General features: G+C 72.2%; 49 protein-coding genes and 1 tRNA gene (2 of these 50 cut by a window edge). 14 read left to right on the top strand and 36 right to left on the bottom strand.

Features of this window, described 5'->3' with window-relative positions; genetic code table 11:
- The 14 genes from tatC to arc all read right to left on the bottom strand — a co-directional run.
- Window positions 1–764, bottom strand: partial view of a twin-arginine translocase subunit TatC gene (tatC, locus tag OG871_RS30795; protein ID WP_371503476.1) — the 5' portion only. It extends 130 nt beyond the left edge of the window; only the first 764 of its 894 coding nucleotides appear in the window; its start codon is at window positions 762–764; its stop codon lies off the left edge, out of view.
- A gap of 223 nt (window positions 765–987) precedes the next feature.
- A complete protein-coding gene (locus OG871_RS30790) occupies window positions 988–1,173 on the bottom strand; it encodes a hypothetical protein (protein WP_371501264.1) in 186 nt (61 codons plus the stop codon).
- A gap of 10 nt (window positions 1,174–1,183) precedes the next feature.
- Window positions 1,184–1,414: a hypothetical protein gene (locus OG871_RS30785; protein WP_371501263.1), complete on the bottom strand. Its 231-nt coding sequence runs from the start codon at window positions 1,412–1,414 to the stop codon at window positions 1,184–1,186.
- Between the two features lie 6 nt (window positions 1,415–1,420).
- Window positions 1,421–2,377, bottom strand: a complete 957-nt coding sequence (locus OG871_RS30780) for a helix-turn-helix transcriptional regulator (RefSeq protein WP_371501262.1) — start codon at window positions 2,375–2,377, stop codon at window positions 1,421–1,423.
- Between the two features lie 4 nt (window positions 2,378–2,381).
- A complete protein-coding gene (locus OG871_RS30775) occupies window positions 2,382–3,353 on the bottom strand; it encodes a helix-turn-helix transcriptional regulator (protein WP_371501261.1) in 972 nt (323 codons plus the stop codon).
- A gap of 146 nt (window positions 3,354–3,499) precedes the next feature.
- A complete protein-coding gene (locus OG871_RS30770) occupies window positions 3,500–3,871 on the bottom strand; it encodes an FKBP-type peptidyl-prolyl cis-trans isomerase (protein WP_371501260.1) in 372 nt (123 codons plus the stop codon).
- 153 nt (window positions 3,872–4,024) lie between these two features.
- On the bottom strand, window positions 4,025–5,305 hold the full coding sequence (locus OG871_RS30765; RefSeq protein WP_371501259.1) for an FKBP-type peptidyl-prolyl cis-trans isomerase: 1,281 nt from the start codon (window positions 5,303–5,305) through the stop codon (window positions 4,025–4,027).
- Window positions 5,306–5,422: 117 nt separating this feature from the next.
- The gene (locus OG871_RS30760) at window positions 5,423–6,409 is read right to left on the bottom strand and encodes an FKBP-type peptidyl-prolyl cis-trans isomerase (protein WP_371501258.1); all 987 of its coding nucleotides are present in this window, start codon (window positions 6,407–6,409) and stop codon (window positions 5,423–5,425) included.
- Between the two features lie 118 nt (window positions 6,410–6,527).
- On the bottom strand, window positions 6,528–7,889 hold the full coding sequence (gene pafA / locus OG871_RS30755; protein ID WP_371501257.1) for a Pup--protein ligase: 1,362 nt from the start codon (window positions 7,887–7,889) through the stop codon (window positions 6,528–6,530).
- A 144-nt stretch (window positions 7,890–8,033) separates the two neighbouring features.
- The gene (prcA, locus tag OG871_RS30750) at window positions 8,034–8,849 is read right to left on the bottom strand and encodes a proteasome subunit alpha (RefSeq protein WP_371501256.1); all 816 of its coding nucleotides are present in this window, start codon (window positions 8,847–8,849) and stop codon (window positions 8,034–8,036) included.
- A gap of 36 nt (window positions 8,850–8,885) precedes the next feature.
- Window positions 8,886–9,728 (bottom strand): proteasome subunit beta, encoded by an 843-nt coding sequence (gene prcB, locus OG871_RS30745; RefSeq protein WP_371501255.1) that lies wholly within the window; start codon window positions 9,726–9,728, stop codon window positions 8,886–8,888.
- A gap of 245 nt (window positions 9,729–9,973) precedes the next feature.
- A complete protein-coding gene (locus OG871_RS30740) occupies window positions 9,974–10,192 on the bottom strand; it encodes a ubiquitin-like protein Pup (protein ID WP_371501254.1) in 219 nt (72 codons plus the stop codon).
- Between the two features lie 158 nt (window positions 10,193–10,350).
- Window positions 10,351–11,862: a depupylase/deamidase Dop gene (dop, locus tag OG871_RS30735; RefSeq protein ID WP_371501253.1), complete on the bottom strand. Its 1,512-nt coding sequence runs from the start codon at window positions 11,860–11,862 to the stop codon at window positions 10,351–10,353.
- Window positions 11,863–12,049: 187 nt separating this feature from the next.
- Entirely contained in the window at window positions 12,050–13,816 is a 1,767-nt protein-coding gene (gene arc, locus OG871_RS30730; protein WP_371501252.1) for a proteasome ATPase, read from the bottom strand.
- Window positions 13,817–14,104: 288 nt separating this feature from the next.
- Between arc and OG871_RS30725 the strand changes: the two genes are divergently transcribed.
- Entirely contained in the window at window positions 14,105–14,392 is a 288-nt protein-coding gene (locus OG871_RS30725; protein ID WP_371501251.1) for a ferredoxin, read from the top strand.
- Window positions 14,393–14,414: 22 nt separating this feature from the next.
- Here OG871_RS30725 and OG871_RS30720 read toward each other — a convergent pair whose 3' ends face one another.
- The 3 genes from OG871_RS30720 to OG871_RS30710 all read right to left on the bottom strand — a co-directional run bounded on the left by OG871_RS30720 (window position 14,415) and on the right by OG871_RS30710 (window position 17,456).
- A complete protein-coding gene (locus OG871_RS30720) occupies window positions 14,415–15,017 on the bottom strand; it encodes a hypothetical protein (protein ID WP_371501250.1) in 603 nt (200 codons plus the stop codon).
- Window positions 15,018–15,215: 198 nt separating this feature from the next.
- The gene (locus OG871_RS30715) at window positions 15,216–16,181 is read right to left on the bottom strand and encodes a tRNA (adenine-N1)-methyltransferase (protein ID WP_371501249.1); all 966 of its coding nucleotides are present in this window, start codon (window positions 16,179–16,181) and stop codon (window positions 15,216–15,218) included.
- Between the two features lie 66 nt (window positions 16,182–16,247).
- Window positions 16,248–17,456 (bottom strand): site-2 protease family protein, encoded by a 1,209-nt coding sequence (locus OG871_RS30710; protein WP_371501248.1) that lies wholly within the window; start codon window positions 17,454–17,456, stop codon window positions 16,248–16,250.
- A gap of 215 nt (window positions 17,457–17,671) precedes the next feature.
- Between OG871_RS30710 and OG871_RS30705 the strand changes: the two genes are divergently transcribed.
- Both OG871_RS30705 and OG871_RS30700 read left to right on the top strand, forming a co-directional pair.
- Window positions 17,672–18,565, top strand: coding sequence for a RecB family exonuclease (locus OG871_RS30705; RefSeq protein ID WP_371501247.1), 894 nt, complete (start codon window positions 17,672–17,674; stop codon window positions 18,563–18,565).
- Between the two features lie 45 nt (window positions 18,566–18,610).
- Window positions 18,611–19,282, top strand: a complete 672-nt coding sequence (locus tag OG871_RS30700; RefSeq protein WP_371501246.1) for a response regulator — start codon at window positions 18,611–18,613, stop codon at window positions 19,280–19,282.
- Window positions 19,283–19,350: 68 nt separating this feature from the next.
- Here OG871_RS30700 and OG871_RS30695 read toward each other — a convergent pair whose 3' ends face one another.
- The 3 genes from OG871_RS30695 to metH all read right to left on the bottom strand — a co-directional run bounded on the left by OG871_RS30695 (window position 19,351) and on the right by metH (window position 25,669).
- Window positions 19,351–20,961 (bottom strand): ABC transporter substrate-binding protein, encoded by a 1,611-nt coding sequence (locus OG871_RS30695; protein WP_371501245.1) that lies wholly within the window; start codon window positions 20,959–20,961, stop codon window positions 19,351–19,353.
- A 345-nt stretch (window positions 20,962–21,306) separates the two neighbouring features.
- The gene (locus OG871_RS30690; protein ID WP_371501244.1) at window positions 21,307–22,005 is read right to left on the bottom strand and encodes an HAD family hydrolase; all 699 of its coding nucleotides are present in this window, start codon (window positions 22,003–22,005) and stop codon (window positions 21,307–21,309) included.
- Window positions 22,006–22,144: 139 nt separating this feature from the next.
- A complete protein-coding gene (metH, locus tag OG871_RS30685) occupies window positions 22,145–25,669 on the bottom strand; it encodes a methionine synthase (protein WP_371501243.1) in 3,525 nt (1,174 codons plus the stop codon).
- Window positions 25,670–25,902: 233 nt separating this feature from the next.
- Here metH and OG871_RS30680 point away from each other — a divergent pair, with 233 nt between their 5' ends.
- Window positions 25,903–26,880 (top strand): hypothetical protein, encoded by a 978-nt coding sequence (locus tag OG871_RS30680; RefSeq protein WP_371501242.1) that lies wholly within the window; start codon window positions 25,903–25,905, stop codon window positions 26,878–26,880.
- A 50-nt stretch (window positions 26,881–26,930) separates the two neighbouring features.
- Here OG871_RS30680 and OG871_RS30675 read toward each other — a convergent pair whose 3' ends face one another.
- The 7 genes from OG871_RS30675 to OG871_RS30645 all read right to left on the bottom strand — a co-directional run bounded on the left by OG871_RS30675 (window position 26,931) and on the right by OG871_RS30645 (window position 34,228).
- Window positions 26,931–27,494: a TetR/AcrR family transcriptional regulator gene (locus OG871_RS30675; protein ID WP_371501241.1), complete on the bottom strand. Its 564-nt coding sequence runs from the start codon at window positions 27,492–27,494 to the stop codon at window positions 26,931–26,933.
- Window positions 27,491–27,853 (bottom strand): DUF1304 domain-containing protein, encoded by a 363-nt coding sequence (locus tag OG871_RS30670; RefSeq protein WP_371503475.1) that lies wholly within the window; start codon window positions 27,851–27,853, stop codon window positions 27,491–27,493. Before OG871_RS30670 ends, OG871_RS30675 begins: the two co-directional genes overlap by 4 nt.
- 57 nt (window positions 27,854–27,910) lie before the next feature.
- On the bottom strand, window positions 27,911–29,527 hold the full coding sequence (locus OG871_RS30665; protein ID WP_371501240.1) for a glycoside hydrolase family 13 protein: 1,617 nt from the start codon (window positions 29,525–29,527) through the stop codon (window positions 27,911–27,913).
- 42 nt (window positions 29,528–29,569) lie between these two features.
- Window positions 29,570–30,439, bottom strand: coding sequence for a carbohydrate ABC transporter permease (locus tag OG871_RS30660; protein WP_371501239.1), 870 nt, complete (start codon window positions 30,437–30,439; stop codon window positions 29,570–29,572).
- Window positions 30,440–30,450: 11 nt separating this feature from the next.
- Entirely contained in the window at window positions 30,451–31,398 is a 948-nt protein-coding gene (locus OG871_RS30655) for a carbohydrate ABC transporter permease (RefSeq protein WP_371501238.1), read from the bottom strand.
- An 87-nt stretch (window positions 31,399–31,485) separates the two neighbouring features.
- Window positions 31,486–32,886, bottom strand: coding sequence for an extracellular solute-binding protein (locus OG871_RS30650; RefSeq protein ID WP_371501237.1), 1,401 nt, complete (start codon window positions 32,884–32,886; stop codon window positions 31,486–31,488).
- Between the two features lie 328 nt (window positions 32,887–33,214).
- Window positions 33,215–34,228 (bottom strand): LacI family DNA-binding transcriptional regulator, encoded by a 1,014-nt coding sequence (locus OG871_RS30645; protein WP_371501236.1) that lies wholly within the window; start codon window positions 34,226–34,228, stop codon window positions 33,215–33,217.
- Between the two features lie 142 nt (window positions 34,229–34,370).
- Between OG871_RS30645 and OG871_RS30640 the strand changes: the two genes are divergently transcribed.
- Window positions 34,371–35,171 (top strand): SGNH/GDSL hydrolase family protein, encoded by an 801-nt coding sequence (locus OG871_RS30640; RefSeq protein ID WP_371501235.1) that lies wholly within the window; start codon window positions 34,371–34,373, stop codon window positions 35,169–35,171.
- Window positions 35,172–35,399: 228 nt separating this feature from the next.
- Complete coding sequence (locus OG871_RS30635) at window positions 35,400–36,446, top strand: PAC2 family protein (protein WP_371501234.1); 1,047 nt, start codon at window positions 35,400–35,402, stop codon at window positions 36,444–36,446.
- A gap of 69 nt (window positions 36,447–36,515) precedes the next feature.
- Here the strand turns inward: OG871_RS30635 and mshC are convergent, their stop codons facing one another.
- The 4 genes from mshC to OG871_RS30615 form a co-directional block, all read right to left on the bottom strand.
- A complete protein-coding gene (gene mshC / locus OG871_RS30630) occupies window positions 36,516–37,745 on the bottom strand; it encodes a cysteine--1-D-myo-inosityl 2-amino-2-deoxy-alpha-D-glucopyranoside ligase (protein ID WP_371501233.1) in 1,230 nt (409 codons plus the stop codon).
- A gap of 112 nt (window positions 37,746–37,857) precedes the next feature.
- Window positions 37,858–38,682, bottom strand: coding sequence for an SCO1664 family protein (locus OG871_RS30625; RefSeq protein ID WP_371503474.1), 825 nt, complete (start codon window positions 38,680–38,682; stop codon window positions 37,858–37,860).
- A 29-nt stretch (window positions 38,683–38,711) separates the two neighbouring features.
- The gene (locus tag OG871_RS30620; protein ID WP_371501232.1) at window positions 38,712–39,269 is read right to left on the bottom strand and encodes a DUF3090 domain-containing protein; all 558 of its coding nucleotides are present in this window, start codon (window positions 39,267–39,269) and stop codon (window positions 38,712–38,714) included.
- 82 nt (window positions 39,270–39,351) lie between these two features.
- Window positions 39,352–40,065, bottom strand: coding sequence for a histidine phosphatase family protein (locus tag OG871_RS30615; protein ID WP_371501231.1), 714 nt, complete (start codon window positions 40,063–40,065; stop codon window positions 39,352–39,354).
- 99 nt (window positions 40,066–40,164) lie between these two features.
- Here OG871_RS30615 and corA point away from each other — a divergent pair, with 99 nt between their 5' ends.
- On the top strand, window positions 40,165–41,151 hold the full coding sequence (gene corA / locus OG871_RS30610; protein ID WP_371501230.1) for a magnesium/cobalt transporter CorA: 987 nt from the start codon (window positions 40,165–40,167) through the stop codon (window positions 41,149–41,151).
- A gap of 58 nt (window positions 41,152–41,209) precedes the next feature.
- Here corA and OG871_RS30605 read toward each other — a convergent pair whose 3' ends face one another.
- Window positions 41,210–42,256 carry an LLM class F420-dependent oxidoreductase gene (locus OG871_RS30605; protein ID WP_371501229.1) on the bottom strand — a complete coding sequence of 349 codons (1,047 nt, stop codon included), beginning with the start codon at window positions 42,254–42,256 and terminating at the stop codon, window positions 41,210–41,212.
- 260 nt (window positions 42,257–42,516) lie between these two features.
- On the opposite strand from OG871_RS30605, the gene OG871_RS30600 reads away from it, so the two are divergent.
- The 3 genes from OG871_RS30600 to OG871_RS30590 all read left to right on the top strand — a co-directional run bounded on the left by OG871_RS30600 (window position 42,517) and on the right by OG871_RS30590 (window position 46,533).
- Window positions 42,517–43,497, top strand: a complete 981-nt coding sequence (locus OG871_RS30600) for an aldo/keto reductase (protein ID WP_371501228.1) — start codon at window positions 42,517–42,519, stop codon at window positions 43,495–43,497.
- 23 nt (window positions 43,498–43,520) lie between these two features.
- The gene (locus tag OG871_RS30595) at window positions 43,521–45,554 is read left to right on the top strand and encodes an AAA family ATPase (RefSeq protein ID WP_371501227.1); all 2,034 of its coding nucleotides are present in this window, start codon (window positions 43,521–43,523) and stop codon (window positions 45,552–45,554) included.
- A gap of 100 nt (window positions 45,555–45,654) precedes the next feature.
- Complete coding sequence (locus tag OG871_RS30590; protein WP_371501226.1) at window positions 45,655–46,533, top strand: MBL fold metallo-hydrolase; 879 nt, start codon at window positions 45,655–45,657, stop codon at window positions 46,531–46,533.
- A gap of 84 nt (window positions 46,534–46,617) precedes the next feature.
- Here OG871_RS30590 and OG871_RS30585 read toward each other — a convergent pair whose 3' ends face one another.
- A complete protein-coding gene (locus OG871_RS30585; RefSeq protein WP_371501225.1) occupies window positions 46,618–47,235 on the bottom strand; it encodes a hypothetical protein in 618 nt (205 codons plus the stop codon).
- A gap of 354 nt (window positions 47,236–47,589) precedes the next feature.
- On the opposite strand from OG871_RS30585, the gene OG871_RS30580 reads away from it, so the two are divergent.
- The gene (locus OG871_RS30580) at window positions 47,590–47,787 is read left to right on the top strand and encodes a DUF5703 family protein (protein ID WP_033817856.1); all 198 of its coding nucleotides are present in this window, start codon (window positions 47,590–47,592) and stop codon (window positions 47,785–47,787) included.
- 115 nt (window positions 47,788–47,902) lie between these two features.
- Here OG871_RS30580 and OG871_RS30575 read toward each other — a convergent pair whose 3' ends face one another.
- From OG871_RS30575 to OG871_RS30565, 3 genes are all read right to left on the bottom strand, one after another.
- Window positions 47,903–48,670 carry a chaplin gene (locus OG871_RS30575; RefSeq protein ID WP_371501224.1) on the bottom strand — a complete coding sequence of 256 codons (768 nt, stop codon included), beginning with the start codon at window positions 48,668–48,670 and terminating at the stop codon, window positions 47,903–47,905.
- A gap of 343 nt (window positions 48,671–49,013) precedes the next feature.
- The gene (locus tag OG871_RS30570) at window positions 49,014–49,256 is read right to left on the bottom strand and encodes a chaplin (RefSeq protein ID WP_371501223.1); all 243 of its coding nucleotides are present in this window, start codon (window positions 49,254–49,256) and stop codon (window positions 49,014–49,016) included.
- A 251-nt stretch (window positions 49,257–49,507) separates the two neighbouring features.
- A complete protein-coding gene (locus OG871_RS30565) occupies window positions 49,508–50,845 on the bottom strand; it encodes a M20/M25/M40 family metallo-hydrolase (protein WP_371501222.1) in 1,338 nt (445 codons plus the stop codon).
- A 242-nt stretch (window positions 50,846–51,087) separates the two neighbouring features.
- Between OG871_RS30565 and OG871_RS30560 the strand changes: the two genes are divergently transcribed.
- The 3 genes from OG871_RS30560 to OG871_RS30550 form a co-directional block, all read left to right on the top strand.
- Window positions 51,088–51,175 (top strand) — tRNA-Leu (locus OG871_RS30560).
- Between the two features lie 260 nt (window positions 51,176–51,435).
- Window positions 51,436–53,862, top strand: a complete 2,427-nt coding sequence (locus tag OG871_RS30555) for a SpoIIE family protein phosphatase (RefSeq protein WP_371501221.1) — start codon at window positions 51,436–51,438, stop codon at window positions 53,860–53,862.
- Between the two features lie 263 nt (window positions 53,863–54,125).
- A protein-coding gene (locus tag OG871_RS30550) for a type I polyketide synthase (protein WP_371501220.1) crosses the window boundary here: on the top strand, window positions 54,126–57,400 show its 5' portion. 553 nt of this gene lie beyond the right edge of the window; only the first 3,275 of its 3,828 coding nucleotides appear in the window; the start codon lies at window positions 54,126–54,128; the stop codon falls past the right edge of the window.

Genomic DNA, 57,400 nt, shown 5'->3' with positions numbered 1-57,400 from the left:
TCGTCGTCCAGCCCGGCGTCGGGGTTGTTGCGCAGCTTGCGGCGGTCGTTGAGCACGGCGATGCCGACGGCCAGGAAGTAGAGGCCCCAGATCGGGGCGGCCAGCGCCAGCATGGTGAGCGGGTCCGCGCTCGGCGTGGCGAAGGCCGCGAAGACGGTGATGCCCATGACCATCGCCCGCCACCAGCCGAGCAGCCGCTTGCCGGTGAGCACGCCGATGAGGTTCAGCATCACCAGGAACAGCGGGAACTCGAAGCCCAGACCGAAGACCACCACCATCCTGGTGACCACGTCGAGGTAGTCCTCGACCGGCAGGATGTTGGTGACCTTGTTCGCCGTGAAGGAGATCAGCATCTGCGCGGTGACCGGCATGACCAGGTACGCGAACGCCGCGCCGGCCAGGAAGAGCGGCGTGCCGGCCGCCAGGAAGACCAGCGAGTACCGGCGCTCGTGCCTGTGCAGGCCAGGCGAGACGAACTGCCACAACTGGTACAGCCACACCGGGGTGGCGGCCACCAGACCGGCCGTGAGGCTGACCTTGAGCACCAGGTTGAACGGGGTCAGCAGACCGATGTTGACGATGCTGGCGCAGTTGGTGTCACCCGGCAGCGGCTTGTCGTCCGGGCCGCACCGGGGCAGCGGCGCCGACAGGAAGTCGATCAGCTCTTTGTTGAAGTACACGGCGACGGCCGTGAACACGAGGATCGCCAGGACCGACTTCACCAGCCGGCTGCGCAGCTCGCGCAGGTGGTCCGCGAGGGCCATCCGGCCCTCGGGGTCCTTGGGTGCTTTGGAAGACTTGCTCAACCCAGGTCCTCGAACTCGTGCGACGGGACCCGCCGGGTGGCGGGCCCCCGTGCTGACCTGCCGTCAGCTCGGCCATTTCCGGGTACTGTCCTGCTGCGGGCGATGGTAGCCGCTGCCGATGTCGGCGCGGCGACCGCCCGGCAACCCGGACCGGCCCCTCCCGCACAGCAGGGGCCATGCCCTAGAGGGTAACCCGCTCCGCCCGGCCGCCGGCCAGTCCCTCGGCGGCCGCGGACAGGGCCTGGGAGGCGGCGTCGACCTCCCGGGCCAGCGCCCGGACGTCCAGCCAGAGCCGGCAGCCGAGCACACCGAGCACGAGCAGGCCCGCGGTGGCCGTCAGGACGGCCGCGACAATGATCCACTGCATGGCGCCGAGCCTATCCCTCGACCGGGAGCAGCCGCATGGTCCGCACCCCGGCGGCGGTCAGCGCCGCGACGATCTTCTCCCCGGCGGTCTTGCGCACCACCGCCCCGCAGGCCGGGCAGGTGAAGCTGTAGAAGGTCCGCTCCGCGGTGGCCCCCAGGGCCAGCCGGAACTCGGCGACCGCCAGCTCGACCTTCTCCCGGCACTGGGAGCAGTAGACCTTGAATCTGGTGCCGTCCCCCACCCCGGATCAGCCCTGCCCGTCCCGGTAGGCGTCCAGTGCGGCCAGCGCCGCGGCCCTGGCCTGCTCGGCCGGCTCCGGCGGGGAGACGATCCGCCCGTCCCGGCCGAGCCGCAGCGCCAGCGGGCGCAGTCCGGACGGGTCGGCGCTGCGCAGGGTGATCCGCAGACCGCCCTCCGGCAGCTCCTCGGCGCTGTCGTGGGTGTAGTACTCGGCCACCCAGCGCCCGCCCGGGCCGACCTCCACCACCACCTCGGGGTCGTCGGCGGCCGGGTTGACCAGACCCGCCGACAGGTCGCGCGGCTGCAGCCGGGGCGGATTGGCGGGCTCGTCCAGCACCTTGATCTCGGCCACCCGGTCCAGCCGGAAGATCCGCCGGTCCTCGGAGACCCGGCACCAGCCCTCCAGGTAGGTGTGGCCCTCGGTGACCAGGCGGATCGGGTCGACCTCGCGCTCGGTCATCCCGCCGCGCCCGTGCGACCAGTAGCGCAGCCAGATCAGCCGGCCCTCGCTGAGCGCCCGGTCGATGTCGGCGAAGACCTGACCCTCGGCCTCGAAGGTCACGCCGACCCGGGCGCTGGACTCGGCGCTCTCGCCGGCCGCGTCCTCGATCTTCGCGACGGCCCGGGTGAGCGCCTGCCGGTCCCGCTCGCGCAGGCCGGGCAGCCCGGCCACCGCGCGGGCCGCCACCAGCAGGGCGGTCGCCTCGTCGGCGGCCAGCCGCAGCGGCTGGGCCACGTCGTCGACGTTGTGCCACCAGATCCGCTCGCCGTCGGTGTCGATGTCGAGCAGGTCGCCGCCGCGGAAGCTGGTGCCGCACATCGGCAGCACGTTCAGGTCGCCGATCAGCTCGCGCTCGGTGATGCCGAAGGCGCGGGCCACCTCGGCCACCTCGGCGCCCGGACGCTCGCGCAGGTAGGTGACCAGGGAGAGCATCCGCCGGGTCTGGTCGATCGCGTTGCTCATGGCCTTACTCCCCCTCGGCGAGGCCGGCCACCGCGCGCAGCCGGTCGATGACGTCTGCCCGCAGGTCGTCCGGGCCCAGCACGACGACGTCCGGCCCGAACTCGGCCAGGTCGGCGCCCAGCCCGTGGCCGTACGGGATCTCCAGCTCGTCCCACTGCTCGTCCAGGCGGAGGCTGCTCAGCGCCTTGGCGCGGAGCGGGAAGGCCGCGCCGCGGCGCAGCCGGACGGTGGCGGTGCTGGTGGCGCCCTCGCCGGCGAACCGGGCCACGTACGCCCGGACGTCGACGTGCTCGGGCACGGTGCCGGTGAACTCGCCGGCCCGCGAGCGGACCTTGCCGGTGATCCGGCTGAGCCGGAAGACCCGGGCGTCCTGCCGGTCCCGGTCGAAGCCGGCCAGGTACCAGTGGCCGCGCCAGCACTCCAGCGCCCACGGCTCGACGGCGCGCTGCTCCGCGAGGGCGGCACCCGCCTTGCGGTACTCGAAGCTGACCGGACGGCGGTCCCGGGCGGCGGTGAGCAGCGGCTCGAAGGCGGCCTCGCGGGCCGGGATCCGCGGCTCCAGGGCGCTGTGCTCGGCGTCCTCGGCGAACGGGACGCCGGCCGCGCGGAGCTTCTGCAGCGCGCCGCTGGCCGCTCCGGACATCTTGGCCTGCTGCCAGACCCGGGCGGCCAGGGTCAGCGCGGCGGCCTCCTCGGCGTCCAGCGCGATCTCGGGCAGCCGGTTGCGGTCCCGGCGGGCCAGGTAACCGATCTCCCCGTCCAGGGCGTTCTCGTCGACGTCGATGATCAGGCCGAGCTCGCGCAGGTCGTCCTTGTCCCGTTCGAACATCCGGTTGAAGGCATCCTCGCTGCCCTGCTGCCAGGCCTCACGGTAGGCCTCGATGGACTCCCGCAGCTCCTTCTTGGAGAGCGGACGTCTGGTGTTCATCAGGCACAGGGCCAGGTTCATCAGCCGCTCTGCCTTGGCGATCGCCATCGCGGACCTTCCTGGGAGTCTCGGCGGGACATTCTTGATCCGGCGGACCCGACCGTACCGGTCCGGGCACGCTCCGCAAAAGCCGAGTCCGGGAACGCCGCAGGGGCCGCACCCCGCCGAGCGGGATACGGCCCCTGCGGAGGGGCTCAGACGCCGAGCAGGTCGACCACGAAGATCAGGGTCGAGCCGGCCGGGATGAGCGGGCTCGGCGACTGGTTGCCGTAGGCCAGGTGGGCCGGGATGACCAGCTCGCGGCGGCCGCCGACCTTCATGCCCTGGACGCCCTGGTCCCAGCCCTTGATGACGCGGCCCGCGCCGAGCGGGAAGCGGAAGGACTGACCGCGGTTCCAGGAGGCGTCGAACTCCTCGCCGGTCTCGAAGGTGACGCCCACGTAGTGGACCTCGACGACCGCGCCGGACTTGGCCTCGGCACCGTCGCCGACCACGATGTCGCGGATCTGGAGTTCCTTCGGCGCGTCGCCGACCGGGAAGTCGATCTCCGGCTTGCTGATGCTCACAACAGACTCTTCTCGTTCGCTGATGGACACATGACGCGACGGCAGCCGCTCGCGCCGAGATCCTCTCCAGGACCACGGTACGACCGGCTGCCGCCCGTCTCGGTCAGGCCCGGCCGCGAGTCGCCCCGCGCCCGGCTACCCGATCATTATCCCTCAGCTGCCGCCGCCGACACCGGCGTCCAGGATGTCCACCACGAAGACCAGGGTGGAGTTGGCCGGGATGCCCTCCTTCGCCTGGTCCTTGTAGGCCAGGGCGGCGGGGATCACCAGCTCGACCCGGCTGCCGATGGTCTGGCCGACGATGCCCTTGTCCCAGCCCTCGATGACGTTGCCGCCGCCGGTGACGAAGGTGAAGGCCTGCCCGCGGTCCAGCGAGGAGTCGAACTTCTTGCCGTCCTTGAACAGCGCGCCGGTGTACTGGACGAGGACGCCCTCACCGGTCTCGACCTTGCGGCCCTTGCCCTGGATCAGCACCGCGGACTTCAGCTCGGTCGGGTCGGCCGCACCGGGGACCGGGGTGATCTCGGCCGCCTTCTTGCCGTTGTCCTTGACCTTCGGGAAGTCCGACGGCGGGGCGACGACGTCACCGCCGACCACCGCGTCCTGCGCGTTGGCGTTGCGGATGTCGATCACGAAGACCAGGTTGTCGGTCGGCCCGACGCCCATGCCCTGGCTGCCCTGATCGCGGAAGGCGGCGGCCGGCGGGGCCACCACCAGCAGGCGGCTGCCCACCTTGTGGCCGGTGACGGCCGCGTCCAGGGCGGGGATCAGCTGGCCGCCGTCGGCCTGGAAGAGCTGCGGCTTGCCGCCCTCGTACGAGCCCTGGATCTCCTTGCCGGTGCTCCAGTTCATCGCGGTGAAGTCGGCGGTGACCCAGTTGCTCTTGTCGACCTTCGCGCCGGTGCCCGGGATCAGCTCCTTGACCACGAAGGTGCCGTCGGCCGCCTCCTTCGGCAGCTCGATGGCGGCCTTCTTGCCGAACTCGCCGGTGACCGTGGGCAGCACCTTGGCGGTGTCCTTGATCGGCGGCACCGGGGCCTCGGTGGGCGTCGGCGACGCGGTCGGCGCGGAGTCCGGCTTGGCCGCCGTGTTCTTGGAGTCCGGCTTGTTCGCCAGGTAGAGCGTGATGCCGCTGCCGATCAGCAGCAGGGCCAGCACCGTGCCGAGGATCACACCGAGCCGGCCCACCCCGGGCGGGTTCTCGTTGTAACCGGCCTCCGAGATCTCCTGCCTGCGCTTGGTGGAGGCGAAGACCTGCGGCTGCTCGTCCTCCTTGGGCGCGGCGGGGGCGGCCGGGGCCTGGCCCCAGCCGGCCTGCTGGGCCAGGATCGCGGGCGGCACGACGATCGACTCGCGGTCGGGCGATGCCGCGCCGGGGCCGACCGCGCCGTTCGCGGTGCCCGCCTCGCCCGGGCTCGACGCTTTCTCAGACATGACTCCCCAATTCATCTCGCCCGACGACAGGTACCAACTGCGGAAGGGCAGCAGTATGTCAGGTCACCATGAGGACGGACGTTCAGGTTCACCGAACGTCCGCCCGCCTCCATGGGATCAGACCGCCGCAAGAATGTCGATCACGAAGACCAGCGTGGAGTTGGCGGGAATGGCGCCGCTCGCCTTGTCCCCGTAGCCCAGCGACGGCGGCACCACCAGCAGCAGCCGGCTGCCCACGGTCTGGCCGACCAGCGCCTGGTCCCAGCCCTTGATCAGGCTGCCGGTGCCGACCTGCAGCGCCTGCGCGCCGCCGTGGCTCCAGGAGGAGTCGAACTGCTTGCCGTCCGCCCAGACCACCCCGGTGTACTGCACCAGCAGGGTCTGCCCGGCGGTGACCTCCTTGCCGTCGCCCTTGACCAGCACGAAGGTCTGCAGCTCCGTCGGCGCCGGCTGGCCGGCCGGGATGGTGATGGTCGGCGCGGCCTTGCCGTTGTCCTTCACCTGGGGCAGGTTGGCGGGCGGCTCGGCGAGCGCTCCGGTGATGGTCGCGTCCTGCGGCACGCTCTGCATGATGTCCAGCACGAAGACCACGGTGTCGTCCTTGCCGACCCCGAGCGCGCTGTTGCCGGCGCTGCCGAAGCCCGCCGCCGGCGGGGCCACCACCAGCAGCCGGCTGCCCACCTTCTTGCCCAGCACGCTCTGGTCGAAGGCGGGCACCAGCCCGCCGCTGCCCGCCTGGTAGAGCTGCGGCTTGCTGCCCGGGTCGTAGGAGCTGGGCAGGTCCTTGCCGGTGGTCCAGTCCTTGGCGGTGTAGTTCACGGTCACCCAGTCGCCCTTGGCCACCGTCGCACCACTGCCCTCGGAGACCGTGTTCACCACGAACTGCCCGCTCGGCTGCGCCGCGGGGATGGTGATGGTGGCCTTGCTGCCGAAGGCGCCCTCGACCGTCGGCATCGGATCGGCCGAGGCCACCGGGCTCGGCACCGCCACCGGGGAGACGGCCGTCGCGGAGGGCGAGGAGCCCGCCGAGGATCCGGATCCGCTGCTGCACGCGGCCAGCAGCACGGCGAGGGGCACGACCAGTAGACCGGCGATTCTGCGCATGATCCTGAGCTTATGGCCCGATTCGCCCGGGATGTCGGAGACACAAGGGCAAGACACGGGGGTGGTGGCCGGACGACCGTCCGACCACCACCCCCGCACCCGGCCCGGGCCGCGCCGGTCACATCCCGGCGATCAGCTTCTCCACCCGCTCGTCCACCGAACGGAACGGGTCCTTGCAGAGCACCGTGCGCTGCGCCTGGTCGTTCAGCTTCAGGTGCACCCAGTCGACCGTGAAGTCCCGGCGCTGCTCCTGGGCCCGGCGGATGAAGTCGCCGCGCAGCCGGGCCCGGGTGGTCTGCGGGGGCACCGACTTGGCCTCGAAGGTCTTCAGGTCGGTCGTCACCCGCTGCGCCTGCCCCTTGTTCTGGAGCAGGTAGAACAGGCCGCGCCGGCGGTGGATGTCGTGGTACGCGAGGTCGATCTGGGCGACCCGCGGGTTCGACATGGTCATCTGGTGCTTCTCGCGGTACCGCTCGATCAGCTTGTACTTCATGATCCAGTCGATCTCGTTGCCGACCCTGGCCAGGTCCTCGGTGCGGACCGCCTCCAGCGTGCGGCCCCACAGGTCGAGCACCCGGGCGATGGTGCCGGTGTTCAGGCCCTTGCGGTCGGCGAACTCCAGCGCCTTGGTGAAGTACTCCTCCTGGATGTCGAGCGCGCTCGCCTCCCGGCCGTTGGCCAGGCGCACCTGGTGGGTGCCGGTGAGGTCGTGGCTGACCTCGCGGATCGCCCGGATCGGGTTCTCCAGGGTGAGGTCGCGCATCACCACGCCGGCCTCGATCAGGCGCAGCACCAGGTCGGTCGCGCCCACCTTGAGCAGCGTGGTGGTCTCCGACATGTTGGAGTCGCCGACGATCACGTGCAGCCGCCGGTACCGTTCGGCGTCGGCGTGCGGCTCGTCGCGGGTGTTGATGATCGGACGGGACCGGGTGGTCGCCGAGCTGACGCCCTCCCAGATGTGCTCGGCCCGCTGGCTGACGCAGAAGACCGCGCCCCGGGGGGTCTGCAGCACCTTGCCGGCCCCGCAGATCAGCTGGCGGGTCACCAGGAACGGGATCAGCACGTCGGCCAGCCGGGAGAACTCGCCGTGCCGGGCCACCAGGTAGTTCTCGTGGCAGCCGTAGGAGTTGCCGGCCGAGTCGGTGTTGTTCTTGAAGAGGTAGACGTCGCCGGCGATGCCCTCCTCGTGCAGGCGCCGCTCGGCGTCCACGAGCAGGCCTTCGAGGATCCGTTCACCGGCCTTGTCGTGCGTCACCAGCTCGGTGACGTCGTCGCATTCGGGAGTGGCGTACTCGGGGTGCGAGCCCACGTCGAGGTAGAGGCGTGCACCGTTGCGCAGGAAGACATTGCTGCTGCGGCCCCAGGAAACTACGCGGCGGAAGAGGTATCTGGCCACCTCGTCCGGAGACAGACGCCGTTGTCCCCGAAACGTACACGTGACACCGTACTCGTTCTCCAGCCCGAAAATTCGGCGGTCCATGAGGCATCTTTTCTCTTCTCGGGGCCTTTCGAAACCCACTGCGGCGATGCCAATCCGATCACGGCGAACCGCCAAATGCCCGCAGGCGCACGTGAATCCCGTACGGCGCGAATGCTCGCGCCGTACGGGATTCACGCGGCCGGGTCACTCCCCGGCGGACTCCTCCGCGGTGCCGCCCGACGCCTCGTCGGGGGCCGCCCCGGCCGCGCTCCCGGCGGCTGCGTCCTCGGCGCCCTCGGTGTCGTCGGCGGCCGTCTCGTCGCCGCTGAGCAGCCGGGAGAGCTGGCCGCCCAGGATCCGCTTGAACTTGCGCTGCTGGGGGCGCTGGCGGTCCAGGACCGCCACCTCCAGCTGCTCCGGGGTCAGGGTGCGCGGACTGCCGCCGTTGGGGTCGCGGGCGAGCGCGTCCACGGCCAACTTCAGCGCCTCGGCCAGGCCCATGCCGACCCGGTGCCGCTGGCCCAGGTAGTTGCCGATGGAGTCGGCGTTGCCGCCGACCACGATGGAGTTCTTCTCGTCGACGACCGAGCCGTCCGGGGTGAGCCGGTAGATCTGGTCGTCCTGGTCGGTGCGGCCGACCTCGGCGACGATCAGCTCGACCTCGTACGGCTTCTCGCCGACCGAGGAGAAGATGGTGCCGAGGGTCTGGGCGTAGACGTTGGCGAGTCCACGGGCCGTCACATCGGCCCGGTCGTAGGAGTACCCGCGCAGGTCGGCGTAGCGGACGCCGCCGATCCGGAGGTTCTCGAACTCGTTGTACCGGCCGACCGCGGCGAACGCGATCTTGTCGTAGATCTCGGACACCTTGTGCAGCGCACGGGAGGTGTTCTCGGCGACGAACAGGATGCCGTCGGTGTAGGTGAGCACGACCACGCTGCGCCCGCGGGCGATGCCCTTGCGGGCGTACTCCGCGCGGTCCGCCATGGCCTGCTGAGGCGAGACGTAGAACGGTGTGGACACCGGTGGACCACCCCTTCCGGGTAGGAGTGCGGCGGACTAGAGGAGCGGGGCCTGCGGGCCGTTGGGGTGCTGGCGACGGCCGGCGGTGATGGAGGCCGCGATCGCCGCCACCTCGTCGTCGGCGAGCCGTCGGAAGCCGTCCTCGGTGATCACCGAGACGATCGGGTAGATCCCCCGGGCGAGGTCGGGCCCACCGGTGGCGGAGTCGTCGTCGGCCGCGTCGTAGAGCGCCTGGACGGCCAGCGTGGCGGCTTGTTCGGCCGTCAGGTCGTCCCGGTAGAGCTTCTTCATGGAGCCGCGGGCGAAGACCGAGCCCGAGCCGGTCGCGGCGAAGCCGCGCTCCTCGGAGCGTCCGCCGGTGACGTCGTAGGTGAAGATCCGGCCCCGGCCGAGGTCGAGGTCGTAGCCGGCGAAGACCGGGACCACCGCGAGCCCCTGCATGGCCATCGCCAGGTTGGACCGGATCATCGTGGTGAGCCGGTTGGCCTTGCCCTCCAGGGAGAGGACGGCGCCCTCGATCTTCTCGTAGTGCTCCAGCTCCAGCTGGAACAGCCGGACCATCTCGACCGCGAGCCCGGCGGTGCCGGCGATGCCGACCGCGCTGTACTCGTCGGCCGGGAAGACCTTCTCGATGTCGCGCTGGGCGATCACGTTGCCCATGGTCGCGCGGCGGTCACCGGCGATCACCACGCCACCGTCGAACACCGCCGAGACGATCGTGGTGCCGTGCGGCGCCTCGATCGTCAGCCCCGGCGGGAGCGGACGGCCGGCGGGCAGCAGGCCCGGCGAGTGCTCGGTGAGGAAGTCGATGAACGACGAGGACCCTGGGGTGAGGAAGGCAGCCGGTAGACGCCCGGTGCCACCAGTGTTGGCTTCCACACGTTTCCTTCCAGTGGACGATCAATGCAGCTGATGACCCGGACCCTACCCGCTTCCCGCCCGTGATCCACATGCCGGGACGGGGCACTTCTCGGGTGGTCCGCCGGGCCGGCGGACGGGGGCCGCGGGGGCGGGGCGCAGCGGGCCGGACAGCACGCAGCGCCGCAGACGCGATGGGCGCCTGCAGCGCTGCCCGCCCCGAATTCTCAACGGTTTCGCAGACCGGGGGGAAATCCCTCGGCCGGCTACTCGCCGCCCTTTTGCACGAATCCGCGGACGAAGTCCTCCGCGTTCGACTCCAGGACTTCGTCGATTTCGTCCAGCACGGCGTCGACGTCGTCGCTCAGCTTTTCCTGGCGTTCCTGGAGGTCCTCGGAGCCCTGCGCCTCCGCAGCCTGCTCCTCGACCTCCTCGGAGGAGCGGTTCGCCCGCTGCTGGCCGCCACCGGTGTCCTTACTGGCCATTTCCCTCACCCCGCTCGATCGGTCTGGCACGGCTTGGTCTGCTGCTTGAGTCAGACCCTATCCACAGGGTGCGGATCTCGCCCCCATTTGAGTTCAACGTTCGACTGTCCCCCGGATGATTCCCATCCGGGCGCCGTTCACCCGTGGTGATCGAAAAGTTACCCGCCGGAGAGCACCCGGACCAGCTCCTCCGCGGTGCGGCAGCGGTCCAGCAGCTCCTTGACGTGGTTCCGGGTGCCGCGCAGGGGCTCCATGGTGGGCACCCGCTGGAGCGAGTCCCGGCCGGGCAGGTCGAAGATCACCGAGTCCCAGGAGGCCGCCGCGACGTGCTCGGCGTACTGCTCCAGGCAGCGGCCCCGGAAGTACGCCCTGGTGTCCTCCGGCGGCTTCAGGACGGCCCGCTGGACCTCCTCCTCGGTGACCAGCCGCTCGAACCGCCCGCGGGCCTCCAGGCGGTTGTACAGGCCCTTGTCGGCGCGCACGTCGCTGTACTGCAGGTCGACCAGGTGCAGCCGGGGGCTCTCCCAGTCCAGGCCGTCGCGCTGGCGGTAGCCCTCCAGCAGCTCCTTCTTGGCGATCCAGTCGAGCTGCCGGGACAGGCTCATCGGGTCGCGCTCCAGCCGGCCGAGCACGTCCTCCCAGCGGGCCAGCACGTCCACGGTCTGGTCGTCGGCGTCCTGCCCGAAGCGGTCCTCGACGTACTTGCGGGCCAGCTCGCAGTACTCCATCTGCAGCTGGACGGCGGTCAGCTTGCGCCCGCTGCGCAGGGTGATCAGATAGTCCAGCCCGGGGTCGTGGGAGACCCGGTGCAGGGTGCGCACCGGCTGGTCGACGGCGAGGTCGACGGCGATGAAGCCGTCCTCGATCATCGACAGCACCAGCGAGGTGGTGCCCAGCTTGAGGTAGGTGGAGATCTCGGAGAGGTTGGCGTCGCCGATGATCACGTGCAGCCGGCGGTACTTCTCGGCGTCGGAGTGCGGTTCGTCCCGGGTGTTGATGATCGGGCGCTTGAGGGTGGTCTCCAGGCCCACCTCGACCTCGAAGTAGTCGGCCCGCTGGCTGATCTGGAAGCCGTTGGCGGAGCCGTCCTGGCCGAGGCCGACGCGGCCTGCGCCGGTGACCACCTGGCGGGAGACGAAGAACGGCGTGAGGTGGCGGACGATGTCGGCGAACGGGGTCGCCCGCTGCATCAGGTAGTTCTCGTGGGTGCCGTAGGAGGCGCCCTTGTTGTCGGTGTTGTTCTTGTAGAGGTGGATCGGCTGGCCGTTCGGCAGCTCCAGGGCGCGGGCCGCCGCCTCGGCCATGATCCGCTCGCCGGCCTTGTCCCAGAGCACGGCGTCGCGCGGGTTGGTGACCTCGGGCGAGCTGTACTCGGGGTGCGCGTGGTCCACGTAGAACCGGGCGCCGTTGGTCAGGATGACGTTGGCGAGGCCGATGTCCTCGTCGGTGAGCTGGCTGGCGTCCGCGACCTCCCGAGCGAGGTCGAAGCCCCGGGCGTCGCGCAGCGGATTCTCCTCCTCGAAGTCCCAGCGGGCCCGCCGGGCCCGGTGCATCGCCGCCGCGTACGCGTTGACGATCTGGGACGAGGTGAGCATGGCGTTGGCGTTCGGGTGGCCGGGCACGGAGATTCCGTACTCGGTCTCGATCCCCATCACGCGCCGTACGGTCATGCGGCCCTCCTTGCCCGGTACCCAGCCCCCGCCGGGCTGGGTACTGACGTACCGCTGTCTGCGCCATCGCCGGCACTCCGCCGGTGATGGTTCGAGCTTGGCCCCGCCCCCTGCGGCCGGGCCCCGAGACACGCCGTCCGGCCGCGGGGCCCGCAGGCTCCGCAGCCGGACGGAGGGTTACCGCCGCTTACAGGTACTGCCCCGTGTTGGCGACAGTGTCGATGGAGCGGCCGGACTCGGCGCCCTGCTTGCCGGTGACCAGGGTGCGGATGAAGACGATCCGCTCGCCCTTCTTGCCCGAGATCCGGGCCCAGTCGTCCGGGTTGGTGGTGTTGGGCAGGTCCTCGTTCTCCTTGAACTCGTCCACGCAGGCGGCGAGCAGGTGGGAGACGCGCAGGCCCCGCTGTCCGTGGTCGAGGAAGTCCTTGATGGCCATCTTCTTCGCCCGGTCCACGATGTTCTGGATCATGGCGCCGGAGTTGAAGTCCTTGAAGTAGAGGACTTCCTTGTCACCGTTGGCGTAGGTGACCTCCAGGAAGCGGTTCTCCTCGGTCTCCGAGTACATCCGCTCGACCACGGACTGGATCATCGCGGCCACGGTGGCCGGCAGTGAGCCGTCGTGCTCCTTGACGTCGTCCGGGTGGAAGGGCAGCGACTCCTTGAGGTACTTGGAGAAGATGTCCTTGGCCGCCTCGGCGTCCGGCCGCTCGATCTTGATCTTGACGTCCAGGCGGCCGGGCCGCAGGATCGCCGGGTCGATCATGTCCTCGCGGTTGGAGGCGCCGATGACGATGACGTTCTCCAGGCCCTCCACACCGTCGATCTCGGCGAGCAGCTGGGGGACGATGGTGTTCTCCACGTCCGAGCTGACGCCCGACCCACGGGTGCGGAACAGCGACTCCATCTCGTCGAAGAAGACGATGACGGGCGTGCCCTCGCTGGCCTTCTCCCGGGCCCGCTGGAAGACCAGGCGGATCTGCCGCTCGGTCTCGCCGACGTACTTGTTGAGGAGCTCGGGGCCCTTGATGTTGAGGAAGTAGCTCTTGCCCTGCGGCCGGCCGGTGACCTCGGCCACCTTCTTCGCCAGGGAGTTCGCCACCGCCTTGGCGATGAGCGTCTTGCCGCAGCCTGGCGGGCCGTAGAGCAGGACGCCCTTGGGCGGCCGCAGCTCGTACTCCTTGAACAGCTCGGCGTGCAGGTACGGGAGTTCCACCGCGTCGCGGATCTGCTCGATCTGGTTGCCCAGCCCGCCGATCTGCCGGTAGTCGATGTCCGGGACCTCCTCGAGGACCAGCTCCTCGACCTCGGACTTCGGCACGACCTCGTACACGTAGCCGGAGCGGGGCTCCAGCAGCAGGGCGTCACCGGGGCGCAGCGTGAGGCCGTGCAGCGGCTCGGCGAGCCGGACCACCCGCTCCTCGTCGGTGTGACCGGTGACCAGGGCGCGCTCGCCGTCCTCGAGGACTTCCTTGAGGGTGACGATGTCGCCGATGCTCTCGAAGGCCATCGCGTCGACGATGTTGAGCGCCTCGTTGAGCATCACCTCCTGGCCGCGACGCAGGTCGTCCAGGTCGATGCTGGGGCTGACGTTCACGCGGAGCTTGCGTCCGCCGGTGAAGATGTCGGCGGTGCCGTCCTCGTTGCGATTGAGGAAGGCGCCGAATCCGGCGGGGGGCTGGGCGAGCCGGTCCACCTCCTCCTTGAGGGCCACGATCTGGTCGCGGGCCTCTCGGAGGGTGGAGGCGAGCCGTTCGTTCTGGGCGGAGACCCCGGCCAGATTGGTCTGGAGCTCGACAATGCGCTCCTCGAGAACTCTCGAGCTTCGCGGCGAGTCGGCCAGCTTGCGGCGCAGCACGGCGATTTCCTGCTCAAGGTACGAGACCTGTGCAGCCTCGTCTGAACCACGAGCAGGCCGGCCGGCGCTGCGGTTGAAGTCGTCATCGTGGGCGGCCACGGTCCTCACCTCCTCCTGGGGGAGCTGGACGCTTCCAGACCCTACCTGGGACCAGGGGTCTGTAAACCCCTAGATCAAGAAAGATGGAGTGGGCGTGTCCGATCTTCGCCCTCGCGTGCTTCCCCTCTGGTAGAGGAGATGCCCACCGGCCGACGATTCAAAGCGGACCAGATGTATCGTCGATCGAGTCAATACCTGATCGTGACCGTGGAAAGCGGTGCGATCGTTGTACGAATGGCGGGAATGCCTCCGAAACCGGGGCATCTCGGATCAGAAACGGCAGGGAACATGTCCGGGACGGGCGACGAGCTCGAGGTATGGATCGACCAGGATCTCTGCACCGGTGACGGCATCTGCGTGCAGTACGCACCGGAGGTCTTCGAGCTGGACATCGACGGCCTGGCGTACGTGAAGGGGTCGGACGACGAGCTGCGCCAGCGGCCCGGCGAGACCGCCCCGGTGCCGCTGACGCTGCTTCAGGACGTGGTGGACTCCGCCAAGGAGTGCCCCGGCGACTGCATCCACGTGCGCCGCGTCGCCGACCGGGTCGAGGTCTACGGGCCCGACGCCGAGTAGCGGCGGGCCCACGGCCCGAGACTCAGGCCTGGGCGGCCGCGGCGGTGGTCTCGCCGCGGGTCCAGCGGCCGTCCTTGCGGACCCAGTTCAGGTCCTTGCTGACGTCGGGGCAGCAGCGCGGCACGTCCTCGTCCGAGTAGCCCTGGACGTGCGCGGTGACGAGGCCGCCGGACGGGGCCAACCTGGTGACGGTGAGGTTCTCGTCCGGGCGCAGCAGGGTCTCCAGCACCACCGGGCGGCCGTCGGTGCCGGGCCCGAGCAGCCAGATGCCGTCGGGCGGGGTGCCGTTGTCGGCGGCGCAGTGCGCGGCCACCACGGTGACCGGCCGGCCGCCGCCCAGGTCGGCGGGGAAGCTCGCCCCGACGCTGACCGGGAACGGCCCGCAGTCGAGCGGGAGTTCGGCCTTGGCCGGGTCGGGGGCGGCGGCCGGCGGGGTGGCTGTGACGGGCGGCCGGCTCGCCTTGACGGATCCGGTGGCCGGGTTCGCGGCGATCGCCCCGCCGACCACGGCGGCGCAGCCGGCGGCCACCAGGGCCCAGTGCCGCAGTCCGGGTCGGGCGTGGGCGGGCCCGGCCCGCTCGGCGTCCGTCGTCATCGTCTGCGCCGTCTCGACCGCTGCTTCCACCGGGCAGTTCCCTCCACCGGTACGGTGCCCCTGATCGGCACGGCGGGTGTTGTGAGCGAGCATCGTCCCACATGCCGGCGGCCTTGTCCGCACCGGGTCCGACGGCAGGTCAGCCGGGTTGTGCGGGAGCGCGCGCGAGGGGTGGCACGGTGGGCCGGGGCCCGGTGTGCCACCCCTCGCGGGTGTGCCGTCACGACGTCAGTCGAGGTCGCGCCCGTCGGCCGCGGCGGCCTTGCGGGTGGCGCGCCGGATGGCGGCGCGCTCGGCCAGGGTGAGCTCCGGCTCCACACCGGTCTCGTAGTCCTCGCCGTACGCGCCCTTGGCGGGGCGGCGGCGGCGCAGCGGCGGCTCGACCCCGTCGGCGAGGCGGCGGGAGGTCAGCAGGAAGCCGGTGTGGCCGATCATCCGGTGGTCCGGGCGGACGGCCAGGCCCTCCAGGTGCCAGGTGCGGACCATGGTCTCCCAGGCCTGCGGCTCGGTGAAGGTGCCGTGGTCGCGCAGCGCCTCGACGGTCCGCGACATCTGCGTGGTGGTGGCCACGTAGCAGCAGATCAGGCCGCCGGGGACGAGCGCCTTGGAGGCGACGTCCAGGCACTCCCAGGGGGCGAGCATGTCCAGGATGACACGGTCGACGTCGGTCTCGACCAGGTTGTCCTGGAGGTCGCCGACGGTGAGCTTCCACGCCGGGTGCGGGCCGCCGAAGTAGCGCTCGACGTTCCCCTTGGCGATCTCGGCGAAGTCCTCGCGGCGCTCGTACGAGGCGAGCATGCCGGTGTCGCCGACGGCGCGCAGCAGGTAGCTGCTGAGCGCTCCGGAGCCGACCCCGGCCTCGACCACGCGGGCGCCCGCGAAGATGTCGGCCATGGCGAGGATCTGGCCCGCGTCCTTGGGGTAGATCACCGCCGCGCCGCGGGGCATGGACAGGACGTAGTCGGGGAGCAGGGGTCGCAGCGCCAGATAAGGCACGTTCCCCGTGGTACGCACAACAGTGCCCTCGGGGGCACCGATCAGCTCGTCGTGCGGGAACGCACCCTTGTGGGTGTGGAACTGGTTCCCGGCCTGAAGCGTGAACGTGTAGTGACGGCCCTTGGGGTCGGTCAGCTGAACCTGGTCCCCGACCTGGAAGGGCCCGCGTCGGCGGGTGGCACCGGTCGGTTCGGACATGCGGACAATCTTAGGGGAAGCCGGACGTCCGTCCGACCAGCCCGTGCCTCCCGGCCCCGCGCCCGCCTACCGGCCGGCGACCGCGGCGGACAGCCGGCGCTCCAGGTCGACCAGGGTGAGCACCCCGTAGGGCGTCCCGTCGGGCCGGATCACCAGGTACTCGGTGGCCGGGGTGCGGCGCAGGGCGGTCAGCAGTTGCTCACCGGTCAGCTCCACGGAGATCCGCAGGCCCGGTTCCAGGTCGCGGGCCAGGGCGCCGACCGCCACCCACGGACGGCGGTGCTCGGGGATGGTGGTGACCGCGTGCTCCTTGACCAGCCCGGTGGGCTCGCCCCGGCCGTCGACCACCAGGATCGCGCCGGCCTCGGCCTCGCGGGCCTGCCGCATCGCCTCGCCGAGCGGGGTGTCCGCGGTGACGTGGACGGCCCGGCGGGTGACGTCGCGGACGTGCAGCAGCGGCAGGGCCTGCTTCAGCCGGGCGTTGCGCAGTCCTGCGGTGGCGCCGTTCCAGATGATCGCGGCGAGCACGGCCGCGAGCACGCCGTCGACCAGGCTGTCGGTGGTGGACTGCCCGGCGCCCGCCTGGAGGGCGCTGAACAGCGGCAGGCCGAACAGGACCACGACGGCCAGGATCCGGCCCGCCCAGGAGGCCGCCACGGTGCCCGCCATCGGCCGTCCGGTGAGGCCCCAGACGACGGCCCGCAGCATCCGGCCACCGTCCAGCGGCAGTCCGGGCAGCAGGTTGAAGGCGGCGACCACCAGGTTGGAGACCATCAGGCCGGCCAGCAGCACGCCGGGTACGGTGCCCGGGTCGACGGCGCGCAGGGCGAGGTAGAACAGCCCGCCGAGGACCACCGAGAGCAACGGCCCGACGAAGGCCAGCCAGAACTCCCGGGCGGGGCTCTCGGCCTCCTTCTCGATCTCCGAGACGCCGCCGAAGAACTGCAGCCTGATCCGCCGGACCCCCAGCCGGTAGCGCAGCGCCACCACGGTGTGGGCCAGCTCGTGGACCAGCACCGAGGCGTAGAAGGCGACCGCGAACGAGAAGGCCACCAGGTAGCGGGTGTATCCCAGCTCCGGCAGGATCTCGGTCAGCCGGCCGCCGAACACCCAGGTGATCAGCGCGGCGATGACGAACCAGGACGGGGTCACGTAGACCGGCACGCCGAACGGGCGCCCCATCAGGATCCCGCCGCGCGGCTCGTCCCCGTCGGGCCCGTCCGGCCGGCGGGCCGGAGGTTCGGCGGAGGTCTGTTGCCCCCTGGTGTCGCTCACGCTTGCCCTTCGCTCTTCGGTCCCCGTGGTCGGTGCGCCCACGCTACGTGATCGCGCGCGCGATTCGGTGCGCGCCCCTCGCAAGGCTCTATACCCCGTTCAACGCTGCGCGCGCCCCCATTGGTGCCGCCGACGGCCCGCCGCCACCGGCAGGTGTGTCCGTCCGCTCGGCAACCTGACAGCGGGATGAGAGCGACGGGCAATAGGGTCGGGGTATGCAGCAGACCGACCGAGACCCCGCCGCGACCGCGCAGCCGAGGCCGGCCACCGCCCCGACCGGCCTGTCCCCTTCCCGGGCCGGCGACTTCATGACCTGCCCGCTGCTCTACCGGCTGCGGGTGATCGACCGGCTTCCGGAGCCGCCCAGCCCGGCCGCCACCCGCGGCACCCTGGTGCACGCGGTGCTGGAACGGCTGTTCGACAGCCCGGCCGGCGAGCGCACCCCGGAGCTGGCCCGTGACCTGCTGCGCCCGCAGTGGGACCGGCTGCTGGCCGAGCGCCCGCAGCTGGCCGAGCTGTTCGGCGTCCCCGGACAGGACGAGGACGCCGCCGCGGCCGCGCTGACGCGCTGGCTGGGGGACGCCGAGAAGCTGGTCGACCAGTGGTTCCGGCTGGAGGACCCGACCCGGCTGCACCCGGTGGAGCGCGAGCTCTACGTGGAGACGGCGCTGGACTCCGGCCTGCTGCTGCGCGGCTACATCGACCGGGTGGACGTCGCCCCGACCGGCGAGGTCCGGCTGGTGGACTACAAGACCGGCCGGGCGCCCTCGCGGGACTTCGAGGGCAAGGCGATGTTCCAGATGAAGTTCTACGCGCTGGTGGTGTGGCGCTGGAAGGGCGTCGTCCCCAAGCGGCTGCAGCTGGTCTACCTCGGCGGCGGGGGCGACGTGGTCAGCTACGACCCGGACGAGGCCGACCTGCTCTCGGTGGAGCGCAAGCTGCTGGCCCTCTGGGAGACCATCACCCACGCCGTGGCCACCGGCGAGTTCCCGGCCACCCGCAACCGACTGTGCGACTGGTGCGACCACAAGGCCAGCTGCCCGGAGTTCGGCGGCACGACGCCGCCGTACCCGCTGCCGGTCCGCATCACCCTGCCCGAACAGAGCTGACGAGATCCCGACGGGGGACTGAGACATGAGCAAGAGGAGTCACAGGTGACGATCCGAGTGCTGCTGGTGGACGACCAGCCGCTGCTGCGCACCGGCTTCCGGATGATTCTGGAGGCCGAGTCGGACCTGGTGGTCGTCGGCGAGGCCGGGGACGGCCAGCAGGCGCTGGACCAGGTCCGGGCGCTCCAGCCGGACGTGGTGCTGATGGACATCCGGATGCCCCGGATGGACGGTGTGGAGGCGACCCGGCGGATCGCCGGCCCCGGCCGGGACGGCCCGGCCAAGGTGCTCGTGCTGACCACCTTCGACCTGGACGAGTACGTGGTCGAGGCGCTGCGGGCGGGGGCCAGCGGCTTCCTGCTCAAGGACGTGCCGGCCGAGGAGCTGGTGCAGGCGATCCGGGTGGTCGCGGACGGCGCCGCGATGCTCGCGCCCTCGGTGACCAGACGACTGCTGGACATGTACGCCACCCGGCTGCCGTCCGGCGAGGAGCTGCCCCCGCAGGCCCTCACGGTGCTGACGGAGCGTGAGGTGGAGGTGCTGAGGCTGGTCGCCCGCGGCCTGTCGAACGCCGAGATCGCCGCCGAACTGTTCGTCAGCGAGACCACCGTCAAGACCCACGTCGGGCACGTGCTGACCAAGCTTCAGCTCCGCGACCGGGTACAGGCCGCGGTGTACGCCTACGAGAGCGGCCTGGTGCGCCCCGGCGCGCTCTGAGCCCGCGGACGCCGAACGGCCCGCCCCTCCGGCTGGAGGGGCGGGCCGTTCGGCGTCCTGCGGTCAGGTCACTTCTTCTTGACCCGGCCGATCTCCCAGAAGCGGACCACGCCGGTGGTGTCCATGGTGGACTCGACACCGGTGATGTTGTTGCGCGAGGCGAAGAACGACTTGCTCTGGTACAGCGGCAGCAGCGGGGCCGACTCCGCGACCAGCTTCTGGATCTGGGTGTAGCTGCCGCCGGCCGTGCGGTCGGTGGACTTGATGCTCTCGGGCACCAGCGTCTGGCTGATCTTCGGGTCGTCCCAGCCGTTGTGGAACGCGCCGCCGTCGACCACCAGCGGGGTGATGAAGTCGTCCGGGTCCGCGTAGTCCGGGGTCCAGCCGACGCTGTACGCCTGGTACTTGCCGGACTTCCAGCCCGCCTTGTACGCGTCCCAGTTCGGCTCCTGCTCGACCGTGATCTGGAACAGGCCGCCGGCCTCCAGCTGCTTCTTGATCAGCTCCAGCTCGTCCGCGCCGGCCCGGGCCCGGGACCAGGTCATGGTGATCTTGACCGGGGTGGCGACCTTCGCGGTGGCGAGGATCTTCTTGGCCTTGGTGAGGTCCGGGTCGCCGTACCGGTCGAAGAAGGCCGTGTTGTGCGCGGTGATGCCGGCCGGGACGACCGAGAACAGCGGCTGCACGGTGTTCGCGTACACGTCGCGGGCCAGCGCCTTGCGGTCCAGCAGCTGCGCGGCGGCCTGGCGGACGGCGACGTTGCCGCCGACCGGGTCCTTGGCGTTGAAGACCAGGAAGCGGGTCTCCGCGCCGTCGCCCTCGGCCACCTTGAGCTCGCCCTTGCCGGCCAGCTCGTCGGCCTTGATCTGGGCCGCGGCGGTCGGCTCCAGGCTGTTGTCGGCCACGTCGACCTCGCCCTTGTCCAGGGCGGTCTTCAGCTCGTCGGCCTGGCCGAAGAAGCGCAGCGCGAACTTGGTGTTCTGCAGCTTGGCGTCGCCCTTGTAGCCGGAGTACGCCGAGAGCACGACCTTGCCGGGCGCGTGGTTGCCGGCCGAGGAGACCTCGTCGATCGAGTCGATCTTGTAGGGGCCGGAGCCGACCAGCTTGTTGTTCTCCAGCAGCTTGTCGGCCGGGAAGACCTGGTGGTCGACAATCGAGCCGGCCGCCGAGGCCAGCTTGGCCGGGAGGACCGCGTCCGGCGCCGCCAGGTGGAAGACCACCTCGTTCTCGCCCTTGGCCTCGACCGACTCGATGCTGGACAGCAGCGAGGACGGGCCGTTCGGGTCGGCGATCTTCAGCATCCGCTGTACCGAGAAGACCACGTCCTCGGCGGTCAGCGGGTGGCCGTTGGAGAACTTCAGCCCGCTGCGCATGGTGCAGTGGTAGGTCTTGGTGTCCGCACCGGTGAACTCGCAGGACTGCGCGGCATCGGGCTGCGGCACGGTCGCGCCGGCGGGGAACCGCAGCAGCGACTGGAAGGTGTTGTTCAGCACCATCCAGGAACCCGCGTCGTACGCACCAGCCGGGTCCAGCACGGTGGTCACGTTGGTGGTGCCCATGGTGATCGCGCCGTTGGAGTCACCGCCGGTGACGGCCTTCGTCGCGGAGGCGCAGCCGGCGGCCGTGGTGGCCACCAGAGCCGCACAGCTGAGGACGGCCAGGCGGTTGGCGGAAGTCATTCGGTTGGGTTCCTTCTGCATGCGGCCGGCTGCGGTGGGCGCCGGTGGCCTCGTCGCCCTGCCGGAGTGGGGCAGACCATGGAGGGCCTTACGACCGCGCTCGCCCCCTCCGACGGGCTTTCCCGGCGGCGGAGCTGACACGGCATGAGGTCGGGGCACTGATTCGGATGTAGCGTGCCACATCGAACATGTACGAATTGCACCCCTGTGTACGCCCTGGGCGCACCCATGCGACAGAGGTGGGCGAGTTGACAGGCAATGCCCGATTTATCCCATGATCATGAACACGCTGGGTTGCCACGGGGGTGCGGTACGGAAGCGGCGGACGCCCGACCGAGAGCAATCTCACACCCGGGCGGCGACCAGCGCGCGCAGCAGCTCCAGATCCACCTGTTCCAGCGAGGTCAGCACCGTCCGGCCCGGGCCCGGCTCGATCGCGGCCACCGACGGCACCGCGATCACCGGGCAGCCGGCCGCCTCGGCCGCGCGGACCCCGGTCGGCGCGTCCTCGACCACCACGCAGCGGGCGGGCTCGGCGCCGAGGCGGGCGACCGCGGCCAGGTACGGGTCGGGGAACGGCTTAGTGCGCACCACCTCGTCACCGGCCACCGAGAACGCGAAGTGGTGGGCGCCCAGGCTCTGCAGCACGATGTCGATGATGTGCCGGTGCGAGGCGGACACCAGGGCGGCCGGGATGCCGTGCGCGCCCAGCGTGTTCAGCAGCCGCTCGGCGCCCGGCATCAGCGGGACGCCGCCGGCCAGCAGGTCCACGAACCGCTGGTTGATCAGCACCGTCAGCTCGGACGGGGTGAGGGTCACCCCGGTCCGCGCCAGCAGGTAGTCGATCACCCGGCTCATCGGGCCGCCGACCACGTGCGCCCGGTCCGCCTCGTCCAGCGCGTAGCCGAGCTCGGCGAACAGCGAGGCCTCGGCCTGCCACCAGAAGTCCTCGGTGTCGACCAGGGTGCCGTCCATGTCGAGCAGCACCGCCTGCAGGCCCGCGCCGGCGCCCGTGGTCGGCGCGGAGGTGGAAACGGTCGTCATGCCGATGGTCCCTTCCGAAGAGCCGGCCACCCCGAGGGATGGCACAGGCCGACCCGCTGGTGAGCGAGCCGGCCCGTTCAGGATCATCAAGCTTACGCTTGCCCTCGCCTTTTGCAGCGAACGGAGCGCGAGCTGCGCGTTACCGGGCGTTGAAGTACTTGGCTTCGGGGTGGTGGATGACGATCGCGTCGGTGGACTGCTCCGGGTGGAGCTGGAACTCCTCGGAGAGGATCACGCCGATGCGTTCGGGCTTGAGCAGTTCGGCGATCTTCGCGCGGTCCTCCAGTTCGGGGCAGGCGCCGTAGCCGAGGGAGAAGCGGGCGCCGCGGTACTTCAGCGCGAACATGTCCCGGACGTCCTGCGGGTCCTCGTCGCCGAAGCCCAGCTCGAAGCGGACCCGGGCGTGCCAGAACTCGGCCAGTGCCTCGGCCAGCTGGACGGACAGGCCGTGCAGCTCCAGGTAGTCGCGGTAGGCGTTGCCCGCGAACAGCTCGTTGGCGGCCTCGGAGACCCGGTTGCCCATGGTCACCACCTGCAGGCCCAGCACGTCCCGCTCGCCCGACTCCTCGGGCCGGAAGAAGTCCGCCAGGCACAGCCGCCTCCCGCGCCGCTGACGCGGGAAGGTGAAGCGGGTGTTCTCGGAGCCGTCCTCGTTGAAGACGATCAGGTCGTCGCCCTTGGAGTTGGCCGGGTAGTAGCCGTAGATCACGGCCGGCTCCAGCCAGCCCTCGGTCTGCAGCCGGTCCAGCCACATCCGCAGCCGCGGCCGGCCCTCGGTCTCCACCAGCTCCTCGTAGGAGGGGCCGTCGCCGTTGCGGGCGGCCTTCAGACCCCACTGGCCCTTGAACAGCGCGTCCTCGTCCAGCCAGGAGGCGTAGTCCGCGAACGGGATGCCCTTGACGATCCGGTCCCCCCAGAACGGCGGGGCCGGCACCCGGTTGTCCAGCGCGACGTCGGAGCGCAGCTGGCCGAGGTTGACCTCCTCCTGCGGCTCCTCGATCTCGACCCGGGCGTGCCGGCGCTGGCGCAGCTCCGGCAGGCTGGCGCCGGGGACGCCGCGCTTGACCGCGATCAGGGCGTCCATCAGGCGCAGGCCCTCGAAGGCGTCGCGGGCGTAGCGGACCTCGCCCTGGTAGATCTCGTGCAGGTCCTGTTCGACGTAGGCGCGGGTGAGGGCGGCGCCGCCGAGGATGACCGGGTAGTCGGCGGCCAGGTTGCGCTGGTTGAGCTCCTGGAGGTTCTCCTTCATGATCACTGTCGACTTGACGAGCAGGCCGGACATGCCGATCACGTCGGCCTTGTGCTCGACGGCGGCGTCCAGGATCGCCGAGACCGGCTGCTTGATGCCGAGGTTGACGACGGTGTAGCCGTTGTTGGACAGGATGATGTCGACGAGGTTCTTGCCGATGTCGTGGACGTCGCCCTTGACGGTGGCCAGCACGATGGTGCCCTTGCCCTCGTCGTCGGACTTCTCCATGTGCGGTTCCAGGTGCGCGACCGCGGTCTTCATCACCTCGGCGGACTGCAGCACGAACGGCAGCTGCATCTGGCCGGAGCCGAACAGCTCGCCGACCACCTTCATCCCGGCCAGCAGGGTGCTGTTGACGATCTCCAGCGCCGGACGCCCGGCGAGGGCCTCGTCGAGGTCCGCCTCCAGACCACCCCGTTCACCGTCGATGATCCGGCGCTGCAGGCGCTCCTCCAGCGGCAGCGCCGCCAGCTCCTGCGCCTTGGACTCCGCGCTGGAGGCCACCGAGACGCCCTCGAAGAGCTGCAGCAGCTTCTGCAGCGGGTCGTAGTCCTCGGTGCGGCGGTCGTAGACCAGGTCGAGGGCGACCGTGCGCTGCTCGTCGGGGATCCGGGCCATCGGCAGGATCTTGGAGGCGTGCACGATCGCCGAGTCCAGGCCCGCCTCGACGCACTCGTGCAGGAACACCGAGTTGATCACCATGCGGGCGGCCGGGCTGAGGCCGAAGGAGATGTTCGACAGGCCGAGCGTGGTCTGCACGTCCGGGTGGCGGCGCTTGAGCTCGCGGATCGCCTCGATGGTCTCCACGCCGTCCCGGCGCGACTCCTCCTGGCCGGTGCCCAGGGTGAACGCCAGGCAGTCGACCAGGATCGAGCCCTCCTCGATGCCGTACTCGCCGGTGAGCTGGGCGATCAGCCGCTCCGCGATGGCGACCTTGGTCTGCGCGGTGCGGGCCTGGCCCTCCTCGTCGATGGTCAGCGCGATCAGACCGGCGCCGTGCTCCCGGGCCAGCGAGGCGACCTTCCCGAACCGGGTGTCCGGACCGTCACCGTCCTCGTAGTTGACGGAGTTCAGCAACGCCCGCCCGCCCAGCGCCTCCAGACCCGCGCGCAGCACGTCCGGCTCGGTGGAGTCCAGCACGATCGGCAGGGTGGAGGCGGTGGCGAGCCGGCCGGCGATCTCCTTCATGTCGGCCACGCCGTCCCGGCCGACGTAGTCCACGCACAGGTCCAGCAGGTGGGACCCGTCCCGGATCTGCTCCCGCGCGATCTCCACGCAGGCCTGCCAGTCGCCCGCCAGCATCGACTCGCGGAACTTCTTCGAACCGTTGGCGTTGGTCCGCTCACCGATCGCCAGGTACGAGGTGTCCTGCCGGAACGGCACCGCCTGGTACAGCGAGGCGGCGGACGGCTCCGGGCGCGGCTCGCGCGGCACCAGCGGACGGCCCTGGACCCGCTCGACCACCGCCCGCAGATGCTCGGGCGTGGTACCGCAGCAGCCGCCGACCAGCGACAGGCCGTAGTCACGCGTGAAGACCTCGTGCGCGTCGGCCAGCTCGACCGGCGACAGCGGGTAGTGCGCACCGTCCTTGCCGAGCACCGGCAGACCCGCGTTGGGCATGCACGACAGGCCGACCCGGGCGTTCTTCGCCAGGTAGCGCAGGTGCTCGCTCATCTCCGCGGGGCCGGTGGCGCAGTTCAGGCCGATGTAGTCGACGCCCAGCGGCTCCAACGCGGTCAGCGCCGCACCGATCTCGGAGCCCAGCAGCATGGTGCCGGTGGTCTCCACCGTCACCTGCACCAGCACCGGCAGGTCCACACCCGCCTCGGCCAGCGCCCGCTTGCAGCCCAGCACCGCCGCCTTGGTCTGCAGCAGGTCCTGACTGGTCTCCACCAGCAGCGCGTCCACCCCGCCCGCGACCAGACCGGCCGCGTTCGCCTGGAAGCCGTCGCGCAGCAGCTCGTACGGGGCGTGGCCCAGCGTCGGCAGCTTCGTGCCCGGCCCGATCGAGCCCAGCACCCAACGCGCCCGGCCGTCCTCGGCCGTGAACGCGTCCGCGGCCTCGCGGGCGATCCGCGCACCGGCCTCGGACAGCTCGAACACCCGCTCGGGAATGTCGTACTCGCCCAGCGCCGCGTGGTTGGCACCGAAGGTGTTCGTCTCCACGCAGTCCACACCCACCGCGAAGTACGCGTCGTGGACCGAACGCACGATGTCCGGGCGGGTCACGTTGAGGATCTCGTTGCAGCCCTCCAGCTGCTCGAAGTCCTCCATCGTCGGATCCTGCGCCTGCAGCATGGTGCCCATCGCACCGTCCGCAACCACCACCCGGGTGGCGAGGGCTGCACGCAGGGCATCCGCCCGCCCCTGCTGGGCGGACGCGGTCTGGGCGGGCGAGGGGACGGCTGTGGCCATGTGGCTGCTCCTGGGTGCGACGGCTGTCGGCTATGCGGTCCCGGTCTGTGATCCGGGACGCACGCGGTCAGGGTATCCGGCCGAGGGCCCGCGCATGGAACCCGTATCGCATCGTGGGCGTCCTGATGGACGCCGAACGAGGACGGGGAGGGCTTGTGCGACGAGCGATACGGGCGAGGCTGAGGGCGATGCGCGCCCGCTGGCGCGGATGGAGCCGATGGCGCCGAACGGGCGTGGCGGCCTTGCTCGGCCTGGCCCTCGTCCTGCTCCCGATCGCCACGGCGGCCGCCGCCCTGCGGCTCGCGTACACCGGGGAGCCGGCCGCCGACGCCCGCACCCGGGGCCGGGACGCGGTCTGGCTCGGCCACGCCTGGGTGGACGGCCGAAAGGGGGACGCGGACCTCGCCGAGCTCGGCCGACGGCTGGCCGGCACCGGGATCCGCGACCTCTACGTGCACACCGGGCCGCTCTCCCACGACGGCTCGCTCGACCCCGCGCTCCACCCGAAGGCCCGGCAGTTCGTCGAGAGCGTGCACCGGACGCTGCCCGGCATCCGGGTGCAGTCCTGGCTGGGCGACGTGGTCGCCCCGGAGAAGGAGGGCCTGCACCTCGACCGGGCGGACGTCCGCGACCGGATCACCGCCTCCGCCGCCCAGGTGCTGGACCTCGGCTTCGACGGCGTGCACTTCGACATGGAGCCGGTGCACTCCGAGGACGCGGGCTTCCTCGGCCTGCTCGACCAGACCCACGCGATGACCGCCGCCCGGGGTGTCCCGCTGTCGGTGGCCGCCCCGCAGATCGACCCGGTGCCGGGCCTGCACGTCGCCGGCACCGGGCTGACCGGCCACGGCAAGTGGTGGTCGCAGGCGTACTTCGCCGAGACCGCCCGACGGGTCGACCAGATCGCGCTGATGTCCTACGACACCAGCATGCAGCTGGAGTCGCTGTACGGCGGCTACGTCGTCCACCAGACCCGGCTCGCCCTGGAGGTGACCCCGGACCGGGTCGACCTGCTGATGGGGCTGCCCGCCTACTGGGACGACACGTTCAGCCACCGCGGCTCCGCCGAGACCGTGGCGGCCGCCGTCCGCGGTGCCCGGCTCGGCCTCGGCGGCGACCACCGCCAGGCCTTCGGTCTGGCCCTGTACGTCGACTTCACCGCCACCGACCGGCACTGGGCCGAGTACCGCGACGGCTGGGGCGCGCGGTAGGTCCCGTCCGGTTCCCCGGGCCGCCGGACGCTCTGCCCGTGCGGACGGCCTCAGCCGAACGGCGTGCGGTGCAGGGCGATCAGCAGCCGCCAGACCTGACCGGCCATGACCGGCGGATCGGCGGGCCGGTCGCCGTGGAGCCAGTCCGCGAGCAGTGCCGTGAAGGCTCCGGCGACCGCGGCGGCGACGATGTCCGGGTGGGGCGCGCCGGCCAGCTCGCGCTCGGTGCGGCTGCGCTCGCGCAGCTGGAGGTTGAGCAGCTCGCCGAGCGGGCCGCTGCCGCCCGGGTGGAGCAGCGAGCGGTACAGGTCGCGCCGGCCGCGCGCCTGGGCCAGGAACTCGGCCAGCGCGGGCGGCGGCGCGGCCGGGTCGGGGGCGCCGCGCCAGGCGTGCAGGGCGTCGACCGCCTCCCGGACCACGTCCGCGCAGGCGTCCACGGCGAGCGCCTGGAGGTCCTGGTAGTGCAGGTAGAAGGTGGCCCGGGCGGCCCCGGCGCGGCGGACCACCGCCGAGACGCTGACCTGTTCCAGCGGGCGTTCGGCGCACTCGGCGAGCAGCGCCGCCCGCAGGCCGGCCCTGGTCCGCTCGGCCCGGGGGTCGCCCGCCGGGGTCATCCCGCCACCAGGACGGCGGCCAGCGCGGCCGCGCCGGGCAGCGCCTGGGCGAACAGGATCCGCCGGTTGGCGGTGGCCGCCCCGTACAGGCCCGCCACCACGACGCAGCACAGGAAGAACACCTGCACCCGGTAGCCGGTGGGGTCGGCGGCGATCAGGCCCCAGACCAGGCCCGCGGCCAGGAAGCCGTTGTAGAGGCCCTGGTTGGCGGCCAGCGGCGCGGTGGCCGCGGCCAGGTCCGCGTCGAAGCCGGAGAGCTCGCGCCCGGGCCGGCGCTGCCAGAGGAACATCTCCAGCACGAGGAAGTACGCGTGCAGCAGGGCCACCAGGGCCACCAGCACGACCGACAGGATCTGCATCGTCACTCACCACTTCATAGACAACTGTCCACTCATCATAGACAGCAGTCCATAAAGTTACGAGTCCTGCAGCCAGACCGCCGTGTCCGGCGGCAGCAGCCCGCCGGCCGGCGGCCCGCTGGCCAGCAGCACGGCGCCGTGCGGCGGCAGCGCCACCGGCTCGCCGCCCAGGTTCACCAGGCAGCTGAAGCCGCCCGCCCGCCGGAACGCCAGCACCTCCCGGCCCGAGGGCAGCCAGGCGAACTCCCCCGCCACCGCGCTGCGCCGGATCCGCAGCGCGGACCGGTAGAGCTCGAGCATCGAGTCCGGGTCACCGGACTGCGCCTCGACCGTGAGGGCGCCCCAGCCGGCCGGCTGCGGCAGCCACGGCTCGACACCCGCCGGCGCGAAGCCGTACGGGGGCTCGGAGCCCGACCAGGGCAGCGGCACCCGGCAGCCGTCCCGGCCGGGGTCGGTGCCGCCGGAGCGCAGGTGCATCGGGTCCTGCAGGCGCTCCGGTGGCAGGTCCTCCACCTCGGGCAGGCCGAGCTCCTCCCCCTGGTAGAGGTAGACCGAACCGGGCAGCGCCAGCGAGAGCAGGGCGGCCGCCCGGGCCCGGCGGCGCCCGAGCGGCAGATCGGTGGGGGTGCCGAAGGCCTTGGCCGCGAAGTCGAAGCGGGTGTCGGCCCGGCCGTAGCGGGTGACGGTACGGGTCACGTCGTGGTTGCAGAGCACCCAGGTCGCGGGGGCGCCGACCGGGGCGTGCGCGGCCAGCGTGGCGTCGATCGAGGCGCGCAGCTGGAACGGCTCCCAGGGGCGGGCCAGGAAGTCGAAGTTGAACGCGGTGTGCAGCTCGTCCGGACGCAGGTAGCGGGCGAAGCGCTCGGTGTCGGATACCCAGATCTCGCCGATCAGCACCCTGGGCTCGGCGTAGGAGTCGGCGATGGCGCGCCAGGAGCGGTAGATCCCGTGCAGCTCGTCCCGGTCGACGAACGGGTGCGGGTCGCGGCCTGGTTCGAAGTCCGGCAGGGCCGGGTCCTTGGCGAGCAGGCCTGCGGAGTCGATCCGCACGCCGGCCGCACCCCGGTCGAACCAGAACCGCAGGATCGACTCGTGCTCCGAACGCACTTGAGGGTGCGCCCAGTTGAGGTCGGGCTGCTGGACGGCGAACAGATGCAGGTACCACTCCCCCGGGCTGCCGTCGGCGTTCACCGTCCTGGTCCAGGGGCACCCGCCGAACTCGGACTTCCAGTCGTTCGGGGGGAGTTCACCCAGCGCGCCGCGCCCGGGCCGGAAGTGGAACAGGTCGCGCTCCGGGCTGCCGGGGGCGGCGGCCAGCGCGGCGCGGAACCACGGGTGGGCGTCGGAGACGTGGTTGGGCACGATGTCCACGATCGTCCGCAGGCCCAGCTCCAGACCCTCGGCGATCAGCTTCTCGGCCTCGGCCAGGGTGCCGAAGGCCGGGTCGACGTCCCGGTAGTCCGCCACGTCGTAGCCGCCGTCGGCCATCGGCGACGGGTACCAGGGGTTGAACCAGACCGCCTGGACGCCGAGTTCGGCAAGGTACGGCAGGCGGGAGCGGACCCCGGCAAGGTCCCCCGTGCCGTCGCCGCCGCCGTCGGCGAAACTGCGCGGGTACACCTGGTAGATCGCGGCGTCCCGCCACCAGTCCGAAGGCTCGGGCTGCTGTGCCACGGTGGGGCCCCTTTCAGAAGGCTCGATGCGGTTGACGGGCCGTCAGCCCTTGAGGCTGCCCGAGGTCAGACCGGCCATGATGTTGCGCTGGAAGATCAGGAAGAACACGATGGTGGGCGCCGAGGCGATCGCCAGCGCGGCGATGACGACGTTCTGCGAGACGCCCAGCGACAGCGAGTTGATGCCGATGTTGAGCGGCTGCTTCGCGGGGTCGGGCTGGACCAGCATCGGCCACAGGAAGTCCTTCCAGACGTTCACCACCGCGAAGATCGAGACCACCCCGAGGATCGGCCGGGACATCGGCAGCACGATCGACCACAGCGCCCGCAGCGGGGTGGCCCCGTCGATCGCGGCCGCGGCCATCAGCTCCTCGGGGACGGAGTCGAAGAAGCGCTTCAGCAGGAAGATGTTGAACGCGTTGGCCACGGTGGGCAGCCAGATCGCCCAGGGCGTGTTGACCAGGTTGACGTGCAGCAGCGGCAGGTCCAGCACGGTGAGGTACTGGGGCACGATCAGCACCGCCGCCGGGATCATCAGGGTCGCGAGCATCATCCCGAGGATCAGGTTTCCCAGCACCGGCCGCAGCTTCGACAGGGCGTAGGCCGCCGCGACGTCGAACACCAACTGGAAGGCGAGTGCCCCGAAGGCGTAGTACAGCGTGTTGAACAGCAGCCGGCCCATCCTCAGTTGACTCCACGCCTCACGGTAGGTGTCGGTGTGGATCTGCTCGGGGAAGAGCGTCGGCGGGTTCTGGACGACTTCCCGGGTGGACTTGAGGCCGCCGGTGACCAGCCAGTAGAGCGGGCCGAGGAAGACCAGCGTGAAGACGGCCACCACCAGGGTGAGCACCGTCCAGTAGACGATCCGGCCGCCGCGGCGGTTGATCCGGGTGTCGGAGATCAGGGTGCGCATCTGGCCATTCCCTAGTCTGCGGTGCGGCTGAGCCGCGCGTAGAGGCCGGAGAGGCCGGCGAGGACGATCAGCATGACCAGGCCGAGCGCCGAGGCGCTGCCGTAGTCGTTGAAGTTGAAGGCGTACTGGTAGATCAGGTAGACCACGGTGGTGGTGGAGCCCTGCGGGCCGTTGCCGCCGGTGAGCAGGAAGGGCTCGACGAAGACCTGCATGGTGGCGACGATCTGGAGCAGCAGGAGCAGCGAGAGGATCAACCGGGTCTGCGGGATGGTGACGTGCCAGATCCTGCGCAGCAGACCGGCGCCGTCCAGTTCGGCCGCCTCGTACAGCTCGCCGGGGATGCCCTGCAGCGCGGCCAGGTAGACGAGGGTGGCGCCGCCCATGTTCATCCAGGTGGCGGCGACGACCACCGAGACCATCGCGGTGGACGAGGAGTTCAGCCAGGCCGAGGTGGGCAGGTGGAGGAAGCGCAGGACGCTGTTGAACAGGCCGTACGACGGGTCGTAGAAGTACTTGAAGAGCAGCACCGAGGCGACCGGCGGCATCATCACCGGCAGGTAGACCAGGATCCTCAGGTACGCCTTGGCGTGGCGCAGTTCGTTCAGCAGGACGGCGACCACGAACGGCACCGCGAAGCCGAGCACCAGGGCGAGGAGGGTGAAGAGCAGGGTGTTGCGCCAGGCCTGCCAGAAGGCCGGGTCCTGGAGGATGTGGTCCAGGTTGTCCAGGCCGACCCAGGTGGTCCTGCCGCGCCTGGTCCTCTGGAAGCTCATGACGACCTCGCGGACCATCGGGTACCACGAGAAGTAGGCGAAGCAGAGCAGCGCGCCGAGCAGGAAGCCGTGCGCCGTGAGGTTCCGGCGAACGCGCTGCTTCAGGCCGGCGCGGCGGGAGGCGGGGGCGGGATCCGGGGCCGGGCCGGCGGGCTTGCGGCGGGCGAAGGCGCTGATCGCTGCCATGGGGAGGGAGCTCCTGATTCGGTGGGCCGGGGAGGTGCGGGGCGCGGGGGCCGGCGGTGTGTGTGCTGCGCCGGCCCCTGCGCGCCGCTACCCGAGGCTCGCCAGGACCTGGTCGACCTGGCTCTCGGCGTCCGCGAGCAGCTTGTCCACGTTGGCGTTCCGGTCGGTCAGGACGCCTGAGACGGCGTTGTCCAGGACCTTGTAGATCTGCTGGGCGTTGGCCGGCTCGGTCCTGCCGGGCACCGACGCGGCCAGGTACGGCGCGTAGTTCTTCACCGGGACGGTGGCGTCGGCGGCCTTGGCCCGGTTGTCCGCCTCCAGGCTGGCGCCGGTGAAGAAGAACGGCTGGGGCAGGCCGACCGGCAGTCCGTCGGTCTTGTTGCGGGCGTAGTCGAACTGGCCCCTGCCGATGGTGAGGAACTTGAAGTTGATCCAGGCGATGCCGGCCTTGATCTGGTCGGGGCTGGACCCCTTCTTGAACAGGTAGTCGTTGCCGCCGAGCAGGGCCGCCTTGCCGCCGGGCATCGGACCCATGCCGTAGTCCTCGTAGTTGCCCTTGAGGGTCTGGACCATGTACGTGATGTCGTCCGGGGCGCCGACGTACATGCCGAGCTTGTCGGTGGACATCTGGGTCATCAGGTCGGGCCACTTGAGGCCCTGGGTGGCGCCCATGCTGTTGTCGGTCCAGCGCATGTCGTACAGGTTCTGCAGGACCTTCCTGCCCTCCGGCGTGTTGAACGCCGCCTTCTTGCCGTCCTCGGTGGTCATCGAGCCGCCGAGGCCGTACAGCTCCGCGGTGTAGTGCCAGCCGCCCTGGTTGGTGGCGCTGTAGTCGCCGTAGCCGTTGACCCCGTTGCCGAGGGCGGCGATCCTCCTGGCGGCCTCGCGGACGCCCTCCCAGGTGGTCGGCGGCCGGTCGGGGTCCAGGCCGGCCCGGGTGAAGAGCTTGCGGTTGTAGAGCAGGCCCATCTTGTAGTTGGAGTAGGGCAGGCCGTAGAGCCTGCCCTCCGACTTCAGGGTGGCCAGCACCGAGGGGTCGATGTCCTTGAGGGCCGGCACGGACTTCTCGTTGACGTAGGCCGAGATGTCCTCGGCGCCGTCCGCGTCCAGCACCTGGTCGAGGTCGGTGAAGTAGCTGTAGAAGACGTCGGTCTGGGTCCTGCCCTTGAGCTGGGCGGTGAAGGCCGCGGGCTCCTCGCAGGGGAAGCCGTCCTTCGCCTTGACGGTGACGTTCGGGTAGAGCCTGCTGAACGCCGCCACGTCGTCGGCCCACTGCTTGCGCTCGGCGGCCTTGGTGACCGGCGGCTGGCAGTCGATGCTGATCGTCACCTTGGTGCCCGGGTCGAGCGGGGCCGAGGCGTCGGACGATCCGCCCTGGTCGCCGGAGCCGCCGGTGGAGCCCGGGGAACTGCAGGCGGCGGCGCCCAGCGCCAGGCCGGCCGCGGCGAGAAGGGCGACGGATCTGCGGAGGAGCCGGTCTCTGTTCATGCGGGTGGACCCTTTCGAGCACGTGGGCAGCGCCGAGGCGCGGGAGTAGCCCGTGATTTCCGGTGGGGGCCGCCCCCGGGAAACGCAGTCGGGTGGCGGGGAAGCGTGAGCGAGGTCGTACCTCGGCCGCTGCGGTGACGCATCGCCTGCTGGCGTCGACCACTTAACCAGCCTCGACAGATGACCACAAGATGTCGACGAGACTTCGCAAAAAGCTGACTGTCCACTTGCGGCAGTGGCGCCGGGCCGGCGTCATATCCGGGCATGCGAAAGCGGGCGGGCACCGAAGTGCCCGCCCGCTCGACGATGCTCCGTCAGCCCGCCGCGGTCAGCCCCGCTCGCGCACCGGCGCGGTCGAGCCGCGCACCACCAACTCCGGCTCGAACAGAAGCTCGTCGTGGGTCACCTTGACCCCGGCGATCTCTCCGACCAGCAGCTCGACGGCCGCCCGGCCCATCGCCTCGATCGGCTGCCGGACGGTGGTCAGCGGCGGATCGGTGCACATCATGAAGGAGGAGTCGTCGTACCCGATCACCGACACGTCGTCAGGGACGGCCAGGCCCGCCCGGCGCACCGCGCGGACGGCGCCGAGCGCGAGCGGGTCGGAGGCGCAGACCACGCCGGTGATCCCCCGCCTGAGCAGCCGGGTGGTCGCCGCCTGCCCGCCCTCCAGGCTGAACAGGGCCCGCTCGACATGCTCCTCGGGCAGGTCGAGGCCGGCCTTGGCCATCGCGGTGCGGGCCGCCGCCAGCTTGCGGTGGGACGGCACGTGGTCGGCCGGGCCGAGCACCAGGCCGATCCTGCGGTGGCCCAACTGCTTGAGGTGGCCGACCGCCTGCTCGACCGCGACGGCGTCGTCGCAGGAGACCCGGGGGAAGTCCAGGTGGTCGATGGCCGCGTTCAGCAGCACGGTCGGCAGGCTGCGCTCGGCCAGCCGGTCGTAGTGCTCGTGCGGGGCGTCGCCCTGGGCGTACAGGCCGCCGAAGAAGACCACGCCGGAGACCTGCTGCTCCAGCAGGAGGTCCACGTAGTCGGCCTCGGAGACCCCGCCCGCGGTCTGCGTGCACAGCACCGGCGTGAAGCCCTGGCCGGCCAGGGCGCCGCCCACCACCTCGGCGAACGCGGGGAAGATCGGGTTCTGCAGCTCGGGCAGCACCAGGCCGACCAGCCGGGCGCGTTCGCCGCGCAGTTGGGTGGGCCGCTCGTAGCCCAGCACGTCCAGTGCGGTCAGCACCGCGGCCCTGGTCGCCTCGGAGACGCCGGGCTTCTCGTTCAGCACCCGGCTGACGGTCGCCTCGCTCACCCCGACCTTCTTGGCCACCTCGGCAAGTCGTCGTGTCATGCCGGCGAGTCTACGTCAGATCACGCAAATGGCTTGCGCTGATTTGCAAATCAAGGCGCATGCACTCTTCGCAGTTGATCCACTACGATCCGTAACCAGACGCCAGGCCGCCCGGCCGGCCCGTGCACCTCCGGAGAGACCCGTGCGCCACAGACTGCTCGCCGCCCTCGTCGCCGTCCCCCTGCTGCTCGCGGGCGCCCCGGCCCAGGCCTCGGCCGCGGACCCGGGCGGCTACGCCGCGCTCGGCGACTCGTACGCGGCGGGAGTCGCCGCGGGCGGGTACGACACCGCGAGCGGTGACTGCCACCGCAGCACCCGGTCCTACCCGGCGCTGTGGGCCGCCGCGCACCACCCCGCCGGCTTCGTGAACGCCACCTGCAACGGGGCCACCGTCGACGACGTCCGGCGCGACCAGCTGCCCCGGGTGCCCGCCGACGCCGCCGTGGTCACCCTGACCGTCGGCGGCAACGACCTCGGGTTCGCCGACGGGGTGGTCGCCTGCCTGCAGCCGATCACCACCGACAGCCGCTGCGACCGCGCGCTGGACGAGACCGAACGCCGACTGCGCGAGGAGCTGCCCGCACGGCTGACCACGCTCTACGGCGAGGTGCGCAGCGCCGCCCCGGCAGCCCGTGTGGTGGTCACCGGGTACCCGCACCTGCTGCACACCGGCACCGTCTGCACCATCGGAACGGACCCCCGCCGGGTCCGCTTCAACGCCCTGACCGACCGGCTGGACGAGCTGATCGAGCAGCAGGCCGGAAAGCAGGGCTTCGAATTCGCGGACGTCCGGCCCGCCTTCGCCGGTCACGGCGTCTGCTCGGGCGGCAGCCAGGAGTGGATCACCCGGTTCGTCCTGACCCACCTGTGGGAGTCCTTCCACCCCACCGCCCGCGGCCAGTCCGACGGCTACCTCCCGGCCGTCGCCGCGGCGCTGGCCTAGGGTGCGCCCCGACACCGTCCGGGCTGCCGCGGGGCCTAATTCCGCCCTGCCTCCAGTGCCCTCGGATAGGCTCTCTCCCCTCCGGCCGGGGCAGGCATCAAAGACCGTAGGCTGGGCAGGTAGGGACCGTGGAACGGGGCGTTCCACGCGAGAGTTGAACAGTCGGCGGCCGGCCAGCCGGTGCGCACCGGACGGGGGCGGCGGCTGACCGATGGAGGGAGACGCTGGGTGATCGAGCTGGAGGACGTTCCCGAGTTGATCGACCCGGTGATGGTCTGCGCCTTCGAGGGCTGGAACGACGCGGGTGACGCGGCCTCTGCGGCCGTGGGGCACCTGGACGAGACCTGGGGCGGGAAGGTGTTCGCCGCACTCGACGCGGAGGACTACTACGACTTCCAGGTCAACCGCCCGACCGTCTGGCTGGACGGCGGGGTCCGCCGGATCACCTGGCCGACCACCCGGCTCTCGGTGGTCCGGGTGACCGAGCCCAAACCCCGGGACCTGGTCCTGGTCCGCGGGATCGAGCCCAGCATGCGCTGGCGCTCGTACTGCAACGAGCTGCTCGGTTTCGCGCACGAGCTGGGCGTGGAGCTGGTGGTCATCCTGGGCGCGCTGCTCGGCGACACCCCGCACAGCCGGCCGGTCCCGGTCAGCGGGGTGACCTCGGACGCCGCGCTGGCCCGCACGCTGGACCTGGAGGAGAGCCGCTACGAGGGCCCGACCGGCATCGTCGGTGTCCTGCAGGAGGCCTGCGCGCACGCCGGGGTGCCGGCCGTGACGCTGTGGGCCGCGGTACCGCACTACGTGGCCCAGCCGCCGAACCCGAAGGCGACGCTGGCCCTGATCAACAAGCTGGAGGACCTGCTCGACCTGCGGATCCCGCCGGGCGAGCTGGCCGAGGACTCCCGGGCGTGGCAGCTCGGGGTCGACCAGCTGGCCGCCGAGGACAGCGAGGTCTCCGAGTACGTGCAGCAGTTGGAGGAGGCCCAGGACACCGCGGAGCTGCCGGAGGCGTCGGGCGACGCGATCGCCCGCGAGTTCGAGCGCTACCTGAGGCGGCGCGACAACCTGGGGCCGACCGGGGAGAAGCCGGTGTCCGGCCACGCCACCGCGGAGCGCCCCGCCGATCCCGAGCCGGGGGTGAAGCCCGCCGACGACAAGCCCGCCGACAGGGCCCCGGACACGGCGGAGGACACGGCGGAGAATCACGCCGACCAGGCCGACCAGCAGCCGGACGGGCCCACCGACGAGGGCGGGGACGGCAGTACGGGCTGAGCCGTACTGCCGGAGGGGGCGTCAGGACCTGGTCCTGACGCCCCCTCCGGCAGTACGGGCTCCGGGCGTCTACAGGGCGACGCCCAGCAGTGCGTCCACGGTCCGCGAGACCAGGCCGGGGGCGCCGATGTCGTCGCCGCCGGTCTCGGACTGGAGCACGGCCCAGCGGTCGACGGCGGCCAGCGCGGCCGGCGCGTCCAGGTCCTCGGCCATCGCCGCGCGGACCTCGGCGAGCAGGCCCTCGGCGGACGGGCCGTCCGGCCGGGAGACCGCCGCGCGCCAGCGGGCCAGCCGCTCGACGGCGTGCTCGAGGTCACCGTCGGTCCACTCCCAGTCGCTGCGGTAGTGGTGGGCCAGCAGCGCCAGCCGGATCGCCGCCGGGTCGACGCCCTCGCGGCGCAGCGCGGAGACGAAGACCAGGTTGCCGCGGGACTTGGACATCTTGTGCCCGTCCAGGCCGACCATGCCGGCGTGCACGTAGGCCTGGGCGTACGGGTGCTCGCCGGTGGCGACCTGGGCGTGCGCGGCGCCCATCTCGTGGTGCGGGAAGGAGAGGTCGGCGCCGCCGCCCTGGATGTCGAAGGACATCCCGAGGAACTGCAGGGCGATCGCCACGCACTCGATGTGCCAACCGGGCCGGCCGTGGCCGAGCTCGGTGTCCCAGGCGGGCTCGCCGGGGCGGGCGGCCAGCCAGAGCAGGGCGTCCAGCGGGTGCTTCTTGCCGGGCCGCTCGGGGTCGCCGCCGCGCTCGCCGAAGACCGGCAGCATCTGCTCGCGGGTGAGGCCGGAGACCTCGCCGAACCGCGGGTCGGACTCGACCGAGAAGTAGATGTCGCCGTCGAGCTCGTACGCGGCGCCGCTCGCCAGCAGCTTCTTGACCAGCGGGACGATCCACGGGATGGACTCGACGGCGCCGATGTAGTGGGCGGGCGGCAGGATCCGCAGCGCGGTCATGTCCTCGCGGAACAGCGCGGTCTCGCGCTCGGCGAGGGCCGTCCAGTCCTGGCCGGTGGCGACGGCGCGCTCCAGCAGCGGGTCGTCCACGTCGGTGACGTTCTGCACGTAGAGGACGTCGTGGCCGGCGTCCTTCCAGACCCGCTGCACCAGATCGAAGGTGTTGTAGGTGGCAGCGTGGCCCAGGTGGGTGGCGTCGTACGGGGTGATGCCGCAGACGTACAGGCGGGCGGTCGGCCCCTGGGGCACGACCTCTCGGACACTGCTTGTGGCGGTGTCGTGGATGCGCAGGGGGAGCCCCTGACCGGGCAGGGCGGGAACCTCGGAGGCGGGCCAGGAATGCATGGCTCCGACTCTAACCTTGCGATCATTTGAAAGGCTAACCAGTCGCAAGGATCGGCTTGAATCGCTTTCCGACCGTTTCAAGCACGGAATGGGGCACCTCGGGCGACTTCGGTCAGACCGGCGGCCAGGGGATCGACGGCCAGTCAGGTGACGGCAGCGGGTGGCGACCGCCGCGGCGCAGCGCGGCGACCCGCTCCCGGGTGGCGGTCAGCTCGGCTGAGGTCAGGTGCGGGCCCAGCTCCCGCGCCAGCGGCCCGTCGAGCTCGGCGGCCAGCCGGTCGAGCACCTCGTGGGCCTCGGCCGTGAGCGGCTGCTCGGCCCAGCCCCAGAGCAGGGTGCGCAGCTTGCCGGGGACGGCGAAGGTGACGCCGTGGTCGATGCCGTAGATCCGTCCGTCGGCGGCGGGCAGCCAGTGGCCGCCCTTGCGGTCGGCGTTGTTGAGGACGGCGTCCAGCACGGCGAGCCGGCGCAGCCGCTCGTCGTCGCGGTGGACCAGCAGTGCGGTGCGGCCCTCCCCCACCTCCGCCCGGACGATCGGGAGCCAGCCCGGCTCGGGGCCGGCCGGGTCCTGCAGGGCCAGCAGCTCGGGGGCGTCCGGGTCCGGCTCGATCCAGAGCTGGACCATGCCGGGGCCGTGCGGGCCCTCGCGCAGGACGGTGGGCGGGATCAGCTCCCACCCGGTGGCGGCGGCCAGCCGGTGGGCGGCGACCTCGCGGCCGGCCAGGGTGCCGTCCGGGAAGTCCCAGAGCGGGCGCTCCCCGGCGACCGGCTTGTAGACGCAGGGGGCGGCCAGTCCGGCCAGCTCGACGGTGCAGTAGAGCACGGCGTTGGAGGCCTCGGTGACCCGGCCGTGCACGGTCAGCGCGCCGGAGCTCAGCAGCTCCAGGGCGGCGCCGGTGTCGGCCGCCAGGGCCGCGCTGGTCGCCGGGTCCGTCACCGGGACGGCGTCGCTGTCCGGCTGGGTGTTCAGCGCCGGTAGCCGTTCGCGCGGGGGCACAGGTGGCCCTCGGGGTCCAGCGGGAGGTTGCAGAACGGGCAGGGCTTGCGGCCGGCCGCGACCAGGTCCAGGGCGCGCTTGGCGAAGACCCGGGCCATCGCCCCGCTGAGCCGCACCCGGAGCATGTCCGGGCCGTTCTCGTCGTCCTCCAGGGCGGCTTCCTCGTCCTCGTCCTCGGTCACCGCCTGGGCCTCGACCACCAGGCACTCGTCCACGCTGTCCCAGGCCAGGGCCATGGTGCCGACCCGGAACTCCTGCTCCAGCGGCAGGTCCAGCGGAGCGGTGTCGATCAGGTCGGCGGGGGCCACGGCCGGGATCGCGGACGAGCCGGCGGTGCGTCGCAGGGCCTCGTCGAGGACCTCCTCGACGCGCTCGGCCAGCGCCGCGACCTGGGTCTTCTCCAGCAGCACGCTGGTCATCCGCCCGCGTGAGCTGGCCTGGAGGTAGAAGGCCCGGGAGCCGGGCTGGCCGACCGTACCGGCCACGAACCGCTCGGGCTGGTCGTAGAAGTAGACCTGACGGGGCACTCTCTCGCTCCGGATCGGGATCGGGCAGGGGCTGTCTGTGGCCAGCCTACGGCTTGCGCGGCGGCCGGGGTGAGGCGTGGGGTCAGGGTGTGGGCGCGGGTGCGGGCGCCCCGGTGTCGCCACCGACCACCGCGTCCTCGTCGGCGGTCGGACGGTCCGGCCGGGGCGCCAGCGAGGCGAGGCTCCCGGTGTCGCCGAGGCGCAGCAGGTACGGGCGGTGCGCGGTGTAGCGGATCGCGGTCACCGAGCAGGGCTCGACGGAGATCCGCTGGAAGTGGTCCAGGTGCAGCCCGAGGGCGTCGGCGACCACGGCCTTGATCACGTCACCGTGCGAGCAGGCGACCCAGACGGCGTCCGGGCCGTGCTCGGCGGCGATCCGGTCGTTCCAGTCCCGCACGGCGTCGACGGTGCGGTGGCTCAGCTCGCGCAGCGACTCCCCGCCGGGGAACGCGGCGGCCGAGGCGTGGTCCTGGACGGTCCGCCAGAGCGGTTCCTTGGCCAGCTCGCCGAGCGGCCGGCCGGTCCAGTCGCCGTAGTGGCATTCGCCGAGGCGCTCGTCCGGCTCGGGTGCGCCGAGCTCGGGGCGGGCGGCGAGCAGCGGTTCCAGGGTCTGCCCGCAGCGCTCCAGCGGGCTGGAGACCACCTTCGCCAGCGGGATCCCGGCGAGCCTGGCGGGCAGCTCGGCGGCCTGGGCGCGCCCGGTCTCGTCGAGGTCGACGCCGGGCGTCCAGCCGGCCAGGACACCGGCCGTGTTGGCGGTGGAACGGCCGTGTCGGACGAGCAGCAGGGTGGGCATGCGGCCAAGCCTACGGCTTGCGCGGTGCGGGTGGCAGCGGGTGCCCAGCTCGTGCGCTTTCAGTGGATATGACGGCCGTTCGACGCCGGGCGGGCGAGAATGGACGGCATGATCGTCGATTGCGCCGTCTATCGGGACGGCCACCGCACCGAGGGGCCTGACGACTTCTCGGATGCCCTGGACGCAGCCCGGGCGGCCGGGAACAGCTTCGTGTGGATAGGGCTGGCGGACCCGACGGTGGAGGAGTTCGACCTGGTCAGCTCCGAGTTCGGGCTGCATCCGCTGGCCGTCGAGGACGCCGTGACGGCCCGTCAGCGCCCCAAGCTGGAGGAGTACCAGGACCTGCTGCTGATGGCGCTCAAGACGGTCGGCTACCACCCCGCCGACCGCAGCATGACCATCGGCGAGGTGATGGTCCTGGTCGGGGACTCGTACGTGATGACCGTCCGGCACGGGGCGGACAGCCCGCTCAAGGGGCTGCGGGCGGAGCTGGAGAAGCAGCCCGACCTGCTGCGGATGGGCCCGGCCGCGGTGCTGTACGGGATCTTCGACCTGGTGGTCGACAGCTACCTGGATCTGGCCACCACCCTCCAGGGGGAGCTGGACGACCTGGAGGCGGACGTGTTCGCCCCCGGCCGGGCGCGGGGCGTCGCGGAGCGGATCTACGGGTTCAAGCGCGAGGTGATGCGGTTCCGCCGGGCCACCATGCCGCTCCAGGAGCCGGCCGCCCGGCTGCTGCGGCCCGACGTGCCGTTCGTGGCGGAGCCGCTCCGGCCCTACCTGCGGGACGTCGCCGACCACCTGCACCGGGTGATCGAGCTGGTGGACGGTCTGGACCGGCTGCTCTCGGACATCCTCAACGCCAACCTGGCGCAGGTGAGCGTGCAGCAGAACGACGACATGCGGAAGATCTCGGCCTGGGCCGCGCTGGCGGCGGTGCCGACGATGATCGCCGGTATCTACGGGATGAACTTCGAGCACATGCCGGAGCTCCACCAGATCTGGGGCTACCCGGCGGTGCTGGCCCTGATGGCGGGCGCCTGCGCGTGGCTGTACCGGAGCTTCAGGCGGGCGGGGTGGCTCTGAGTCCGCGCCGGCCCTGCGGGGCGCCGGGAGTGACCCCGGCACCCCGCAGGGGCCGCGGTCAGGCGAGGCCGGCCAGCTCCAGCGCCTCGACGCCGGTGCGCAGCGCGGTCATGCGCTCCTCCAGGGTGAAGCCGGCGGGCGCCAGGGTGAGGGTGGTGACGCCGGCGTCGGCGTAGGCCTGCATCCGGTCGGCGATCCGCTCCTTGGCGCCGAGCAGCGCGGTGGAGTCGATCAGGTCGTGCGGGACGGCGGCCGCGGCGCCCGCGTAGTCCCGGGCGAGGTACTTCTCCTGGATCTCGTCGGCGGCCTGCTCGTAGCCCATCCGGCGGGCGAGCTGGTTGTAGAAGTTCTTGTCCTTGCTGCCCATGCCGCCGATGTAGAGCGCGGCGTAGGAGCGCTGGGAGTCGGCGGCGGCCTTGACGTCCTCGCCGACCGAGATGGCGACGGTCGGGCAGAGGTCGAAGCCGTCCAGGGTCAGGCCCGCCTTGGCGCGGCCGGCCGTGAGCGGGTCGACTGACAGCGCGGCGTGCTCGGGGGCGAAGAAGATGCCGAGCCAGCCGTCGGCGATCTCGCCGGTCTGCTCCAGGTTCTTCGGGCCGATCGCGGCGATGTACAGCGGGATGTGCTCGCGCACGGGGTGCACGGTCAGCTTGATCGGCTTGCCGGGGCCGCCCGGCAGCGGGAGCGTCCAGTTGGCGCCCTCGTGGACCAGGCGCTCGCGGGACATCGCCTTGCGGATGATCTCGACGTACTCGCGGGTGCGGGCCAGCGGCTTGTCGAACTTGACGCCGTACCAGCCCTCGGAGACCTGCGGGCCGGAGACGCCGAGGCCGAGCCGGAAGCGGCCGCCGGAGAGGGTGTCCAGGGTGGCGGCGGTCATCGCGGTCATCGCGGGGGTGCGGGCCGGGATCTGGAAGATCGCCGAGCCGACGTCGATCCGCTCGGTCTTCGCGGCGACGAAGCTGAGCACGGTGGCCGCGTCCGAGCCGTACGCTTCGGCGGCCCAGCAGACCGAGTAGCCGAGGCGGTCGGCCTCCTGGGCGACGGCGATGTTGTCGGCGTCCATGCCGAGTCCCCAGTAGCCGAGGTTGATCCCGAGTCGCATATGGGTGCCAAGCCTTCCAGTCGGTCCGTGGCGCGAGCGTAGCCCTGCCTTCGACAGACATGCTACTGGCCGGTAGGTGTGTGCTGCGTCACCCGCACGAGGAGGGCGCGTGACGACCTCGACGCGCCCCGACCAAGGGGCGCGCGCGGCGTGTGCGCGGGTCTTTCCGGGTCGGCCCAGGGCGCGGGCGCTACGCTCGGGCGACAGCGGGCGGAACCTCCCCGACCTGCGAGTTCGTCAGCTGACGAAAGGCCGGCCCGATGGAACAGCGCCACCTCGGACGGACCGGGCTCCGGGTCTCCCGGCTCGGACTGGGAACCATGACCTGGGGCCGGGACACCGACGAACACGAGGCCGCCGAACAGCTCAAGGTCTTCGTCGACGCCGGCGGCACCCTGCTGGACACCGCCGACGTGTACGCCGACGGCGGCGCCGAGTACCTGATCTCCAGGCTCACCGACAGCCTCGTCCCCCGCTCCGAGCTGGTCGTCGCCACCAAGGCGGGCAGCGTCCCGGGCACCGACCGCCGCTTCGACGGCTCCCGCGGCCACCTGCTGGCCGCCCTCGACGCCTCACTGCGCCGGCTCGGTACCGACCACGTCGACCTGTGGCAGGTGCACGCCTTCGACCCCGCCACACCGACCGAGGAGACCCTGCACGCCCTCGACCTGGCGGTCGCCTCCGGCCGCGCCCGCTACGTCGGCGTGTCCAACTTCAGCGGCTGGCAGCTCGCCAAGGCCGCCACCTGGCAGCGCGCCCGCCACGACCGGGTCCCGCTGGCCAGTACCCAGATGGAGTACTCGCTGCTCCAGCGCGGCATCGAACGGGAGGTACTGCCCGCCGCCCGGGACGCCGGACTCGGCCTGATCGCCTGCTCCCCGCTCGGCCGCGGCGTGCTGACCGGCAAGTACCGGCACGGCGTGCCGCCGGAGTCCCGCGGCGCCTCGGCCTACCTGTCCGGCTTCGTCCAGCCCTACCTCGGCGACCGCTCGCGCCGGATCGTCGACGCCCTCGCCACCGCCGCCGACGGTCTCGCCAGCAGCCCGCTGGCCGTCGCCCTCGCCTGGGTCCGGGACCGGCCCGGCGTGGCGAGTGCGCTGGTCGGCGCCCGGAACGCGACCCAGCTGCTGGCAGCCCTGTCGGTGGAGAGCCTTACGCTTCCCGATGAGATCCGCGGCGCGCTGGACGATGTGTCAGCTCCACTGCGCCGCTACCCGGACCAGGGCTGGACGGAGCTGTAGCGCCGGCTGTGAGGAGTGAACCCATGACCGAAGCGGCGAGCGGCGCGACCGAACCGACCACCCCCGAGGAGCGGGCGGGCGCGGTGGCCGCGCTGGCGGAGGCGATCCGGGCGGTCGGCCAGAGCGGCGCCGACGACGACGCGTCCACCGGCCCGGCCGAGGCCGCCGAGGAGGGCGCTCCGCCCTCCGACGAGCAGCGGGCCGCCGCACTGCGCGCCGCCGCCGAGGTGCTGACCTCGGGTGGCGCCCCGGCTGCACTGGCCCCGGCCGCCGTCGCCGGGCTCGGCGAGAACGCCGCCGAGGCCCTGCGGGCGGACCCGTGGGCGGTGCTCGCCCTCCCCGGCGTCCGCCCCGAGCAGGCGGACGGGTTCGCCCGCGGCCTGCTCGGCCAGGAGGCCGGCCCCGGCGACCCCCGGCGGGCCGGAGCCCTGGTGCCGTGGCTGCTGGAGCAGGCGGCGCTGCGCGGGCACTCGGCCCAGGAGATCGGCGAGGTCGCCACCGGACTGGAGCGGCTCGGGCTGCCCGACCCGGCCGCCGCCCTGCAGGCGGTCGTGGTGGACGGCCTGGTCATGGCGTTCCAGGAGGAGCTCCCGGGCCGCCCCGGCGCCGACGACGAGGAGGAGCCGCCGACCCGGACGGTGCTCGCCCTGGAGCGGCTCGCGCTCGCCGAGGAGAGCCTGGCCGACGGCCTGGTCCGGGTGCTCTCGACCTTCACACCCGGCTCCGACACGGTCACGCCCGACTCCGGCGAGGACGATCCCGACAGCCCGGTCGACACCGGGGACGACACCGGGGACGACACCGGGGAGGACACCGAGAGCGACCCCGCGGCGGCCGAGCACCCCGCCGCCGCGCCCGTGGCCCCCGGCCCGGCCGCCTGGGCGGCCGCGGCCGCCGCCGCGCCCTCCTCCTCCGCCGCCGCGCTGCTGCGCGCCGTCGCCGACAGCGCACTGGTCGCCCACACCGGCGGCGAGGCCTCGCGGGCGGAGCCGGCCGCCGTCCTGGACGCCGCGCACGGCCTCGGCCTGCGGGCCTGGGCCGCGGCCTGGACGGCCCAGGGCCGCGACGAGCTGGCCGCGCTGATCCCCGACTCCCCCGCCGCCGGGCAGGTGGCCACCCTCGCCGACCTGCTCTCCGGCACCGCCGGCCCCGGCCGCGCGGTCGACGGCACACTGGCCCTCGACCTCCTGCTGGTGCTGGACGCCCCACTGCTCGACGTCGAACAGGCCGCCACCCTGCTGGAGGCGGTCGCGGACGGCACCCGGCTGGTGCTCAGCGGTGACCCGGGCCAGCTCTGGTCCGCCGGTCCCGGCCGCTTCTTCGCCGACCTGCTCGCGGCCAGGCTCTGCCCCGTGGTCGCCTCCCGCACTCCCGACTTCGGGCCGATCGGGGAACTGGTCTCCGGCATCGGCATCGGCGAGCTGCTCACCGTCGAGGCGCCGGAGAAGGAGGTGGTGATCCTCGGGGCGAAGGACGGTGCCGAGGCAGTCCACCGCGCGGTGCAGCTGCTCGGCGACTCGATCCCGCGCGCGCTCGGCATCGCCGCCGAGGACACCGTGCTGCTCACCCCCGGGCACGGCGGCAGCGCCGGCACCCGGGCGCTGAACGCCGCCGCCAAGGCCCGGCTCAACCCCGGACCCGGCCGGTTCGGCGGCTTCGACCCGGGCGACCGAGTGGTCCACTCGCCCTCCCTCGGGGTCAGCCGGCCCGGCCGGGTGCTGGACGGCGACGCGGCCGGGCTGCACCTCGAACTGGCCGACGGCGAGCGGCTGACCCTCTCCCCCGCCCAGGCCGCCGGGCTCCGGCACGGCTGGGCCCTCACCGCCCACCAGGCCGTCGGCCGTCGGTGGGCCGCCGTCGTCACCGTGCTGCCGGAGGACGCTGCGGCCACCCTGACCCGGCAGTGGGTGTACACCGCGTTCGGCCGGGCGGAGCGCCACCTGTCCGTGGTCCACGCCGTCGGCCAGGCGCTGCCGCAGGCCGTCGCCGAGCGGCCCGCGCAGCCGCGCGGCACCCGGCTGCGGGCCATCCTCGCCGAGCACGCCGAGCAGGGGTAGCCTGCGAGCCGGCCTCCGGTGGCGGTCCGGCCGGGTGCACCCCGCCCGGACCGCCACCACACGCGCCGACAGGCAGGTCGATACCGGGGTGGGAGCCACCATGAGCGCAGACACACGGCAGTCGGAGTTCGGATCGGGGGCTCCCGAGCCGCGCCCGCTGGACGTCGACTGGATCCACGGATCGCCGTCGGCGAAGCACAACACCGATCCGGACATCCAGGTGCACGCCTACGACGAGCACACCTTCATCCTGCGCCAGAACATGGCGATCGACTACGAGGCGCCGTTCCTCTACCTGCTGTTCGGCAACGACCGGGCCGTTCTGATCGACACCGGCGCCACGGCGTCCGCCGAGTTCTTCCCGCTGCGCCGGGTCGTCGACGAGCTGGTCGAGCGCCGGCTGGCCGCGTACCCCCGGCAGCACTACCCGCTGCTCGTCCTGCACAGCCACGCGCACGGCGACCACGTCGCGGGCGACGTGCAGTTCGCCGACCGGCCCGACACCGTCCTCGTCCCGGCCGCGCTGGACGGGGCGTGGGAGTACTTCGGTTTCGCCGGCGACCCGGACCGGGTGGCCCGGGTGGACCTCGGGGGCAGGGTCCTGGAGTGCCTGGCCACGCCGGGGCACCACCCGGCGGCCGTCACGTACTACGACCCGCACACCGGCTTCCTGCTCACCGGCGACACGGTCTATCCCGGGCGGCTGTACGTGGCCGACTGGCCGGCCTTCCGCCGGACGATCGACCGTCTGATCGCCTTCGCCGGCACCCGCCCGGTCACCCACGTGCTCGGCTGCCACATCGAGATGACCACCGAACCGGGCGTGGACTACCCGATCCGCACCGTGTACCAGCCGGACGAACCGCCGCTGCAGATGACCGTCGCCCAGCTGCGGGACATCCGCACGGCGATCGACGAGGTCGGGGACCGGACCGGCAGGCACGCCTTCCCCGACTTCATCCTCTGCCGGGACGCCTGACACCCGACGGGCGGGGGTGCGTGCCCACGCACCCCCCCCCGGCAGCATGTCCGGCAACATGCCCGGCCCGGCCCGGACCCGGCCTCAGAGCTCCTGCTCGAAGCCGTCCAGCTCGTCGTCGTAGACCTCGCTGACGTCGAAGCGGCAGATCAGCAGCTCCGGGTCCAGCGCCTCGAACGGCTCGGGCAGCCACTCACCGGGGTCGCTCGGCTCGGTGGCCGAGACCCAGAGCGTGGAGTCGCCCTCCTCCAGCCCGAACTCCTCCGCCCGGGCGGCGATCTCGTCCGGCTCGAACTCGCCGAACAGCACGCCGATCGCGGCCGTCACACCGTCGCCGGAGCCGCCGCCGGGCGTCAGCGAGCTGTCCACCCGCTCGGCCTGCGCCCGCAGCCGGGACGGGTCGGCGACCAGGTAGTCGCGGCGGATCAGCACGCTGATCGCCTCGGGCTGGTCGGGGCCGCGGTAGGCGCCGCCCGCCTCGTCGCCGGGGACTTCGAAGGGCGTGACCTCGTCGTAGGCTTCGTAGAGGAGCTGGTCGTAGGCGATGGCGGCCGCGGCGAGCTCCTCGTAGGCAGTGACCACAGCGGGTTCGCCGGCCTCGGTGGCGCTCGAAACTGCTTCCAGGTGGCGATCGATTGCGACCTTGACCGCCTCGGCGGCGGCGCGTACCTCGTTGACGGTGAGCTGCGCGGCATCAGACATGGTGCAGACGCTATCCCCACCCGGCGGCGACACGCACAGCGGTTGTCACCTACAGCCGTTAATTCCCGGCAAGTTACCCCTCGATGTCCGATCCGGGTGGTTCTGTGCCGGACCACGACTCCAGCGGAACGGGTGATTCCGGGGGTCGGCGGCGGAGCGCTGGGTATCTCGTCCACATCCGAAAACTGATGGACGATCAGCCCGGACCAGGGCAGGCTCGGCGGGCAACCCGGCAGGCGGGAGGGAGTGCGGGGCCGGTCCGCCCGGTCCACCCGGCCCGGTCCGGATGTCCTCGGCAGGCCCTAGGCTTGCCGACAGCCGAAACGCAGGAGGAGAGACTTGACGCCACCCAAGCTGACCCGGCAGCCGGAGTACGAGTACCAGTCCCTGCGGCTGCCGCGGGGCACGACCCGCAACGCGGCCCGCCAGCTGCTGACCGAGCACGCCGAGTACGGGCACTGGGAGCTGGACCGCCTGCGGCTCTTCCCGGACGGCAGCCGGACGGTCCTGCTGCGGCGGAGGATCATCCGGCAGGTGCGCAGCAGCTGGTGACGGCGGCGGGCGGGCGCCACCCCCGCGCGGCCCCGGCGGGGCGGGGCGCGGTGCGCCCGTAACCGTTCCCCCACGGCCACGGGCGCCTGGTCGGCGGGCGCGGCGCCCGACGGCGTCAGGCCGCGGCGCGGGCCCTGCGGTAGAGGACTCCGCCGCCGAGCAGCAGCAGGACGCCGGTGCCCGCGAGCAGCTCCACGCCGGCCGCACCGGTGGAGGCCAGCTGCCGCTGGGTGTCGGCCGGGGCGGTGGTGTCGACCACCGGGGTGGTGGTGCCGGGCGCGTCCCCGCCGGGGGTGCCGGTGCGGTCCGTACCGGTGGGCGGGGTCTGGGTGGGCGGGGTCTGGGTGGGCGGGGTCTGGGTGGGCGGCGTCTGGGTGGGCGGCGTCTGGGTGTGCGGCGGGTTGGGCGTCCCCGGGGTGTCCGGGCAGTCCTCGTCGGCCGGGGGCGTGGACGGCTTGGGGTGGACCGGTGCCGGGTGGCTGTGGTTGGCGCAGTCGTTGCCGAATGCCGGGTTGCCGATGCCGACCACGTTGACCGAGTTCCCACAGGCGTCCACCGGGACGTCGATCGGTGCGTGGACCCCGTTGCCGGAGCCGACGCCGGGCGAGTTGGCGGTCGTACCGCTCGCCGACGCGCCGCCCGGGTGGGTCGGCTGGTGGGCGCTCCTGCTGTGCGCGGTGTTGCCGCACTGGTTGCCGAAGGCCGGATTCAGCAGGCCGACGACGTCCACCGTGTTGCCGCAGGCGTTGACCGGGATGTCCACGGGGACCTGAACGGAGTTCCCCGAGGCGACGCCCGGCGAGTTCGCCGCCCCGCCCTGGGCCTCGCTGCCGGCGGCATAGGCGTAGCCCGCCGTCGAGGCCAGCACGCTACCGGTGGCCATGGCAGTGAGGAGGCCCTTCTTAGCGACCTGTCGCAATTGACTCCCCTGACTTCTGTACTTGTCGGAATTCCCGACGAATGACTCGCCGGTACCCCTCTACAACGACGGAGAGTAGGGAAGGTTGAGCCGGAAGGCCCCAATTCATTCGATCGAGTGATCGCGATAGCAGCGTGCCGCGTTGACGCCGGCCGGACACGCGGATGCGCCCCTGAGCGGCGGATCCACCGCTCAGGGGCGCATCGGTCGACCGACCTTCACCCGCAGACCCCGGCCGGGCCCTCCTCGGTCCCCGGCCGGGCCGTCATCGGGTCGTCTTCGAGCCGTCGTCGAGCCGTCGTTCGGCTCAGAAGTTCTGGCAGTTGTTGCCGAACGCCGGGTTCAGCAGGCCGATCACGCTGATGGTGTTGCCGCAGACGTTGACCGGCACGTGCACCGGGACCTGAATCAGGTTGCCCGACAGCACGCCCGGGGAGCCCACCGCGGCACCGTGGGCGGTGGCACCGCCGTGGGCGGACGCGACACCCGCACCGGCGAGCACCAGGCCACCCGCGGCAGCGGCGACAGCGGCGATCTTCTTGACCTTCATGGTTTCCTCCTGGTCGATTCCGCAGCCCGTTCCCCGGACTGCATATGGGTGAACGAGGGTGTGGCAAACGGGGTACGGAGGAGATCACCCATTCACCCCCAGAGGTGACAGGTCGCACATATGCCCGACCTTGAATTCCGGGACGTATCGTTTCTTCACCCGCGTGTCGGACTGTCCCTAATCATCCGCTCAGACAATGCGGCCGGCCCGCCCCGGGAAACCCCGGGACGGGCCGTCGTCCGAACAGCGCCTCAGCAGGCGTCGAGGAACCGGTCCAGCACCCGCACGCCGAACTTCAGGCCGTCCACCGGCACCCGCTCGTCCACGCCGTGGAACATCCCGGCGAAGTCCAGCTCCGGCGGGAGCTGCAGCGGCGCGAACCCGAAGCAGCGGATCCCGAGGTCCTGGAAGGACTTGGCGTCCGTCCCCCCGGAGAGGCAGTACGGCACCGCCCGCGCGATCGGGTCCTCGGCGCGCAGCGCCAGCTGCATGGCGTCCACCAGGGCGCCGTCGAAGCCGGTCTCGATCGCCTTGTCCGAGTGCAGGGTCTCGCGCTTCACCCGCGGGCCGAGCACGCTGTCGAGCTCGGTCAGGAACTCCTCCTCGTAGCCGGGCAGGAAGCGGCCGTCCACGTGCGCGCTGGCCTGGCCGGGGATCACGTTCACCTTGTAGCCGGCGCCGAGCATGGTCGGCTGGGCCGTGTTGCGCAGCGTGGTGCCGATCATCTTGGCGATGCCGCCGAGCACCCGCAGCGTCTCGTCCATGTTGTTCGGGTCGAGCGGCACGCCGAGGGCGTCCGAGAGCTCGTCCAGGAAGGCCTTGACGGTCTTGGTGATCCGCAGCGGGAAGGTGTGCCGGCCGAGCCGGGCGACCGCCTCGCACAGCTCGGTGATGGCGTTGTCGTCGTTCTCCATCGACCCGTGCCCGGCCCGGCCCTCGACCGTGAGCCGCATCCAGTGCATGCCCTTCTCGGCCGTCTCGATCAGGTAGAGCCGGACGTCGTTGTTGACCGTGAAGGAGAAGCCGCCGACCTCGCCGATGCCCTCCGTCACGCCCTCGAAGAGGTCCGGGTGCTTGTCCACCAGGTAGCGGGCGCCGTAGGTGCCGCCGGCCTCCTCGTCCGCGACGAAGGCGAGCACCAGGTCGCGCGGGGGCTTGCGGCCGGTCCGCAGCCGGTCGCGGACGACCGCCAGGGTCATCGCGTCCATGTCCTTCATGTCGACCGCGCCGCGGCCCCAGACGCAGCCGTCGGCGATCTCGCCCGCGAACGGGTCGTAGGTCCAGTCCGCGGCGTCGGCCGGGACGACGTCCGTGTGCCCGTGGATCAGCAGGCCGGGCCGGGAGCGGTCCTCGCCCTCGATCCGGACCACGGTGGACGCCCGGCCCTTCGCCGACTCGATGATCGTCGGCTCCAGGCCGAACTCGGCCAGCTGCTCCGCTACGTACTCGGCCGCCTTGCGCTCGCCGGGGCCCGATCCGTCCCCGTAGTTGCTGGTGTCGATCCGGATCAGGTCACGGCAGATCTCGGCGACCTCCGACTCCGCCGTCACCCGCGCGGCACCCGCCTGCTCCGCCCTCGACTCGCTCACGGTCACTCCTCGTCTCTGCCGACGTGTCTGCGGCCCGTGCGGCGCGGCCTGCACACCACCCCGGCCCAGCCGGGCACGGGCACCATCCCGTCATCCTCCCCCGCCGGGCGCCCCCGCCCAAGAGCGAATATCCGCAGTCCGACGGCCGGCCCGGCGGGCGGGGACGGTTTTGGGTCCGCAAGCCGATCTTTGCTACAGTTACGGAGTCAGCGCGGCGGAGAGCGGCGCGGACGGCACACCTGGTCCGGGTGGCGGAATGGCAGACGCGCTAGCTTGAGGTGCTAGTGCCCTTTATCGGGCGTGGGGGTTCAAGTCCCCCCTCGGACACCAGCTGAGACCCCTGTTGATCAGGGGTTTTTTGCTTTTCCGGACTGTGGCGTGACCAACCACGTGACGACGACCGTGCCGGACGGCAGCCACACGGAAACCCGGACGGTCGACTCTCCGGCGGGCGAACGCTCGTGAACGAGGCGAGCGCTCAGTCCCCCTCGGACGCTTCTTTTCGCACACGAAATGTGCGGGTCGCGACTCGACGGTCACGATCCGCTTCTCAGCAGGTCGGATGATCAGTCCTCGGCGATACTGGCGATATGGACGCACCGGTGCCCGCGTTCAGCGAGGCTCCCGAGGATCCGTTCGCAGTGCGTCGTGCGGCATGGGCGGTCCTGGACGACGGTGGCAGGGTCGTCGGCTGGAGCGAGCGAGCCGAGGGCCTGCTCGGCTATCGGCCGCGGGAGGTGCTCGGTCGCGCGGCGGCCGACTTCCTGGTGGACGCCGCCGATCAGGACGCCGTGCTGAGCGCGATCGCGGAGTGCGAGCGGGAGGACGGCTGGTTCGGGGTGCTGCCCGTGCTGCACCGCAGCGGCCGCAGGGTGGAGCTGGGACTCCGGGTCCGCTCGGTGACCCGGGCCGACCTGCGGTGCGAGTGGTTCCTGGTCGCGGCGCCGGCCGAGCAGGTGGTGCAGTGGGAGACGGACCGGTCGGTCTTGGACGGCCTGTTCCGGCGCTCCCCGATCGGTCTCGTGGTGCACGCCCCCGACCTGGGCATCCTGCGGGTCAACAGGGCGATCGCCGGTTTCAGCGAGGTTCCGGCCGAGCAGCACCGTGGCCGCCGTATGGGCGACTTCCTGATCGGGCCCGACGTGGAGGCGATCGACCGACACCTGCGACGGGTGCTGGAGACGGGCGAGCCACTGATCTTCACCGAGCAGCCCTGCCGACTTCGGCGGGAACCCAACCGTGAGCGGATGGTGGCGATCTCGGCCTTCCGGCTGCAGGACCCCTCGGGCCGGGTCCTCGGAGTCACCCAGATGGTGGAGGACGTCACCGACCGCCACCGGGCCCGGCGCCGGCTGGCGCTGCTCAACCGGGCGAGCGCCCGCATCGGCACCACCCTGGACGTGGCACAGACCGCCCGGGAGCTGGTCGACGTGGCAGTCCCCGATCTGGCCGACGCCGCCTCGGTGGACCTGCTGGAGCCGGTGGTCCGCGGCGAGGAACCCGCCCACGACGCATCGGGGCCCGTGCGCAGAGCGGCGGTCCACTCGGTCCGGCAGGAGGCGCTGGAGGTGATGTACCCGGTCGGCGAGGTCTTCCGCTTCGACCGCCGCACACCGCAGGCCAAGTGCCTCGCCGAGCAGTTGCCGGTCCTCGAGGCCGGGCTGGAGACCAGCCCCGGCTGGTACTTCCAGGATCCCGAACGGTCCAGGCGCGCCATCGCCCTTGGGGGGCACTCCCTGATCGTGGTGCCGCTGACCGCCCGTGGCGTGTTGCTGGGCACGGTCAGCCTGTGGCGGGCCTGGCGGCCCGAACCGTTCGAGGAGGACGACCTCACACTCGCCGAGGAGTTCGCGGCCCGCGCCGCCGTCTGCATCGACAACGCCCGCCGTTACACCCAGCAGCACCAGGCGGCGCTGACCCTGCAGCGCAGTCTGCTGCCGCGCAGGCTGCCCGACTACCGCGCCGTCGAAGTCGCCCATCGTTATCTGCCGGCCGATCCCGCCGCGGGCATCGGCGGCGACTGGTTCGACGTCATCCCGCTCTCCGGTGCCCGGGTCGCCCTGGTCGTGGGCGACGTGGTCGGCCACGGCCTGCACGCCGCGGCCACCATGGGTCGGCTGCGCACCGCCGTGCACACCCTGGCCAACCAGGACCTCGCACCGGACGAGGTGCTCTTCCATCTGGACGACCTCGTGAGCCGTCTGGCCGACGAACAGGAGCCCGCCCACGGAGCTTCACAGGCCCAGCAGATCGTCGGCGCGACCTGCCTCTACGCGGTGTACGACCCCGTCACCGGACAGTGCACGCTGGCACGGGCCGGCCACCTGCCGCCCGCGGTGGTGACTCCGGACGGCCGCTTCAGCCTTCCCGACCTGCCTGCGGGGCCTCCGCTGGGCCTGGGTGGCCTGCCCTTCGAGGCCGCCGAAGTGCAGCTCCCCGAGGGGAGTCTGCTGGTCCTGTACACCGACGGGCTCATCGAGGCCCGGAGCCGCGACATCGACCTCGGGCTGCAGCGGCTGCGCGAGGCGCTCCGCCGTCCCGCCCAGCCGCTGGAGGAGACCTGCAAGGCGGTGGAGGACATCCTGCTGCCCGAGCTGTCGCGCGACGACGTCGCGCTGCTCATCGCGCGGACCCGGATACTGGCCGCGGAGAACGTGGCCTCCTGGGGGCTGTCCGCGGAGCCGACCGCTGCCGCCCGGGCCCGCGAGCTGACCACGGCCACGCTGGCCGAGTGGGGGCTCGACGAGCTGGCCTTCATCGCCGAACTGGTCGTCAGCGAGCTGGTCACCAACGCCTACCGCTACGGCGGAGCACCGGTGGTCCTGCGGCTCATCCGCGACCGCTCCCTGATCTGCGAGGTCTCGGACGGCAGTAGCACCTCACCCCACCTGCGGCACTCCCGCAGCACCGACGAGGGCGGGCGCGGCCTGTTCCTGGTCGCCCAGCTCACCGAACGCTGGGGCGCTCGCTACGGCCGCAACGGCAAGACGGTGTGGACCGAGCTGCCACTGCCGTAACCGTGCGCACGGCATGCCGCGCGGGTGTGCGGTCGACGCCGGCCGACGACCGGTTGATCACTCATAGATCGACCGTTGATCAGCCGCGCCTAGCCTTCGGGACGTCAGGAGACAGGCAGCGCGCCCTACCGAAACGAGGACGCCTCCGCCCGCCTCCGTGGCTCCGGCGTACCACCGTCCGGGTGCCGGCCCGCACCGCGCGAACTGCGGTGGGCCGGGCCGGGTGGCCGCCGTCCAGTCGCTCCCAGTTAGGGGTAGTCCCGATGAATCAGGAAAACGCGATCGCGATCATTGGGATGTCCTGCCGGCTCCCCGGCGCCGGGGACGTCGACGAGTTCTGGCGCAACCTCCGGGCCGGCGCCGACGGCATCAGCCGGTTCGGCCGGGCCGAGCTGCTGGCGGCGGGGGTGGATCCGGCCCTGGCCGACCACCCGGACTACGTGCCGGCGCGTGGCGTGATCGCCGGCGGCGACCGCTTCGACTGGGAGCACTTCGGCTACAGCGCGGCCGAGGCCGAGGGGATCGACCCTCAGCAGCGGGTGTTTCTGGAGTGCGCGGCGCAGGCGCTGGACGACGCCGGCACCGACCCCGCCCGCACCGACGGCTGGATCGGCGTCTACGCGGGCTGCGACACCGCGGCGGCGCCCGGCTCCCCCGACTCCGACCCGGCCCGCGCCACCATGCGGATCATCGGGTACGAGAAGGACTTCCTGGCCACCCGGGTCGCGTACAAGCTCGGTCTGCGCGGGCCCGCGGTCACCGTCCAGACCGCCTGCTCGACCTCGCTGGTCGCCGTGCACCAGGCCTGCCGCGCGCTGCTCGGGTACGAGTGCGACACCGCGCTGGCCGGCGGGGTGACGGTCCGGCTGCCGGAGGCGGGGGGCTACCTCCACCAGGACGGCAACATCCTGGCCGAGGACGGGCGCTGCCGTGCCTTCGACGCCGCCGCCACCGGAACGGTGAGCAGCAGCGGCGTCGGCGTGGTGGTGCTCAAGCGGCTGGAGGACGCGCTGGCGCACGGGGACCGGATCGTCGCGGTGATCCGGGGCTCGGCGATCAACAACGACGGCGGCGAGAAGATCGGGTTCACCGCTCCTTCGGTGGCCGGCCAGCGGGACGTGATCGAGCTGGCCATGGCCCAGGCCGGTGTCGGGGCGGACGAGATCGGCTACGTGGAGGCCCACGGCACCGGCACCCGGGTCGGCGACCCCGTCGAGCTGGCCGCGCTCACCGCGGCGTACCGGGCCGGCACCGATCGCGTCGGCTACTGCCTGATCGGTGCCGCGAAGGCCAACATCGGGCACACCGGTGCGGCGTCCGGGGTCGCCGGGCTGATCAAGACCGCGCTGATGCTCCAGCACCGCGAGTTCGTACCGACCCCGCACTTCGAACGCCCCAATCCCGAACTGAAGCTGGCCACCACGCCGTTCCGGGTCAGCACCGCACTGAGCCCCTGGGTGAGCGAGGGGCCGCGGCTGGCCGGGGTCAGCTCGTTCGGGATCGGCGGGACCAACGCGCACGTGGTGCTCGGGGAGGCCCCGCCGACCGGCCCCGCACCGAGCGGGCGGGACGGGGCCGGCCCGGCCCTGCTGTGCCTGTCCGCATCCTCCCCCGAGTCCCTGCACACGCTGCGCGAACAGCTCGCCGACCGGCTCGGTGCGCCGGACGCCCCCGCCCTCGCCGACACCGCACGCACCCTGGCCGCCCGGCGCCGCTTCCGCCACCGGGTCACCGTGGTGGCCGACGCCCCCGGCCCGGCGGCCCGGGGCCTGCGCGAGGCCGAACGGGTCACGCACGCGGAGCGCGAACCGGAGACCGCCTTCCTCTTCCCCGGCCAGGGCGCCCTGCGGGCGGGCCACGGGCGGGGCGCCCACGCGGTCCTGCCGGTCTTCAGGGACGTCTTCGAGGACTGCCGCGAGCAGGTGCGGCAGCGGTTCGGGGTCGAGCTCGGCGCGATGCTCGACCCCGCCACCCCGGCGGCGTGGTTCGCCGACACCCGGCACCAGCAGCTCGGCCTGTTCGTCCTCGGCTACGGTCTCGCCCAGCAGCTGGCGAGCTGGGACGTGCATCCGACCGCGCTCCTCGGGCAGAGCGTCGGCGAGTACACCGCCGCCGCGGTCGCCGGCGTCTGGAGCCTGCCGGACGCGCTCGGCCTGGTGTGGCAGCGCGCCCGGGCCATGCACCACGCCGCGCCGGGCCGGATGCTGGCCCTGCGGATCGGCCCGGACGAGGCCGCCGCCCTGCTCGACGCGGACGTGGCCCTCGCGGTGGCCGGCGGCGACCATGTGGTGCTCTCCGGCCCCGTGCGGCGGATCACCGAGCTGGCCGAGGCACAGCGCGAACTCGGCGTCCAGGTCAGGCTTCTGGAGACCGAGCACGCGTTCCACTCGCCCTTGATGGCCTCGTCCGCGGATGCGCTGCGCCGGGCGGTGGCGGCCACCGCGCACCGGGCCCCCCGGGTGCCGTTCGTCTCGAATCTCACCGGCGGCTGGGCGGAGCACACCTCGGTCGGCGATCCCGACTACTGGGCCGGGCAGCTGCTCGGCACGGTGCGACTGGCGGACGGGCTGCGGACGCTGGCGGACAGCGGGGCGAAGGTGCTGGTCGAGCTCGGGCCCGGCGACGGGCTCGGCCGCCAGGCCGCCGGCGGTGCGCTCGGCGCGCCGGCCCGGGCCTCGGCCGTGGCGCTGCTCGGGCGCGACCCGGGGCGGGAGGACGCCGCCGTGCTGCGCGGTCTCGGCCGGCTCTGGGAGCGCGGGGTGGACGTGCCCTGGGACGAGCTGACGCCGACCGGCCGGGGCCGGCTGGTCTCGCTCCCGCCCCACCCGATGTCCGGCACCCGCTGCCGCCCGGCGCCCGGCCGGGACCGGACCGGGGACGCCGGTGAGGAGTCCACCGGGCTGCAGGCCGCCGAGCCGCAGGCCACCGAGCCGCGGTCCGCCGGGCCGCGGTCCTTCGGGACGCCGTCCGCACCGGCCCGGACCGGTCAGGACGGTTCCGGCGAAGCCCGTACGGAACGGCTGGCCGCGCTCTGGCGCGCCGCCCTCGGCGTCGACACCGCCCTCGCGGGGGACGACTTCTACGAGCTCGGCGGTTCGTCCCTGATGATCGTGGGGCTGCTCGCCCGGGTGAGGGCCGAGACCGGGGTCCAGATCCCGGCCGCGGCCGTGGCGGCCGCGCTGACCTTCCGCCGGCTCGTCGAGCTCGTCGGTGAGCGAGCGCCGGGCGAGGCCGCTCCCACCACGGCGGACACCGCCGCCCCCCGGACGCCGCGGCCCGACCGGGCCGCGGTGCCCGACGTCCCCGGACTGACCCTGCTGCGCGACGGCGGCCCGCGCGACCCGCTGTTCCTGCTCGCGCCGGCGGGCGGCAGCACGCTGAGCTACCGCCACCTGGCCGCGGCGATGGACGGAACCCGCCCGGTGTACGGCATCGAGTCACCGGGCCTGCACGACCGGCGACGCACGCTGTACCGGCTGGAGCAGATCGCCGCGCACCAGGTCGGAGTGGTGCGCCGCGCCCGGCCGAACGGCCCCTA

It is taken from the genome of Kitasatospora sp. NBC_00374 (assembly GCF_041434935.1).
Classification (GTDB): domain Bacteria; phylum Actinomycetota; class Actinomycetes; order Streptomycetales; family Streptomycetaceae; genus Kitasatospora.
The sequence above is the reverse complement of the archived record's forward strand: the minus strand, read 5'-3'. Positions and strand labels throughout refer to the sequence as shown.

Excerpts from the sequence above, each read along its gene's own strand:
- OG871_RS30650 (WP_371501237.1), bottom strand. The coding sequence starts at position 32,886 with ATGAACAGAGACCGGCTCCTCCGCAGATCCGTCGCCCTTCTCGCCGCG.
- OG871_RS30695 (WP_371501245.1), bottom strand. The coding sequence starts at position 20,961 with ATGACTTCCGCCAACCGCCTGGCCGTCCTCAGCTGTGCGGCTCTGGTG.
- OG871_RS30660 (WP_371501239.1), bottom strand. The coding sequence starts at position 30,439 with ATGCGCACCCTGATCTCCGACACCCGGATCAACCGCCGCGGCGGCCGG.
- OG871_RS30605 (WP_371501229.1), bottom strand. The coding sequence starts at position 42,256 with ATGCGACTCGGGATCAACCTCGGCTACTGGGGACTCGGCATGGACGCC.
- OG871_RS30585 (WP_371501225.1), bottom strand. The coding sequence starts at position 47,235 with ATGTCTGATGCCGCGCAGCTCACCGTCAACGAGGTACGCGCCGCCGCC.
- OG871_RS30780 (WP_371501262.1), bottom strand. The coding sequence starts at position 2,377 with ATGAGCAACGCGATCGACCAGACCCGGCGGATGCTCTCCCTGGTCACC.
- OG871_RS30575 (WP_371501224.1), bottom strand. The coding sequence starts at position 48,670 with ATGGCCACCGGTAGCGTGCTGGCCTCGACGGCGGGCTACGCCTATGCC.
- OG871_RS30655 (WP_371501238.1), bottom strand. The coding sequence starts at position 31,398 with ATGGCAGCGATCAGCGCCTTCGCCCGCCGCAAGCCCGCCGGCCCGGCC.
- corA (WP_371501230.1), top strand. The coding sequence starts at position 40,165 with ATGGACGGCATGATCGTCGATTGCGCCGTCTATCGGGACGGCCACCGC.
- pafA (WP_371501257.1), bottom strand. The coding sequence starts at position 7,889 with ATGGACCGCCGAATTTTCGGGCTGGAGAACGAGTACGGTGTCACGTGT.
- OG871_RS30760 (WP_371501258.1), bottom strand. The coding sequence starts at position 6,409 with ATGCGCAGAATCGCCGGTCTACTGGTCGTGCCCCTCGCCGTGCTGCTG.
- OG871_RS30715 (WP_371501249.1), bottom strand. The coding sequence starts at position 16,181 with ATGTCCGAACCGACCGGTGCCACCCGCCGACGCGGGCCCTTCCAGGTC.
- OG871_RS30775 (WP_371501261.1), bottom strand. The coding sequence starts at position 3,353 with ATGGCGATCGCCAAGGCAGAGCGGCTGATGAACCTGGCCCTGTGCCTG.
- OG871_RS30725 (WP_371501251.1), top strand. The coding sequence starts at position 14,105 with ATGTCCGGGACGGGCGACGAGCTCGAGGTATGGATCGACCAGGATCTC.
- mshC (WP_371501233.1), bottom strand. The coding sequence starts at position 37,745 with ATGCATTCCTGGCCCGCCTCCGAGGTTCCCGCCCTGCCCGGTCAGGGG.
- OG871_RS30570 (WP_371501223.1), bottom strand. The coding sequence starts at position 49,256 with ATGAAGGTCAAGAAGATCGCCGCTGTCGCCGCTGCCGCGGGTGGCCTG.
- OG871_RS30675 (WP_371501241.1), bottom strand. The coding sequence starts at position 27,494 with ATGACCCCGGCGGGCGACCCCCGGGCCGAGCGGACCAGGGCCGGCCTG.
- OG871_RS30645 (WP_371501236.1), bottom strand. The coding sequence starts at position 34,228 with ATGACACGACGACTTGCCGAGGTGGCCAAGAAGGTCGGGGTGAGCGAG.
- OG871_RS30600 (WP_371501228.1), top strand. The coding sequence starts at position 42,517 with ATGGAACAGCGCCACCTCGGACGGACCGGGCTCCGGGTCTCCCGGCTC.
- OG871_RS30740 (WP_371501254.1), bottom strand. The coding sequence starts at position 10,192 with ATGGCCAGTAAGGACACCGGTGGCGGCCAGCAGCGGGCGAACCGCTCC.
- OG871_RS30690 (WP_371501244.1), bottom strand. The coding sequence starts at position 22,005 with ATGACGACCGTTTCCACCTCCGCGCCGACCACGGGCGCCGGCGCGGGC.
- OG871_RS30615 (WP_371501231.1), bottom strand. The coding sequence starts at position 40,065 with ATGCCCACCCTGCTGCTCGTCCGACACGGCCGTTCCACCGCCAACACG.
- OG871_RS30555 (WP_371501221.1), top strand. The coding sequence starts at position 51,436 with ATGGACGCACCGGTGCCCGCGTTCAGCGAGGCTCCCGAGGATCCGTTC.
- OG871_RS30670 (WP_371503475.1), bottom strand. The coding sequence starts at position 27,853 with ATGCAGATCCTGTCGGTCGTGCTGGTGGCCCTGGTGGCCCTGCTGCAC.
- OG871_RS30765 (WP_371501259.1), bottom strand. The coding sequence starts at position 5,305 with ATGTCTGAGAAAGCGTCGAGCCCGGGCGAGGCGGGCACCGCGAACGGC.
- metH (WP_371501243.1), bottom strand. The coding sequence starts at position 25,669 with ATGGCCACAGCCGTCCCCTCGCCCGCCCAGACCGCGTCCGCCCAGCAG.
- OG871_RS30595 (WP_371501227.1), top strand. The coding sequence starts at position 43,521 with ATGACCGAAGCGGCGAGCGGCGCGACCGAACCGACCACCCCCGAGGAG.
- OG871_RS30705 (WP_371501247.1), top strand. The coding sequence starts at position 17,672 with ATGCAGCAGACCGACCGAGACCCCGCCGCGACCGCGCAGCCGAGGCCG.
- dop (WP_371501253.1), bottom strand. The coding sequence starts at position 11,862 with ATGACCGTACGGCGCGTGATGGGGATCGAGACCGAGTACGGAATCTCC.
- OG871_RS30790 (WP_371501264.1), bottom strand. The coding sequence starts at position 1,173 with ATGCAGTGGATCATTGTCGCGGCCGTCCTGACGGCCACCGCGGGCCTG.
- OG871_RS30590 (WP_371501226.1), top strand. The coding sequence starts at position 45,655 with ATGAGCGCAGACACACGGCAGTCGGAGTTCGGATCGGGGGCTCCCGAG.